Genomic DNA, 57671 nt, shown 5'->3' on the forward strand with positions numbered 1-57671 from the left:
AGAGAGTGCTTACTGGCAATGTGGTTGAAGAACTGTTGGCTGTTATACCGCTGGAATTCTCCCCCAACGGACAGAGGGGATGCATTAAGGATCGTCCCTATCTCGATGGCAGTACCCGGCGAACTCGATGGCTGGTAGGGATTTGGGCACTTCCAGAGCCAAGGCATCGCGCATGGCTTTTACACACCAACTTAAACGAAGTCTCATGGCTTTGCGGTGTTACACCAGAACACCGAGTTCGGTCTGCGCAGAGAGAGATAATCAGGAACTCTCCACATTTAGTGTGGCAGCTGCACAGCACATTCAGAGCAAAACAAGTCGTCAATTCGTGGCTGGCTTCGACTGCGATTATGTGAGTCCAGAGTGCCGCTTGTGCACCTCCCCACATCGCCAACGCGCGAGGTCAGAGCCATTCTCAATGGGAAAGGCTGATTGCAAGCCTTGAGGGTTGGCCTGAAGTTCCAGAACGCCTTCCTGTCCGCGCGTTCCGCTCACTTGAGCGATAAGCTCGCCCTTGTGAGCCATTCCCATCGGCTGATCGCAGCCCTGCTTGATGCGCTCCTGCCTCTCACATCCCAGAAACGAAAAAGCCCGCACTAGGCGGGCTTTTTAGCGTTCGATCGACTTCGATAATCGACCCAAGGTATCTGGCGCATCCGGCGGGATTCGAACCCACGACCCCTGCCTTCGGAGGGCAGTACTCTACCCAACTGAGCTAACAAGGCGCTCAGGACGTCTGCTCGGCGTTCAGGCCTTCTAGGAAAGTGATCAATGCGACTTCTTCGGGACGCAGTCCCTTGCGTGCTCGGGCCTTTCGGACATTGGATAGGTCGCCATTCAGATAGGCATCGAGGACCGCCGGGTGGATATAGCATTTCCGGCAGACCGCTGGTGTATTTCCGAGTTGGTTGGACACTTCCTTGATGATCGCTACGACTTGCTTCTTCGCATCCGCCTCGTCTTTCCAGGGTAATTCCCGCAGGGAAGCCAGGGCCAGTGCGCTGCCCGCCCAGGTTCGATAATCCTTGGCCGTGAAGTCGCTACCCGATTGTTCTTGAAGGTAGAGGTTTACATCGGACGAATTGATGGTATGGCGAACGCCCTCGTCATCGAGATATTGAAAAAGATGCTGACCGGGCAGGTCCATGCAGCGTTTGATGATTCTGGCCAGACGGGGATGTTTCAGGCTGACATTGTGTTCGACACCACTTTTACCGCGGAAGTGAAAGCGGATGGCTTGCCCTTTGACTTCGACATGGCGATTACGCAGCGTGGTCAGCCCAAAGGACTTATTATCGCGTGCATATTGCATGTTTCCGACTCGAATCAGCGTGGAGTCGAGCAAGCTGACCACTGTGGCCATGACCTTGGCCCGCCCTAGATCGCGTTTGTTCAGATCAGCCTCGATCTTCGCGCGCAGTTTGGGCAGCGTGCGTCCGAACTCCAGCAGGCGTTCATATTTATTGGCGTCGCGAATCTCTCTCCAACGTTCATGGTACCGATATTGTTTTCGACCTTTCGCATCACGACCTGTGGCTTGTAAATGACCCTTCGGGTCATTGCATATCCAGACATCCGTATAAGCCGGAGGGATTACCAGCTTGTTTATCCGCTTTATAGTTTCTTCGTCTCGAATTCTCTGATTATGTTCGTCGAAGTACGCAAACTTGCCACGCAGTAGGCGTCGCCTTATGCCGGGTCGGCTGTCGTCTACATAAACCAAATCCGCTGGAAGAGTAGGGCAGAGCAGCGTTCCGGTATCGCTGTATTCATCCTGTGGAACAGGACGAATACCCTCGGCCAAGGGGGGAACGCTAGAAGTGGATGTGCTCATGAGTTCCTCGGCTGACAAAGGGATTGCGGATCGTGACGGAGGGACGGCGTATGGGTGTTCAAACGCCGCTATTCGCGAATGTCGCTATGGAAGTTCGACGCTGGAAATGAAGTCGCCCTGCTGAAGGGCCTACCGAAAGAAACGCAGCCTGGCTTTCTGGCCAGGGATACATGGACGAACGAATACATCGAACCGCCAGTGGCGTGCGTTGGGTGACTTGCATGACATGACTCCGAGGGCGACAAAAAATAGACACCGGATGGCTCGGAGAAATTCTGATGAAGCTGCGTCGGGTGGCGAACGAAGGACGGCCTGGAAGGCCGTCCTTCAGCGGATTCAGTCAGGCATGCTCCACGGCGCGAGCATGTAGCCTTTGTTGCAGAGCTCTTCGCGGGACTGTTCGAGGATAGTCGCCAGTTTTTGCGGATCGCAATAAGTGCTGCTCGGGATCTTCGAATGGCCCAGCAGGCGAGTACTGGTTTTGTCCAATACGCTGATGTCCAGTTCGCCGCTTCCGTCTTGCGGAGCCCAGGCTATGCATTGGAAAGGTTGGAAAGCTCGGCCGGTGATAAGCAACGCTTCATTGAAGCGGAGTGGGGCGTTCATTGAATGTCTCCAGGGTTGCCCGTGAGTAGTAGCTCGTCGAGAGCGCTTGCCGACACCTATCGCTGCCCTCCTAGCGTTGATGACATTTATAGACTCGTAAGTCACATAGTGTCGCTAAAGTGATCCTCTATGTCGTTTTACCGATGTGGTAAGCCGATGTGGGCACTCCGACCGGTGTCTCGCTGACTCATAGACCTCGGACTAATAAAAGTTCGCTGCCGTTCGTCTGAATATTCCCGGCTTTTTTCGTGAGCGCGAAAATTTACTTCAATGAAGGCGCGGACTTAGTCGCCTTGTAAGGAAGCGGCGGCAAAATAGCGCGGGGAAGAACACCGGAAAAGCTGGTTTTCCTCGGTAGGAGCGCTACTTTCAGATAGCTGAAAGGCCGCTGTGAAAGTCCCTGAGTGTGACGGAGGCGCCATGACCCATTTCTCGTTTCCCAGGGCTTGCGAACTGATGCGTAGCTATTTCAAGCCGCTGGATTTCACCGCCACACTGGATTCGCCACGCAGCTTGCGCGCGCAGGTAATGGACCCCGCCTCCGGTGACGTCCTGCTCACGGTGACCGGCATAGCCTGCTCCACACAGCTGTCGCTGGGCGATATAGAACGTATCGTCAGCACCGTACGTTCCGATCTGCAGGCTCTTGCCTTGCAGCGGATCTTGCCCCAGGCCAGTTGAGGCGATAGCCAGACAGCACGTTTTGCGCTGCCGGCATCCGGTAGACGCGCTCCTGTTCATGCGTTCGTCGATCTCGCCAGAAACGCTTATCCGATCACTTCGCCACGCCGCTCCTTCCTGCCTGCAAAGTGCCGCCTATGGCCTTGAGCCGGTTCTCCCCCACGGTGCTTGGCGATCGAGAATTCTCCCGAATACTCCCTCGTTTGATGGGTTTCCCATAGAACGCAAATTGCGTTTTCAACTAATGGCGTGGTTTGACTGGCCATCGTGGAACGATTCCTGACTTTTCTCGGTCTTTTCACTTTTCTTCAACACTAGGCTTGGTAGCATGCCGCGCGGCGCAAGCCAGTCTGGATGTTTGTATTGTGTGTCAGCGGAGCCAGCCTTTATGGCACGAGGGCTCCAGCCGTTCCCATACGTAGGGTCAAGAGGTGTCGATGGATTTTTGGGTTGCGGCTCAAGCACTGATTTTAGGTATCGTCGAAGGCCTTACGGAATTCCTGCCGATTTCCAGCACCGGACATCAGATCATCGCCGCAGACCTGCTAGGGTTCGGTGGCGAGCGTGCGATGGCCTTCAATATCATCATCCAGTTGGGCGCGATCCTGGCGGTCGTCTGGGAATTTCGCCGCAAGATAGGCGCTGTCGTGCTCGGCCTGCCCCATGAGCCTCGGGATCGGCGTTTCGCGTGCAACCTGTTGATCGCCTTCCTGCCAGCCGTCTTCCTGGGCGTGCTCTGCTCGGATGCGATCCACCGCTACCTGTTCAACCCGCTCACAGTGGCGGCCGCTTTGGTAATAGGGGGGGGGGTCATGCTCTGGGCCGAGCGCCGGCAGCATGCCGTGCGGGTCGAGACCCTGGAGCAGATGCGCTGGAGCGATGCGCTGAAGATCGGCATGGCACAGTGCTTGGCGATGATCCCGGGCACCTCGCGTTCCGGCGCGACCATCATCGGTGGCCTGCTGTTCGGGCTGTCGCGGCAGACGGCGACCGAGTTTTCCTTCTTCCTGGCAATGCCGACCATGGTGGGTGCGGCGGTCTATTCCGGCTACAAGTATCGCGATCTGTTCCTGCCCGGCGATCTGCCGGTGTTCGCGATCGGGTTCGTGACGGCATTCCTCTTCGCGATGATCGCCGTGCGGGGTCTGTTGAAGTTCATCGCCCACCATAGTTATGCGGCCTTCGCCTGGTACCGGATCGTATTCGGCCTATTGATCCTCGCCACCTGGCAGTTCGGCCTGATCGATTGGAGCAGCGCCCAAGGTTGATCGTCTTCCCGGTATTCAGAGGGTCGATGGAGGCGACGCCTGAGGCTGGTTTTTGGCAGAGTGAGGGATTCGGCGACCCGCCCCGGGTCCCTATCGATGAAGCGGAGCCTCCATGGATGCGGTCGAACATCGCCTGCTGGACGTCAAGGGTAGCCACCTCAGCCTCTACATCAGCGGCCCCGCCGAGGGTCGCCCGGTGTGGCTGCTGCATGGTTTTCCCGAATGCTGGTATGCCTGGCGGCATCAGATCGCCGCGCTGGCCGCCGAGGGCTATCGGGTATGCGTGCCCGAGATGCGCGGTTATGGCCAGAGCAGCGCACCGAGCGCCCCCGAGGCCTATGACCTGCAGAGCCTGTGCGGAGACATCCGCCTGGCGATGGATGCGCTCGGCCAGGACCGGATCGCGGTGGTGGGTCACGACTGGGGGGCTCCCGTCGCCTGGCATCTGGCCTTGCTGGAACCGCAACGTATCGCTGCGGTAGCAGGCCTGTCGGTGCCTTACGGCGGGCATGCGAAACGCTCGCCTCTGGAGTCGATGCGAAGCGCCTTCGCCGGACGCTTTCTCTACATCCTGTATTTCCAGGAGCCCGGCGTCGCCGAGGCCGAACTGGATGCCGATCCCGCGCGCACCTTGCGGATGATGATGCACGGCTGCTCCGCGGCGGTTCCCAAGGACCTGTTCCTGCGGGAAAAACCCGCGGATGCGCGTCTGCTTGACGGCATGCCGGATCCGGGCGTGCCCCCGGCGTGGTGTGGCGAGACCGCATTTCAGCACTATCTGGATAGCTTCGCCGGGCGAGGCTTTCGAGGCGCGTTGAACTGGTATCGCAATTTCGAACGCAATTGGCGCTTTGGCGAGACCCTGTCCGACGCGCGGATCGAGCAGCCGGCGTTGTACCTGCTCGGCGACAAGGACCCGGTCGGCACGCTGGAAGCCCAGGCCCTGAAGCGTATGCCCGAGTGCGTGCCGCGATTGGAACAGCACCTGTTGGAGGCATGCGGCCACTGGATGCAAGGCGAACGCCCTGCCGAGGTGAATGCCTATCTGGTGAACTTCCTCGGCCGGCACTATCCGGCCCATGGCGGCTGACTGCCTTCCGCCGGCGAATGCGCGGTAGTGACGGCAACCCAAGAAAAAGGCCGCTCAAAGCGGCCTTTTTTCCTTCAGGGCAGCGTCAGTCTTCCATGGCGCCCATGGCGGTGGTGTTGAAACCGCCGTCCACGTAGAGGATTTCGCCGCTGATCCCCGAAGCCAGGTCGGAGCAGAGGAAGGCTCCGGCATTACCCACTTCGTCGATGGTCACGTTGCGGCGTAGCGGAGTCTGCTTCTCGTTGGCGGCGAGCATCTTGCGGAAGCTCTTGATACCGGAGGCGGCGAGGGTACGGATGGGGCCGGCGGAGATGGCGTTGACGCGGGTACCTTCCGGGCCGAGGCTGCCGGCCAGGTAGCGCACGCCGGCTTCCAGGCTGGCCTTGGCCATGCCCATCACGTTGTAGTTCGGCATGGTTCGCTCGGCGCCCAGGTACGACAGGGTCAGCAGGCTGCCGTTGCGGCCCTTCATCAGCTCGCGGCCGGCCTTGGCCAAGGCGACGAAGCTGTAGGCGCTGATGTCGTGGGCGATGTGGAAGCCCTCACGGGTGGTGACCGCGGTGAAGTCGCCGTCGAGCTGGTCGCCCGGGGCGAAGCCGACCGAGTGGACGATGATGTCCAGGCCGTCCCATTTCTTGCCGAGGGCCTCGAACACCGCGGCGATGTCGTCGTCGTTGGCCACGTCGCAGGGGAAGCACAGCTCCGGGTTGGAGCCCCAGCCCGCGGCGAACTCTTCGACGCGACCCTTGAGTTTTTCGTTCTGGTAGGTGAAGGCCAGCTCCGCGCCTTCCCGGTGCATGGCGGCGGCAATGCCCGAAGCGATCGACAGTTTGCTGGCGACACCGACGATCAATACCCGCTTACCGGTGAGAAATCCCATTGTTCCGTTCCTCTTCCTGCTATCTGGATGAATCGGCGGTTGCCGGCACCACGAAGGCTGCCTCCAGCAACTGCCGCGTATAAGGGTGGCGGGGCGCCGCGAAGATGGCGTCGGCCGGCCCCTGTTCCACCACCTGTCCCTGCTTCATCACCATCAACTGGTGGCTCAGCGCCCTGACCACCGCCAGGTCGTGGCTGATGAACAGGTAGGTCAGGTCGTGCTTGCTCTGCAGCGCGCGCAGCAGTTCCACGACTTGGCGCTGTACCGTGCGATCGAGCGCCGAAGTGGGCTCGTCGAGCAGAATCAGCGCCGGCTTCAACACCAGCGCGCGGGCGATGGCGATACGTTGCCGCTGCCCGCCGGAAAACTCGTGGGGGTAGCGATGCCGGGTGTCCGGGTCCAACCCCACTTCCACGAGCGCTTCGACGATCGCCCGTTCCTGTTCGGCCGCGTTGCCGATCCGGTGGATCGCCAGGCCTTCGCCGACGATCTGGCCCACCGACATGCGCGGGCTGAGGCTGCCGTAAGGGTCCTGGAAGACCGCCTGCATCTGCCTCCGCAACGGCCGCACGTCCTTTTGCGACAAGCCTTGCAGCGATTGCCCCTGGAAACGGATCGCGCCCTGGCTGCCGAGCAGCCGCAGGATCGCCAGGCCCAGGGTGGACTTGCCCGAACCGCTCTCGCCGACGATGCCGAGGGTCTGCCCCCTGGGCAGGCTGAAATCGACGCCATCGACGGCCTTCACGTGATCGGCCGTTCGCCGCAACAGCCCCTTGCGGATCGGAAACCACACCCGCACGTCCTCGACTTCCAGCAACGGCGGGCCGGCTTCCACCGGAACCGGCTCGCCGCTGGGTTCGGCGGCGAGCAGCTCGCGGGTGTAGGCATGCTGCGGCGCGCGGAACAGCTCGTCACACGATGCCTGTTCGACGACACGTCCGCGCTGCATGACACATACGCGTTGCGCGATCCGTCTGACCAGGTTGAGATCGTGGCTGATCAGCAGCAGCGACATGCCCAGGCGCGCCTGCAATTCCTTGAGCAACAGCAGGATCTTCAACTGCACGGTGACGTCCAGCGCAGTGGTCGGTTCGTCGGCGATCAGCAGTTCCGGCTCGTTGGCCAGGGCCATGGCGATCATCACGCGCTGGCGCTGGCCGCCGGACAGTTCGTGGGGATAGGCATTCAGGCGCTTGTGCGGTTCGGGCAGGCCGACCAGTTCGAGCAGCTCCAGGGTGCGTCGTCGCGCGGCCGCGCCGGTCAGGCCCTTGTGCAGGGCGAGGATCTCGCCGATCTGCTTCTGGATGCTGTGCAGGGGGTTGAGGGAGGTCATGGGTTCCTGGAACACCATGGCGATGCGGTTGCCGCGAATGCCGCGCAGCCGTGATTCGCTCAGGGTGAGCAGGTCTTCGCCGGCATACCGGATGCTGCCGCTGGGATGGTGGGCCATGGGGTAGGGCAGCAGGCGCAGGATCGAGTGGGCGGTCACCGATTTGCCGGAACCGCTCTCGCCCACCAACGCCAGGGTCTCGCCCTTGCGGATGTCGAAGCTCACCGCGTCGACCACGCGGGTGGCGTTGGCACCGGTGCCGAAGGCTACGGCCAGGTCGCGGATTTCGATCAGATTCTCGGACATGGCCTATTTCCTCGGGTCGAAGGCGTCGCGGACGGCTTCGCCGATGAACACCAGCAGCGACAGCATCAGCGCCAGGACGATGAACGCGCTGATGCCCAGCCAGGGCGCCTGCAAGTTGGATTTGCCCTGGGCGACCAGGTCGCCCAGGGACGGCGAGCCCGCTGGCAGGCCGAAGCCGAGGAAGTCCAGGGTGGTCAGGCTGCCGATGGCGGTGGTGAGGATGAACGGCATGAAGGTCAGGGTGGAAATCATCGCGTTGGGCAGGATATGGCGGTACATGATGGCGGTGTCGCCCATCCCCAGGGCACGGGCCGCGCGGACGTACTCCAGGTTGCGCCCGCGGAGGAATTCCGCGCGGACCACGTCCACCAGGCTCATCCAGGAAAACAGCAGGAGAATGCCCAGCAGCCACCAGAAGTTGGGCTGGACGAAACTGGAAAGGATGATCAGCAGGAACAGCACCGGCAGGCCCGACCAGATTTCCAGGAAACGCTGGCCGAGCAAGTCGACCCAGCCGCCGTAGTAACCCTGCAGGGCCCCGACGACCACCCCGATCAACGAACTGAACAGCGCCAGGGCCAGGGCGAACAGCACCGAGATGCGGAACCCGTAGATCACCCTCGCCATCACGTCGCGGCCCTGGTCGTCGGTGCCCAGCCAGTTCTGTGCCGAAGGCGGTGCCGGCGCCGGTACTTTGAGGTCGTAGTTGATGCTGTCGTAGCTGAAGCGGATCGGCGGCCAGTACATCTCGCCGTTCTTGGCCTCGATCAGCTCGCGGATGTAGGCGCTCTTGTAATTGGCTTCCAGGGGAAATTCGCCGCCGAAGGCGGTTTCCGGGTATCGCTTGAACACCGGGACATACCATTCGCCGTCGTAGCGCAGCGCCAGCGGCTTGTCGTTGGCGATCAGTTCCGCACCCAGGCTCAGGCCGAACAGGGTCAGGAAGATCCACAGCGACCACCAGCCGCGCTTGTGGGCCTTGAAGCGGTGCAGGCGACGCTGGTTGAAAGGCGAGAGGGCCATGTCAATGCCTCCGGCTTTCGAAATCGATGCGCGGATCGATCAGGGTGTAGGAAAGGTCGCTGACCAACTTGGTCAGCAGGCCGAGCAGGGAAAAGATGAACAGGGTGCCGAATACCACCGGATAGTCGCGATTGACGATGGATTCGAAGCCCAGCAGGCCGAGCCCGTCGAGGGAGAAGATCACTTCGATCAGCATCGCGCCGGAGAAGAAGATGCCCAGAAAGGCCGCGGGGAAGCCGGCGATCACCAGCAGCATGGCGTTGCGGAACACGTGGCGGTAGAGCACCTGGCGCTCGGTCAGGCCCTTGGCGCGGGCGGTGACCACGTATTGCTTGTTGATCTCGTCGAGGAAGCTGTTCTTGGTCAGCAGGGTGAGGGTGGCGAAGTTGCCGATCACCAGGGCGGTGACCGGCAGCGCCAGGTGCCAGAAGTAATCGAGGATCTTGCCGCCCAGGGACAGTTCGGCGAAATCGTTGGAGGTCAGGCCGCGCAGCGGGAACCAGTCCCAGTAGCTGCCCCCGGCGAACAGCACGATGAGCAGGATGGCGAAGAGGAACGAGGGGATCGCATAACCGACCACCACCGCCGCGCTGGTCCAGACGTCGAAGGCGGTGCCGTGGCGGATCGCCTTGGCGATACCCAGGGGAATCGAGACCAGGTAGGTGATCAGGGTGCTCCACAGGCCGAGGGAAATCGATACCGGCATTTTCTCGGCGATCAGGTCGGTGACCTTAGCGTCGCGGAAGAAACTCTGGCCGAAATCCAGGCGCAGGTAATTGCGCAGCATCAGCCAGAAGCGCTCGGGGGCCGGCTTGTCGAAGCCGTACATCTTCTCGATTTCCGCCACCAGCTCGGGGTCCAGGCCCTGGGCGCCGCGATAGGTGGAGCTGCCGCTGGCGACCTCGGAACCGCCGCCGGAGATCCGCCCGGTGGCGCCCCCGGCGGCGGCATCGAAGCCTTCGAGCTTGGCGATCATCTGTTCCACCGGGCCGCCGGGGGCGGCCTGGATGATGATGAAGTTGATCAGCAGGATGCCGAACAGGGTCGGCACGATCAGCAGCAGGCGGCGCAGGATATAGGCGAGCATTCAGGGTGCTTCCTGTGCGTACGGCGGCTCGGCCGGAGTGGGCTCGGCGACGGGAGGCGCGGCGTCTTTCTTTTGCCACCAGGTCATCAGGCCGAAGTCATAGAGCGGTACGACCGGCGGGCGCTCGAAGCGATCCCAGTAGGCGACCCGCCAACTGTCGAGGTAGTAGTTGGGCACCACGTAGTGGCCCCACAGCAGCACCCGGTCGAGGGCGCGGGCATGGACGATCAGGCTCTTGCGCGAATCGGCGCGGATCAGGCCTTCCACCAGGGTATCGATGGCCGGGTCGCGCAGCCCGATGAAGTTGCGGCTGCCGGCGCTGTCGGCGCTGCGGGAATGCCAGAACTCCATCTGCTCGTTGCCCGGCGAGTTGGACTGCGGCCAGATGCTCGAGGTCATGTCGAAGTCCCGCGAGCGCAGGCGGTTGATGTACTGGGACACGTCCACCTTGCGAATCTGCAGGTCGATGCCGAGCTCGGCGAGGTTACGCTTGAACGGCAGGATCACCCGCTCCAGATTGGCCTGGGTGATGAGGAACTCGAAGCTCAGCGGCTTGCCGGCCGCATCGACCATCTTGTCGTTTTCGATGTGATAGCCGGCCTCCAGCAGGAGCTTGTAGGCGTGGCGCTGCTGTTCGCGGATGATGCCGCTGGCGTCGCTCACCGGGGGCGCGAAGGCCTGGGTGAAGACCTCCTCGGGAATCTTTCCGCGTAACGGTTCCAGCAACTTGAGTTCTTCGGCGTCGGGCAGGCCGCTGGCGACCATTTCCGAGTTCTCGAAGAAGCTGCGGGTGCGCTTGTAGGAGCCGAAGAACAGCTGTTTGTTGGTCCATTCGAAGTCGAACAGGCTGGCGATCGCCTCGCGCACGCGCCGGTCCTGGAACAGCGGGCGGCGGATGTTGAAGGTGAAGCCCTGCATCCCCACCGGATTGTGGTTGGGAATGCTGACCTGGCGGAAACGACCGGCGCGCAGGGCCGGGCTGTCGTAGCCGGTGGCCCAGTCCTTGGCCGAGTATTCCTGATTGACGTCGAACTGATCGGCCTTGAAGGCCTCCAGGGCCACCGACATGTCGCGGTAGTAGTCGATGGCGATCACGTCGAAGTTGTAATAGCCGCGGCTCACCGGCAGATCCTTGGCCCACCAGTCCTTGACCCGCTCGTAGCGGATCGAACGGCCCGGTTCGAACTTGGCGATGCGGTAGGGGCCGCTGCCCAGCGGTGGCTCCAGGCTGGTCTTGGCGAAGTCGCGGGTGGCCCACCAGTGCTTGGGCAGTACCTGGATCTGGCCGAGGATCAAGGGCAGCTCGCGGTTGCCCGGCGCCTTGAAGTCGAAACGCACGCGCCGCGCGTCCTCGGCTTCCACCTTGGCGACATCGGCGTAGTAGTGGCGATACATGGGGTCGCCGTGCTGGGTCAGCATCTCGAAGGTGAACACCACGTCTTCGGCGGTCACCGGCGTGCCGTCGTTGAAGCGCGCCTTGGGGTTCAGGTAGAAGCGCACCGAACTGTCGTCCGCGGCCTTCTCGATCCGTTCGGCCAGCAAGCCGTATTCGGTGAAAGGCTCGTCCTGGGAATGGAAGGTCAGGGAGTCGTACAGCAGCGGCAACTGATCCGCCGGGGTGCCCTTGGGGATGAAGGGGTTGAAGCTGTCGTAGCCGTTGAGGCCGGACAGGCGGAGGGTCCCGCCCTTGGGCGCGTCGGGGTTCACGTAATCGAAATGCCGGAAGTTCGCCGGGTATTTCGGCGCTTCGTCGTAGAGCGTCAGCGCGTGCCGTGGTTCGGCGCTGGCCAGGCCGGCGAGGGCCAGCAGCAACGCGGCGCAGCCTCGCCGGGCGCAACCTCGCCGGTAGAAAGTCCCTAATACGCTATTCATCGGGCGGTCTCCGTGGGCTTCAGCCACCAGGCGCGCAGGCCCAGGGTATAGGGCGGCGTGGTGACGAAGGCGAACCGGTTGCGGTACGCCAGGCGGTGTTGATTGATGTACCAGTTGGGAATGCTGTAGTGCTGCCAGAGCAATATCCGGTCCAGGGCGCGGGTGGCGGCCACCTGTTCGTCGCGGGTGGTGGCGGCAAGCAGGGCGTCGATCATCGCGTCCGCCATGGGGTCGGCCACCCCGGCGTAGTTCTTGCCGCCGGTGACGTTGACCTGGCTGGAGTGGAAGTACAGCGACTGCTCCAGGCCGGGGCTGAGGGTTTGCGGCAAGGTCATCAACACCATGTCGTAATCGTAGCGATCGAGGCGTTGCTTGTACTGGGCGCGATCCACCGTGCGGATGTTGGCTTCGATGCCGATACTGGCGAGGTTGTCGCGATAAGGCTGCATGACGCGCTCCAGGCTGGGATTGACCAGCAGGATCTCGAAACGCAACGGCTCGCCTCGCGCGTTCACCAGGCGCTGGCCGGACAGGGTCCAGCCCTCGGCCGCCAACAGCTTCAGCGCCCGGCGCAGGCTGTCACGCGGGATGCCGCGTCCTTCGGTGCGCGGGGTATGGAAGGGCCGCTCGAACAGGCGTGCCGGCAGGCGCTGGCGATAGGGCGATAGCAGCAGCCATTCGCGGCCTTCCGGCTTGCCGGTGGCGGCGAACTCGCTGTTCGGGTAATAGCTCTCGGCGCGCAGGTAGGCGCCGTTGAACAACGCGCGATTGGTCCACTCGAAGTCGAACATCAGCCCCAGGGCTTCGCGAACCCGGCGAGTGGCGAACAGGCTGCGGCGGCTGTTCATGAACAGGGCCTGGGTCTGGGTGGGAATCCGATGGGGGATTTCCGCCTGGATCACCTCGCCCCGCGCCACGGCGGGGAAGCGATAGCCGTTGGCCCAGTTCTTCGCCTGATGCTCGATGTAGAGGTCGAATTCGCCGGCTTTGAACGCCTCGAAGGCCACGTCGCTGTCGCGGTAGAACTCCACTTCGACCCGATCGAAATTGTACTTGCCGCGGTTGACCGGCAGTTTCTCGCCCCACCAGTCCTTGATCCGCTCGAACACCAGGCGCCGACCCGGCACCACCTGCACGATCCGATAGGGCCCGCTGCCCAGCGGTGGCTCATAGGTGGTGGCCTGGAAATCGCGATGCTTCCAGTACTGCCGGGACATCACCGGCATTTCCCCCAGGCGCAGGATCAGCAGGGGATTGCCGGCGCGCTTGAAGACGAAGCGGATGCGGTGGGGCCCGAGGACATCGACGCGCTGCACTTCCTGCAGGCTGGTACGGTAGGCCGGGTGGCCCTGCTCGAGCAGGCGGCGGTAGGAAAACGCCACGTCGCGGGCGGTGACCGGCGTGTCATCGTGGAAGCGCGCTTCCTTACGCAGATCGAACACCACCCAACTGCGGTCGTCGCTGTATTCCACCTTCTCGGCGATCAACCCGTAGTTGGATGCCGGCTCGTCGCCCGAGGGGTCGTAGAGCCCGGTTCCCACCATCAGGGTTTCGTTGAGTTCGCTGACCCCGTACTGGGCGAAGTTAGCCGTGGCGATCGGGCTGGTGCCCTTGATGGTGTAGGGATTGAGGGTGTCGAAGGTGCCGAAGGCCATCAACCGCAACGTGCCGCCCTTGGGGGCGTCGGGGTTGACCCAGTCGAAATGGTCGAAACTGGCGGGATACTTGAGTAGGCCGAACTGGGCGTAGCCATGGCTCACGCTGATAGCGGCGCTGGCCGGCGCGCTGGTGGCCAGGCCGAGCAGTAAGGACAGGAGGGGACGCATCAAGTGCGCGGGTCGATCCGGGAAGGTACCAGCAGGGGGGGGCGGTTGGACGAGCGAAACAGGTTCCCGTCGAGGGAGAGCGCCCCATGGCGCACTACTGGCATGACCAAATCCGTTCTCCTCAAGCCCGGTCGGTGGGCCGGGTGCATCGTCGTTGTCCGCCGGGCTGCACGCGACGCGGCCCGGAGCCTTTTGGCGGTACAGTAACAGCTTGTATCCCCTCGAAAAAGACGGAGCGACCGATAGCCGGTGCCATCACTTTGGCTACACTGCCCGAAAGCATCCGAGGGAATCATCGTGGACACCCGTAGCCATGGTTTGCAGTCATGGGTCGATCGTTTCAATCAGGCCGAATTACCCGCCCTGGCGTCCGTGGTGCAGGATTTGCAGCAGCTGGCCACCGAGCAGCACGTATCGGTGCGGCAACTGGCGGAGGTCCTGCTGCGGGACGCGGCGCTCACCTCCAAGGTGTTGCGCATCGCCAACAGCGTCTACTACAACCCGGTGCGGGAACCCATTCGCACGCTGTCCCGGGCCATCGTGCTGATGGGCTTCGAAACCGTCCGGCTGATCGGCCTGTCGGTCAGCCTGATCGACGGTTTGCTCGGCCGCGTGCCGCGCGAACAGGTGCAGAACCTGCTCGCGCGGTCCTTCCACGGTGCAGTGCAGGCGCGCAACATCGCCGGCTATATGTTGGCCCGGCAACAGGAAGAGGTGTTCATCGGCGCGCTGTTGCAGGACCTCGGCGAACTGGCGTTCTGGGGGTGCGCCGGCGCCCAGGCCGACGAGCTCGCCGAGGCCCTGGCGCAACCGGGCGCCGACTCGGCCAGCGCGGTGCGCGAGGTGACGGGCACCAGCTTCCGCCAGTTGACCCTGGGCTTGGCGAAGAACTGGGGCCTGGGCGAAACCGTCGGGCTTTCGCAACTGGGCGGCCCGGCGGCGGACGTGGTGAACCTCGGCACGCGCATCGCCCAGGCGGCGCTGGACGGCTGGGACACGGCGGAGATGAGGGTGCTGGTCGAACGCCTGGCCCGCTTCATCGGCGTTTCTCCGGAAGACGCGCTGCGCCAGGTCCTGGCCAGCGCCGACGAAGCGGTGAAGGTGGCGGCGACCTTCGGCATCGGCACGCTTTCGCGGCTCATCCCGACGCGGGATTTCCCCGTGGGCGAGTCCCCCGCACGGCCGGCGATCCGTCCGCCGGACGCCGATCCGTTGCTGCTGGCGCGGGTGCTACAGGCGCTCGGCGCCACCTCGGCCAGCCGTGCGGAGGCAGCGTCGTTGCTCGATCTGCTGCTCGATGGCTTGCAGCGGGGCGTCGGCCTGGAGCGCGTGATGATCGCGGTGCTGGCCGACGGGCAGCGGCGCTTCCGAGCCAAGCGCGCGACTGGCGAGCAGGCCGCGGCATGGCTGGAGGGCTTCGACCTGCCGGCGCAGACCCTGGAGTCGCCGCACCTGTTCGACTACGTCCTGCGCAGCCGCGAGCCGCTATGGATGGGTATCCCCGCCACGTCCAATCTGAACGACCTGGTCACCCGACCGATGCGCGGTTGGTTCGGCCGCGGCATGTTCTTCATCGCGCCATTGATGGCCGGACACAAGAGCGTGGGTGTGCTGTATGCCGACTGTCGCCCGTCGGGGAGGGTGTTGCGCACCGAGGAGTTCGTCGCCTTTCAGCGGCTCGCCAGGGCCGCCGGCCATGGGCTGGACGCCCTGTCCAAGCGTTAGCGGCTGCCCAGGCGCAGGGTCAGGGTCTGGCCCGGCTTGAGCGCATGGCCGCTGCGTGGATTCCAGTTGCGCAGGTGCTGCATTTCCACGTTGAAACGCTTGGCGATCAGGTACATCGAATCGCCTTCCTGCACCTTGTAGTAAGTCACGTCCTGGCGCTCCGCGCGGCTGGCATCGCGCTTCGCCGTCACCGGGGCCAGCGGGGCGCGGGCGGGCGAGGCGCTGGCCACCGCGATGGGCTTGCTCGCCGCACCTTGCAGTTGCAGCACCTGGCCGACCTTGAGTTCATGGCCGGACAGCTTGTTCCAGCGCTGGATGTCCTGCACGTCGACCCGGTTCATCTTGGCGATCTGCCAGAGGTTGTCGCCGCTGCGCACTTGGTAGGCGCGGGCGGTGGCCTTGGGCGCGGTGGCGACGGCGAAACCCTGCGGCAGGGGCTCGCGCGTCTTCACGCCCGGTTGCCGCGGAATGTTCAGTTGCTGGCCGACTCGCAGACGGTTGCCGGAGATGCTGTTGAGGTCCTTGAGGGTGTCGGCGGCGACCTGATAGCGGTTGGCGATGCTTTTCAGGCTGTCGCCCTTGCGTACCCGGTATTGCTGCCAGCCCACCAGGTCCTGGGGCTTCATGTGCGACAGGTTGGCCGCCAGCAGGCCGGCCTTCTGGGTCGGCACCAGCAGGTGCTGCGGGCCGTCCAGGGTGATGCGCTTCTTGTAGGCCGGGTTGAGCTGGTACAGCTCGTCTTCCTCGATGTTGGCCAGCGCCGCGACCCGGGAAAGGTCCAACTGCTGCTTGAACTCCACCACTTCGAAGTAGGGTTGGTTGGCGATCGGGTTCAGGTTGATGCCATAGGCCACCGGCGAGAGCACCAGCTGCGAGAGCGCCAGCAGCTTGGGCACGTAGTCGCGGGTCTCCTGGGGCAGCGGCAGGTTCCAGTAATCGGTCGGCAGGCCGAGTTTCTGGTTGCGCTCCATGGCTCGGCTTACGGTGCCTTCGCCGGCGTTGTAGGCGGCCAGGGCGAGCAGCCAGTCGCCGTTGAACATGTCGTGCAGGCGCGACAGGTAGTTCAGCGCGGCGGTGGTGGAGGCGGTGATGTCGCGACGGCCGTCGTACCAGTTGGTCTGGCGCAGGTTGTAGTGGCGGCCGGTGGACGGGATGAATTGCCACAGCCCCACAGCATCGCTGCGGGAATAGGCGAAGGGGTTGTAGGCACTCTCGATCACCGGCAGCAGCGCCAGTTCCAGCGGCATGTCGCGTTCTTCGAGACGTTCCACCACGTAGTGGATGTACAGGCTGCCGCGGTTGCTGGCGTTCTCGATGAACGACGGGTTGCCGACGAACCACAGGCGTTGCTGTTCGATGCGCGGATTGACGCCGATCTCGCCTTGCAGCTTGAACCCCAGGCGCATGCGTTCCCAGATGTCCTGGGGCGGCTGCGGCGTCGGGGTTTCTGCCAGCCAGACCGGCGGATTGCGCTGCAGGGTGGCCCGCAGGTCGGGCGCCGGCGCGGTGGGCTCCACCGTTCCACCGTTGCTCTGGCAGCCGCCGAGGACGGCGGCGAGGGCTATGACGAGCGCCGGAGAGGCGCGTCCCAATGCGTCTAAATCAGGGGTTTTAGGCGACGATGGCGGCATTGGTCGGGGGCGCTTGCTCGGCGAAAAGGTCGGGCGATTCTAGGAACCGACCCGCGGAGGGTCAAGTTTCGCCGGGTTTTCCGCGTGGCCGCCGCCCGTTCAGAAGCGATCCTTCCAGCCGCGCAACGCCCTGAAGACCTCAACGGCGGTACGTTCAGCGACGCCTTCCCGTTCGTCGATTTTCCTGCGTACCGCGTCCTCCTCGACCCGTAGGAACGGGTTGGTGGCCTTTTCTTCGGCCAGTCGCGACGGCACGCTCATCGCTCCGCGTTCGCGTAAGGCCGAGACGTCGGCGAAACGCTCGGCCACGGCCGGGTTTCCCGGTTCCACCGCCTGGGCGAAGCGCAGGTTGCTCAGGGTGTATTCGTGGGCGCAGTAGACCGCCGTCGTCTCGGGCAGCGCCGCCAGGCGGCCGAGGGAGTGGTGCATCTGTTCGGCGGTGCCTTCGAACAGCCGGCCGCAACCGGCGGCGAACAGGGTATCGCCGCAGAACAGCAGCGGATTCAGCGGGTCCTCATGGTAATAAGCCACATGCCCGAGGGTATGCCCCGGCACGGCCATGACCTGGAAGGTCAAACCGAGCGCCTCGACGCGCTCGCCATCGCGCACCGCGCGGTCGCAGCCGGGGATGCTTTCGTCGGCGGGTCCGTAGACCTTGGCGCCGGTGCTCGCCTTGAGCCGTTCGACCCCGCCGACGTGGTCCTGGTGATGGTGGGTGATCAGGATATCGCTCAGGCGCCAGTCCGGATGGGCGTCCAGCCAGTCCAGGACCGGCGCGGCGTCGCCGGGGTCGACGACCACGCAGCGGCGTTGGGTCGCATCTTGTAACAGCCAGATGTAGTTATCGGAAAAGGCGGGGAGGGCGTCGATCTGTATCATGGGGCGGCTCATCCATCGGTTATCGAACGTCGCGTCTTCGCGCGACCTGTCTAGTGGGCGACTCCCACCAAGGCGCGTGGGTTCCCGCGGCATCGCCAATCGCGTGCGCCGGGCGCATGCTGGGACGGCGCGCGACGCGCGTTCGATCGAACCGACATCCCGGGGCTCGCGCACCGGATTATGCCCAGGGCGGCGCCATGCCGCAGCAGGAGATCAGCCATGACCGAGAATCCGTTCGCCGACGCCGAGGCCGCGTGGTTGAAGATGACCGGGCAAGCACGCGACTGGTTCGCCGGTCCGCTCGGGGCGCTGCTGCGCGCCGAAGAGCAGCGTTTGCTGGAGGACGAGCTGGCCCGCTACTTCGGCGGATACCTGGTGCACTATGGGCCGCCCGCCGAACGCCCGGCCGGTGCGCGGCAGATCCAGCGCAGCGTCCACCTGGGCGCGCCGCTGCCGGGGGTGGAGATCGCCTGCGACGAACATGCCTGGCCGCTGGGCGAGCATGCCGCCGACGTGGTGGTGTTGCAGCACGGCCTGGATTTCTGCCTGTCGCCCCACAGCCTGCTGCGCGAAGCCGCCCGCAGCGTGCGCCCCGGCGGTCATTTGCTGATTCTTGGGATCAACCCCTGGAGCACCTGGGGCATGCGCCATTTATTCGCCCGCGACGTGTTCCGCCAGGCCCGCTGCATCGCCCCGAACCGGGTCAGCGACTGGTTGCACCTGCTCGGCTTCGCGCTGGAGAAACGCCGCTTCGGGTGCTATCGTCCGCCGCTCGCGTCGCCCGCCTGGCAATCCCGTCTGGCGCGGCTGGAGACGTGGGGCGGGGCCGTACAGGCGCCCGGCGCCGGCTTCTATCTGCTGGTGGCGCGCAAACTGGTGGTCGGCCTGCGTCCGCTCCGCCAGTCGCGTCGCGAGCCGATGGGCAAGCTGTTGCCGATGCCGGTGGCCAAGGTGTCCCGCCGCGATTCGAAGCACGAGGCATAAGTGAGCGAGAAGGTCGAGGTCTATACCGACGGCGCCTGCAAGGGCAATCCCGGCCGCGGCGGCTGGGGCGCGGTGCTGGTCTATAAAGGCGCCGAGCGCGAACTCTGGGGAGGCGAGCGGCAGACCACCAACAACCGCATGGAGTTGATGGCCGCCATCCAGGCCCTGGCGGCGCTCAAGCGCTCCTGCGAGGTCAAGCTGGTCACCGATTCCGAATACGTCATGCGCGGTATCCAGGAATGGATGCCGAACTGGAAGAAGCGCGGCTGGAAGACCGCCGCCAAGCAGCCGGTGAAGAATGCCGATCTCTGGCAGTTGCTCGACGAGCAAGTGAACCGCCACCAGGTCGAGTGGCAGTGGGTGCGCGGGCACAACGGCCACCCCGGCAACGAGCGCGCCGACATGCTGGCCAATCGCGGCGTCAGCGAACTGGTCTAGCCGTAGGAACAAGTCCCCTGGCGGCCCTGGCGCCGCCGCGCAACGAAGGTCTTCACCATGCGTTATGTCGTACTGGATACCGAAACCACCGGCATGCCGGTCACCGATGGCCACCGGATCATCGAGATCGGCTGCGTCGAACTGGTCGGCCGGCGCCTGACCGGCCGGCACTTCCACGTCTACCTGCAGCCCGATCGCGAAGTCGACGAAGGCGCCATCGCGGTGCACGGGATCACCAATGACTTCCTGGTCGGCAAGCCGCGCTTCAAGGACGTCGCCGACGAGTTCTTCGAATTCATCAAGGGCGCCGAGCTGATCATCCACAACGCGGCGTTCGACATCGGCTTCATCAACAACGAATTCGGCCTGATCGGGCACACCGAGCGCAGCGAAATCACCGAGCACTGCACGGTGCTGGATACGCTGCTGATGGCCCGCGAACGCCACCCGGGCCAGCGCAACAACCTCGATGCCCTGTGCAAGCGCTACGGGGTCGACAACTCCGGCCGCGACCTGCACGGCGCCTTGCTCGATGCCGAGATCCTGGCCGACGTCTTCCTCGCCATGACCGGCGGGCAGACCCACCTGTCGCTGGCGGGCGAGGGCAGCGACAACGACGGCAGCGGGCGCCAGCAGGCGACCCCGATCCGTCGCCTGGCGGCGGATCGCCCGCGCTTGCGGGTCATCCGCGCCAGCGAGGACGAACTCGCCGCCCACGTCGCGCGGCTGGCGATCATCGAGAAGGCGGCCGGCGCCCCGCCGGTATGGGCGCAGCTCGAGGTCGGCGCCGAGTGACAGCCGGCGGCGTCGCGGATGCGACCTTTTCTTACAGGCTGATGCCCGGGGGGTTCCGCCTGTAGGAGCGAGTCTCTACCCTGGCGGCACGAGCGGGCCGGTGCCCGCCGCCTTCAGGACGCCACAATGTATAAAGACCTAAAATTCCCCGTCCTCATCGTTCACCGCGACATCAAGGCCGACACCGTCGCCGGTGAGCGGGTCCGCGGCATCGCGCGCGAACTCGAGCAGGATGGCTTCAGCATTCTCTCCACCTCCAGTTCCGCCGAGGGGCGCATCGTCGCTTCCACCCATCATGGCCTGGCCTGCATCCTGCTGGCCGCCGAAGGCGCGGGCGAGAACCAGCGCCTGCTGCACGACGTCGTGGAGCTGATCCGAGTCGCCCGGGTGCGCGCGCCGCAGTTGCCGATCTTCGCCCTGGGCGAACAGGTGACCATCGAGAACGCGCCGGCCGAAGCCATGGCCGATCTCAACCACCTGCGTGGCTTGCTCTATCTGTTCGAGGACACCGTGCCCTTCCTCGCGCGGCAGGTGGCCCGGGCGGCGCGCAATTACCTCGACGGCCTATTACCGCCGTTCTTCAAGGCACTGGTGCAGCACACGGCGCAGTCGAACTATTCCTGGCACACGCCCGGCCATGGCGGTGGCGTGGCCTATCGCAAGAGCCCGGTGGGCCAGGCATTCCACCAGTTCTTCGGGGAAAACACCCTGCGTTCCGACCTCTCCGTGTCGGTGCCGGAGCTGGGCTCGCTGCTGGACCATACGGGTCCATTGGCGGAGGCCGAGGCCCGTGCGGCACGTAATTTCGGCGCCGATCACACCTTCTTCGTGATCAACGGCACCTCGACCGCGAACAAGATTGTCTGGCATTCGATGGTGGCGCGCGACGACCTGGTGCTGGTGGACCGCAACTGCCACAAGTCGATCCTCCACGCGATCATCATGACCGGCGCGATCCCGTTGTACCTGAGCCCCGAGCGCAACGAGCTGGGCATCATCGGGCCGATTCCGCTGAGCGAGTTCACCCGCGAGTCGATCCAGGCGAAGATCGATGCGAGCCCGCTGGCCCGTGGTCGCGAGCCGAAGGTGAAGCTGGCGGTGGTGACCAACTCCACCTACGACGGCCTGTGCTACAACGCCGAAATGGTCAAGTGCACCCTGGGCGATTCCGCCGAGGTGCTGCATTTCGACGAGGCCTGGTATGCCTACGCGGCCTTCCACGAGTTCTATCAGGGGCGCTATGGCATGGGCACCGTGCGCCACGAGCACACCCCGCTGGTGTTCACCACCCACTCGACGCACAAGCTGCTGGCGGCGTTCAGCCAGGCGTCGATGATCCACGTGCAGGACGGCGGCGCGCGCCAGCTCGACCGCGAGCGTTTCAACGAAGCCTTCATGATGCACATCTCCACCTCGCCCCAGTACGGCATCATCGCCTCCCTGGACGTGGCCTCGGCGATGATGGAAGGTCCGGCCGGGCGTTCGTTGATCCAGGAAACCTTCGATGAGGCGCTGAGCTTCCGCCGGGCCCTGGCCGCCCTGGGCCGCAACCTGCAGCCGGAGGACTGGTGGTTCACCATCTGGCAGCCGCCGATGGCGGAAGGCGTGGACAGCGTCACCACTTCCGACTGGCTGTTGCAGCCGGACGCGGAGTGGCACGGATTCGGCGACGTGGCGGAAAACTACGTGCTGCTTGATCCGATCAAGGTCACCCTGACCATGCCCGGGCTCACCGCCGGCGGGCGCCTGGACGAACGCGGGATTCCCGCGGCGGTGGTCAGCAAGTTCCTCTGGGAGCGCGGTCTGGTGGTGGAGAAGACCGGCCTCTACTCGTTCCTGGTGTTGTTCTCCATGGGCATCACCAAGGGCAAGTGGAGCACGCTGCTCACCGAGCTGCTGGAATTCAAGCGCCACTACGACGCCAACGTGCCGCTGATCCAGGCGCTGCCGTCGGCCGCCCAGGCGGGCGGCACGCGCTACCAGGGCATGGGCTTGCGCGACCTGTGCGACGAACTGCACAACTGCTACCGGGACAACGCCACCGCCAAGGCGCTGAAGCGGATGTACACGGTGTTGCCGGAGCTGGCCATCAAGCCCGCCGACGCCTACGACAAGCTGGTGCGCGGCGAGGTGGAGGCGGTGCCCATCGAGGCGCTGGAGGGCCGCATCGCCGCGGTGATGCTGGTGCCCTATCCGCCGGGCATCCCGCTGATCATGCCCGGCGAGCGCTTCACCGAGGCGACCCGTTCGATCATCGACTACCTGGAGTTCGCCCGTACCTTCGATCGCAGCTTCCCAGGCTTCGATTCCGACGTGCATGGCTTGCAACACCAGGAAGGGCCCAACGGACGCCTGTACACGGTGGAGTGCCTCAAGCACTGAGCCCGTCGCGGACGGCGCCGGCCGTCCGCGCTCGTCCCCGGCGCGGCGCCGGGTCAAATGTGCGCCAAGCCGCGCTTCTCGGGGCCAGCATCGAACATTCAGGCCACGCTTGTTATAGTTGCGCGATTCCGTTCAACGAATCCCGGCGCCGCGCTTCGTGCCGTGCCGCGCCGCCCGAGGTGACCAGCGTGCCCGAATATCAAGCCTTCCGCGTCGAAGTGGCGGACAAGATCGCCCATGTGGTGATCGACCGTCCGGAAAAGATCAATGCGATGAACGCAGACTTCTGGACGGAAATCATCGAGGTATTCCGCTGGGTCGACGACACCGATGAGGTCCGGGTCGTGGTGCTCTCGGGGGCCGGCAAGCATTTTTCCTCGGGCATCGACCTGATGCTGCTGGCCGAGGTCGGCAATTCCCTGGGCAAGGATGTCGGGCGCAACGCCGAAACCCTGCGACGCAAGATTCTCCAGTTGCAGGCCTCCTTCAATGCGGTCGACCTGTGCCGCAAGCCGGTACTCGCCGCCATCCATGGCTATTGCCTGGGCGGGGCGATCGACCTGATCTCGGCGTGCGACATGCGCTACGCCACCCGCGACGCCCAATTCTCCATCAAGGAAATCGACATCGGCATGGCCGCCGACGTCGGCACCCTGCAGCGCCTTCCCAGGCTCATCGGCGACGGCATGATGCGTGAGCTGGCCTACACCGGCCGGACCTTCGACGGCGAAGAGGCGCGTGAGCTGGGGCTGGTCAACCGGACCTACGCGGATGCCCCTGCGTTGATCGAGGGCGTCTTCGCCATCGCCCGCGACATCGCCGCGAAATCGCCCCTGGCGGTGCGCGGCACCAAGGAAATGATCCGCTACATGCGCGACCACCGCGTCGACGACGGCCTGGAGTACATCGCCACCTGGAACGCGGCGATGCTGCAGTCCGCCGACCTGCGGGTGGCCATGGCGGCCCACATGGGCAAGCAGAAACCGGAATTCGCCGACTGATGCAGTACGAGAACGTTGCGCGGGAGGCGCGTTAAACCATGGTGACTGGAGCCACGTCCCTCAGCCTGGTACGCGACGAATTGTTCGCGACCATGGAACAGGCCGAACAGAGCCTGGAACATTTCATCGTCGAGCGACAGAACGGCAGCCTGCTGCAGCAGGCGGTCGAGAGCCTGCACCAGGTGCGCGGCACGCTGAACCTGATCGAGTTGGCCGGCGCGGAGCTGCTGGCCCAGGAGGTCTTGCAGCAGGCCATGGACATCCCGGTGAGCGCCGGCGAGGAGCGCGACAACCAGCTCGCCGCGCTGAGCAATGCGCTCTACGTGCTGCGCCGCTACCTGGAAGGGGTCGACGCCCACCGCCGGGAAATGCCCGAGCTGCTGCTGCCGGCGATCAACGATCTGCGCCAGGCCGGCGCCCAACCGGCGCTCCCGGAAAGCTTTTTCTTCAGCGCCCGCCTGGATCAGCAACGGCCGGTCGTCGCGGCCGTCGAGCCCTCGGCGAAACGCGATGACGAGGCCCGACGCCTTCGCCACATGTATCAGGTCGGCCTGCTCGGGTTCATCCGCGAGCAGAACCAGCAAGCCAGCATGAAGCTCATGGGCCGCGCCCTGGCACGGCTGGACAGCCTCTACGCGGGAGAGCCGCGGGCGCGCCTGTGCTGGATCGGCGCGGCGGCCATCGAGGCCCAGGTGGATGGGCAACTGCTGCCGCGCAAGGCGCGCAAGCAGCTGTTCTCGCGGCTCGACCGGGAGTTGAAGGCTTTGCTCGGCGCGCCGGCTTACGAAGCGCCCCGAGGCCTGATGAAGGAGCTGCTGTACCTGGTGGCACTGGCCGACAGCCATGGGCCACGAGCCAGCGAAGTGCGCGAGTTGTTCGGCTTGGCGCCATTGCCGTTCACCGATCACTTGCTCGAAGAGGAATACCAGCGCCTGGCCGGTCCCGGCCAAGCGGTGATGCGTTCGCTGTCCTCGGCGATCCGCGAGGAGCTCGCCAGCGTCAAGGACACGCTCGACCTGATCGAGCGCGGCACCGCCCAGCGCGAGAGCTTCGGCACCCTGCATGCGTTGCTCGGCAAGCTGGCCAAGACCCTCGGCATGGTCGGCCTGACGTCGGCGGGCAACGCGTTGCACGCGCAACTGCCGGTGGTGGCCGGCTGGAGCCAGGATGATGCCGCCGCACCGGAAACCCCGGCGCTGCACAAGCTGGCGGATGCCGTGCTCTACGTGGAGAGCATGGTCGCCAGCCTGGAGCGTGGCCAGCCGCCCGAGCAGCGGCCGCAAGCGGCGGCGGCCGGCCAGGAGGCCGAGTCCTTCGCCGACCACCAGTTGTTCGAGGCGCGCATCGTAGTGGTGGATGAGGCGCGTGCCGGAATCGGCATGGCCAAGCGCGCCATCACCGCCTACCTGGAATCCAACGGCGACAAGCTGCATCTGGCCAACGTGCCCTTCAGCCTGCACACCGTCCGCGGCGGGCTCTGGTTCCTCAACCAGGAGCGTGCCGCCCATTTGGTGGGGGCCTGCGCGGAATACATCCAGAAGCAGATGCTGGAAAGCCCGCAGATGCCTTCCGAGCAGATGCTGGAGACCCTCGCCGACGCCCTCACCAGCCTGGAGTATTACCTTGAGGCGGGTGCCGTGCTGCGTCCGGAAACCCAGCCCAGCGTGCTCGACCTGGCCGCCGAAAGCGTGCGGGCGTTGGGCCTGCCGGTGGCGGCATGACGGCCCCGGTGCGCTGGCAGCCGGCGTTGCTCGATAGCGCGAAGGATGGAGGCTGGGCATTGGTGCACAGCCAACTGCGCTTTCTCGCCGACGGCAATGGCGTGTTGTTCCCCCGGGAATGGCTCAAGCGCCAGGAGCTGCCCTGGATCGCCGAGCACGGCATCGGTCATTTCGAGGGCGAGCCGGTGTTCCTGCTGGAAGCGGAGGCGGGTGCCGAGCTGCCGGGTTGTGCCTGGCAAGGCCTGCGCCAGTTGATGATGCAGAGCGATGCGGAGACCTTCCGTATGCTCGGCTATGCCAGCCAGATCGGCACCTGGGCCCAGCAGAACCGCTTTTGCGGGAGCTGCGGCGCGCCTATGAAGCGCCTGCCCCACGAACGCGCGATGCACTGCGAGGCCTGTGGCCTGCACATCTACCCACGCCTGGCGCCCAGCATGATCGTGCTGGTGACACGCGGCGACGAATTGTTGCTGGCGCGCTCGCCGCGTTTCGCCAGCGGCGTGTACAGCACCCTGGCCGGCTTCGTCGAGCCGGGCGAGTCGGTGGAGGCATGCGTGCGCCGCGAGGTGCGCGAGGAAGTCGCGGTGGAAATCCACGCGCCGCGTTACATCGCCAGCCAGAGCTGGCCCTTTCCCCATTCGCTGATGCTCGGCTTCCACGCCGAGTACGCTTCCGGCGAAATCGTGCCGCAGCCCGGCGAAATCGAGGATGCGCGCTGGTTCCACCCGGACCGCCTGCCACCCTTGCCGGCGCCGCATTCCATCGCGCGTTATCTGATCGACCTGTACCTGGCCCGCCGCTCAGGCGACGCCGAACCAGTGCTGCCAGGCTAGCCGCGCGGTCAACGCCAGGACCACCAGGATGAATACCGGGCGGATGAACTTGGCGCCGCCACGGATGGCTGTGCGGGCGCCGAGGAAGGCGCCCGCCATCAGTGCCACGCCCATGGCGATTCCCAGGGCCCAGGCCACCTGTCCGCCGGCGATGAACACGCCCAACGCCACCGCGTTGCTGACGAAGTTCATGCTGCGCGCCACGCCGCTGGCGCGCACCAGATCGAGCGGATACAGGAGCAGACTGCTGACGGTCCAGAACGCGCCGGTTCCCGGACCGGCGACCCCGTCGTAGAAGCCCAGTCCCAGCCCCTGGGGCCATTGACGGCCACGCGGGATGGGCGCGTCCGATGCATGGACGACGTCCGGCGTGCCGCCGAACAGAAGGTAAAGGCCACAGCCGAACACTACCACCGGCAGCATCTGGTTCAGCCAGGCCGCCGGCAGCCAATGGGCGAGCACGGCGCCCAGTGCCGCGCCGATGGCGGTGGCCAGAAGCGCATTGCGCCATTGGCGCGGGTCGAACAGCCGGCGCCGGTAGAAGGTGAAACTGGCGATGCCCGAGCCGAAGGTGGCGCACAGTTTATTGGTGCCCAGCACCAGATGTGGCGGCAGACCCGCGGTGAGCAACGCAGGGATGGTCAGCAGGCCACCGCCGCCGGCGATGGCGTCGATGAAGCCGGCGAGGAAGGCGACGGCGGCGAGTACGACCAGGGTGACCGGGTCGACCGCCAGCTCAAACGGAAAAGGCATAAAAAACTCGATCTGTGTCTGATTGCGCGGCATTGCGTCTGGCCGCGGCAAAACCGGCTGCGCATAATGCCGGCAATTTCAAATGGAAGGGAAGTCTTCATGCAGTACGTGGGCCTGGCCTTGGGCGTCGCACTGGTGGCGCTGCTGGCATTGCTGGTGGCGCTGCGGATCCTGTCGAACGGCCGCTGGCTGCTGGGCTGGCTGCGCGGCACCTGCGGGATGCTGTTCATCGGCCTGGCGTTGCTGATCGGGATGGTCGCCAAGGACCTGTCCAGCTACGCGCCGCTTCCGGAGGACAAGCCCCTGGTGACCCTGAGTTTCCAGGCCGACGGGGCGCAGCGCTACCGGGTCAACCTGCTGGAGGGGGGCGAGGAACACCAAGTCACTCTCGATGGCGATCTCTGGCAACTGGACGTGCGCCTGTTCAAATGGCGCGGCCTGGCCGAACTGATCGGCTTGCAACCGGGGTATCGCCTGGAGCGCCTGTCCGGGCGCTTCCTCGCCATCGAACAGCAACAGATGGCCCAGCATACCCAGGTGCAACTTGCGCAGAGCGCCTATGGCATCGACCTGTGGCGCTGGCTGCGCCTCGGCCAGCACCATTTCTTCCTCTTCGATCCCCAGGCCCAACGGGTGACCTATCTGCCGGTGGCGGATGGCGCGGTCTACGCGGTGAACCTGACGCCCACCGGATTGCTCGCGCAGCCGATGAACCAGGTGGCGACCCAGGCCCTGAAAGACTGGCGCTAGTCGCCGCGGAAAAAACGAAGGGGAGCGCAGGCTCCCCTTTTTCGTGCCCGCTCGCGGGATCAGGACAAGAAGCCGCCGTCGACATTCAACGCCACACCGGTGGTGTAGCTGGAGGCATCGCTGGCCAGATAGAGCACCGCGCCGGCCATCTCCTCCGGATCGGCTACGCGCTTGAGCGGGATACGTTGCAGAGCCATCTTGAGAATACTGTCGTTCTGGGTCAGCGCAGAGGCGAACTTGGTGTCGGTGAGGCCCGGCAGCAGGGCGTTGCAACGGATGCCGAAGGCCGCGCACTCCTTGGCGAAGACCTTGGTCATGCTGATCACGGCGGCCTTGGTGACCGAATAGATGCCCTGGAACTCCCCCGGCGAAACACCGTTGATGGAAGCGACGTTGACGATGCTGCCGCCGCCGTTCTCGCGCATCAACTTGCCGCCCTCGATGGACATGAAGTAGTAGCCGCGAATGTTCACGTCCACGGTTTTCTGGAAGGCGCCGAGGTCGGTATCCAGCACGTTGCAGAACTGCGGGTTGGTGGCGGCGTTGTTGACCAGGATGTCCAGGCGCCCGAACCGTTCGCGGATTTGCGCGAAAGCGTTCTGGATCTGCTCCATCTCGCCGATGTGGCAGGCGATGGCGGTGGCCTTGCCGCCGTCCTGGACGATGGCCTCGGCGACCGCCTGGCAGCCCTCGAGCTTGCGGCTGGAGACGATCACATGGGCGCCTTGCTGGGCGAGCAGGCGGGCGATGGCCTCGCCGATACCGCGGCTGGCGCCGGAGACGAAGGCGATCTTGCCGTCGAGATCGAATAGCTGGGTCTTGGACATGGGGTTCCCCTGGTGATGGCGTTACAGCCGGGATTGATCGATGACCTTCAGGCTCATGTGTTCGAGCAGCTTGTTCATCTGGATGAACTGCGCGAAGCGTTTGTCCTGGGTCTGGCCGTGGAAATAGCGGTAGTAGATCTGCTGGACGATACCGGCCAGGCGGAACAGGCCGTAGGTGTAATAGAAGTCGATGCTGGGGATCTCGATGCCGGAGCGTTCGGCGTAGTAGTCGGCGAACGCCTGGCGCCCGAGCATCCCCGGCAGGTGGCTCGGCTGGCGGCGCATCAGTTGCACCGGAGCCGGATCGTCGGCCTGGATCCAGTAGGCGAGGGTGTTGCCCAAGTCCATCAGGGGATCGCCCAAGGTGGTCAGCTCCCAGTCGAGCACGCCGATGATCTTCAGCGGGTCCCGGGGGTCGAGGATCACGTTATCGAAGCGGTAATCGTTGTGCACGATGGCGTGGGTGGGGTGATCGGCGGGCATCTTCTCGCGCAACCAGGCTTTCACCGCCTCCCAGGCCGGGGCATCGGGTGTCCGGGCCTTTTCGTAGCGATCGCTCCAACCGGCGATTTGCCGCTGTACGTAGCCCTCGGGTTTGCCCAGGTCGCCGAGGCCGCAGGCCTGGTAGTCGACGTTGTGCAGTTCAACCAGCTTGTCGATGAAGTTGTGGCACAGCGCGCGGGCCTGCCCCTCGTCCAGGCTCAGCCCCTCGGGCAGGTCGGCCCGCAGGATGATGCCCTCGACCCTTTCCATCACGTAGAACTCGGTACCGATCAGCGTCTCGTCCGTGCAGTGGACGTACGCCTTCGGGCAGTAGGGGAAGCCGGCGTTGAGCTGGTTGAGGATACGGTACTCGCGGCCCATGTCGTGGGCCGACTTGGCCTTGTGGCCGAAGGGCGGGCGTCGCAGGACGAATTCCCGCTGCGGGTATTCGATCAGGTAGGTCAGGTTCGAGGCGCCGCCCGGGAACTGGCTGATGCGCGGCGTGCCTTCGAGTCCGGGGATGTGCGCCTTGAGGTAGGGGTCGATGAGCGCCGCGTCGAGCTCTTCGCCTTGGCGGATACCGGTGGACTGGTCAGTAAGCGTCATGCGTATCCCTTCTACTTATAATGAGTGCCCGCGACTATTGGCTAATCTAATTCGCCAGGGGACCGCTCACAAGCGACCAAGCCCCTTATAGACCTGGGTGTTGCCCCGCGATCAAAGGGCTTGATTCATTGTCGCGGGACGAAAAAAAACCGGAGCCCGAGGGCTCCGGTTCCCTTTCGATCGGCGGGCGCCGGATCAGACCGGGAACAGCTCGCTCAGCTTCATCGCCAGCATCATGTCGCCTTCTGCGCGCAGTTTGCCGGCCATGAACGCCTGCATGCCGTCGGTCTCGCCGCTGGTGATGCCCTTCAGGGTGTCGCTGTCCATGATCAGGGTGACGTTCGGGTTGGGAGCGTCGCCTTGTTGCACGTCACAGGTACCGTCCTTCACGACCAGGTAATGGTTCTCGCCATCCTCGATGTTGAACTGGAAGACCAGGTCCAGGCCAGCAGCCGCGCTGGCGTTGAATTTGGACTGCATGCTTTTGATGATGTCGGCGGTGCTCATGGATTCTATCCTTCGTTCAGGGTTTTTCTGGCGACCGTTCCAGTCGCGATGGGCCGTGGCTCAGCGATAAGTGATGAGCTCGGGCGTCTTCAACAGTTCCAAATGCACATGACTGTTGAAGGAAGCCAGGGATACCTCGCCCTTGCGGAATTTCAGCAGGTTGAGCGAGGTATTGACGATTTGCCAGTTCAGTTCGAATGCCTTGATGGCCGGCATGCCGACGATGGACTGCAGGGCGGCGGTGATGGTGCCGCCGGAGGTGAAGACGGCGATGCGTTGGCGGTCGTCCGCCTGGTCGAGAATCCGCTTGAGGCCGCTTTCCACGCGTTCGCGAAACGCCTGCCAACTGGTGAGTCCATCCTTTTCGTGCTCGCCGGAGACCCAGCGTCCGATGACCGTGGCGAACAGGCGCTGGAACTCGGCGCGGTGTTCGGCGGCATTGCGCAGGATGTGCAGGGCTTCCGGCTGGGTTTCGAGCAGGTCCGGCAGGTGCGCGCGGATCACCTCGTCGGCCTGGAACTCGTCGAAGGCCGCGTCGATTTCCAGCGGAGGGGTGACGACGCCGGCGGCGCTCAGGCGGTCGAGGACAGCGCGCCCGGTGTCCTGCTGGCGGCGCAGGTCGCCGGCGATGCACCGGTCGAAGCGGATATCCAGGCGGCCAAGGTGGTCGCCCAGGATTTCCGCCTGGCGGATTCCGGTGGGCGACAGCACGTCGTAGTCGTCGGCACCGAAGGAGGCCTGGCCATGTCGAATCAGGTAGATGCTGCCCACGTCCGCTTGCGATCCGGTACGTTGAAGTCTGGCGAGGGTAGGGGCAGAGCGGTTCCACTGTCAACGGAAAAACATACGCTTGTTTGAATGCCCGGCCGCCGCCCGGTAACTGGCCGCCGAACCGGGACGCCGGTATGCTGGACGAAGAACGCCGGCGGTGATCGCACGCGCTGGACGAACGAGGAGATGTGCGTGGAGTTTCTTGTCGATTACGCGGCTTTTCTGGCCAAGACCCTGACCCTGGTCTTGGCGATCCTGGCGATACTGCTGACCCTCGCAGCCATTCGCAGCAAGGGACGGCAGACGGGCGGCCAACTGCACGTCAACAAGCTGAACGACTTCTACAAGGCGCTGCGCGAGCGTCTCGAGCATTCGTTGCTGGACAAGGAACGCCTGAAAGGGCTGCGCAAGGCGGAGGCGAAGGCGGCCAAGCAGGCCAGGAAGGCGGGTGAGCGCAAGCCGCGGGTCTTCGTGCTGGACTTCGATGGCGACATCAGGGCCTCGGCGACCGACAACCTCCGGCACGAGGTCACCGCGCTGCTGACCATGGCGACTCCCGAGGATGAAGTGGTGTTGCGCCTGGAAAGCGGCGGTGGGATGGTCCATGGTTATGGTCTGGCCGCTTCCCAACTGGTGCGCATCCGTCAGGCCGGGGTGCCCTTGACCGTCTGCGTCGACAAGGTCGCGGCCAGCGGCGGCTACATGATGGCCTGCATCGGCGAGAAGATTCTCTCCGCCCCCTTCGCCATCCTGGGTTCAATCGGTGTGGTGGCGCAGTTGCCCAACCTGCACCGGCTGTTGAAAAAACACGACATCGATTTCGAGGTGCTCACCGCCGGCGAGTACAAGCGCACATTGACGGTCTTCGGCGAAAACACCGAGAAAGGCCGGGAAAAATTCCAGGAGGATCTGGAAACCACCCATGAATTGTTCAAGAACTTCGTCGCCCGTTACCGGCCGCAATTGGCCATCGACGAGATCGCCACGGGCGAAATCTGGCTCGGCCTCACGGCCCTGGGCAAAGGCCTGGTGGACGAGTTGAAGACCAGCGACGAATACCTCGCCGAGCGGGCGCGGGATGCTGAACTGTTCCAATTGCACTATGTCGAGAAGAAAAGCCTGCAGGAACGCGTCGGGTTGGCTGCCAGTGTGGCGCTGGATCGCCTGCTCCTGAACGGCCTGAGCCGTCTCAACCAACAGCGTTTCTGGCAGTAAAGGAGAATGAGATGAGCAGATTCAAGGCGCTTCGGGTCACCGAAAGCCCCCATGGCGTATTCCAGCAACAGGTGGTCGAGCGCGATATCGACGAGCTACCGGCGGGCGATGTCCTGATCCGGGTGCGTTATTCCTCGCTGAACTACAAGGACGCGCTGTCCGCCAACGGCAATCGCGGCGTGACCCGCAGCTACCCGCATACGCCGGGCATAGACGCCGCGGGTGTGGTGGAGGCCACCAGCGGAGGCGAGTTCGCGGCGGGCGACGAGGTGATCGTCACCGGCTATGACCTGGGCATGAACACCTCGGGCGGCTTCGGCCAGTACATCCGTGTGCCCGCGGCCTGGGTGATCAAGCGTCCCAAGGGGCTCAGCCTGCGTGAGTCCATGTTGCTGGGCACCGCCGGCCTCACCGCCGCGCTGTGCGTGGACAAGCTGGAACAGGCCGGTATCGATGCGTCTTCCGGACCGGTGCTGGTGACCGGCGCCAGTGGTGGAGTGGGCAGCATCGCCGTGGCCTTGCTGGCGCGCCTGGGCTACACGGTGGCCGCGGCGACCGGCAAGCTGGAGCAGGCCGAATACCTGCATCGTCTCGGTGCCAGCCAGATCCTCGACCGCGCCACTGCGGCGGACGGCGTGGACAAGCCGCTGCTCAAGGAACAATGGGCCGGTGCGGTGGATACGGTGGGTGGCGACATTCTGTTCAACGTAGTGAAGTCGTTGAAGTACGGGGCCAGCGTGGCCTGCTGCGGGCTGACCGCCGGCGCCGAGTTCAAGGCCAGCGTGCTGCCGTTCATCCTGCGCGGGGTGAACCTGCTGGGTGTCGACTCGGTGGAGCTGCCGCTGGTGGTGAAGGCCTCGATGTGGGATCGGCTATCGGTGCAATGGAAGCTGGATAATCTGGAAACCATGGCCCACGAGATCGCCCTGGATCAGGTTCCGGATGCGATCAAGCAGATTCTGGCCGGCAAGCTGGTGGGTCGGGTGCTGGTGCGTCTCGACTGACTCCCCCTGTCCTCGGGCGACCTGGCGTCGCCCGACGGCGTATCGATGTCCGCAGTCAGCAGGGTGAAGGGCACGCGTGCTTCTGCACGGGCGCCACCCGGCGGCTCTCTCGGGGACCAAGGCGGACCCTGCCGCCTGGATCCCGATAGACTTTCAGGAACACTTCTAGGGTTCTCTACCTGCTCGCCGTGTGCCTGCACGCCTACGTGCGTCCCTGGCTTGGGGCGGCGGCGAGGCGGCCGGAAAGCCGGGCCCGCCGGGAAAGCGGGCCGGAAGTCTCAGTAGACCCAGAGTTCCACGCGACGATTCTTCAGGCGGCCTTCCTCGCTGTCGTTGCCGGCGACCGGCAGGGCGTCGCCCAGGGCGAGGATGTCACGCACGATCACGCCGTTCTTGCCGAGCTGCCGACTCACTTCCATGGCGCGCAGCTTGGAGAGCAACGCCGTGCGCGCCGGATCCGCCTTGGCGTCGCCGAAACCGACGAGGACGACTTTGCGTTGCAGCTTGTCTTGCTGCTTCAGGTAGTCCAGCAGGCGTGGCAGGTCCTGCATGGACTTGCTGTCCAGCTTGGCGCTGTCTTCCTTGAAGCGCAGATGGAGCGACAACTTGCGCGCTTCCCCGGCCAGGCTGCGGTAAGCCTCGGGCATGTCCGCCGTCGGCGCGACCGCAGACGCTTCCACGGTCTGCGCGATGAAGCCGTGCTGGGCGACGATGGCCTGGCCCTTGGGGCTCTGGGTGAATTCCAGCAGGGCCTTGGCCCAGGGATCGGCGCTATGCGGGCGGCTATAGAAATACAGGCGCCGCGACAGCGGATAGGTTTCGCTGCCGATGGCGGCGGCGCTGGGCAGACTGGCCGGAACGCCGGTTTCGGCGATGGCCAGGGTCTTCAGCTTGCCGCTGTAGGCTTGACCGACGAACCCCATGGCCTGGGGCGTCAACCCGACCGCTTCGGCCAGCTTGGCGCTGTCGGCGACCAGGATGGTGCCGGCGCTCATGCTCTTGCCCTGGGGCGCCAGCACGCTTTCGGTGAAGGTCTGGTAGCTGCCGGAGTCGGCGGGCATGGCGTACAGCATGATCGCGCCGCCCTTGCCGCCCAGCTCTTCCCAGGTCTTGATCTCGCCGGCGAAGACCGCCGCGAGTTGCTGGCGGGAGATCTGCTGCAACGGGTTGTTCGGGTGCAGGACGATGGCCAGACCGTCGAGGGCGATCACCTGTTCCGCGCCGTCGCTGTGCATGTCGCCGGCGTCCTTGAACAGGGCGGCTTCGCTGGCGCTGATGGGACGCGCGGATGCCACCAGTTGCGCGCCGTTGGCTTGCAGCGCGCCGAAGCCGCTGGACGAGCCCTTGCCGGCGATCTCGACGATCGCCACCTGGCCGTTGGCGGCTTTGCCGGTGACGCGCTGCACCAGTGGATCGGCGCTCACGTCCTGGCGGATGTCCTGGAAGTTCTCCTGCTGCATCAGCCCTTTCACGAGGGCGGGGGACAGGGCGCTGCCGATGGTGTTGGAGCCTTCGATGCGCAGGACGGGGTGGCCGTCGGCGGAACCGGTCAGGGCAGCGAAAGTGGGGAGGGGGGCGAGCATGCATAGCACAAACAAGCCGGCCGTCCGGGCGACGGTGCCGGGAAAACGCTTCATCAAAGTTATCCAGTTGAATTCGGGGCGCGAATAGTAATGGCTGAGCGGAAAAAGTCAGCCCTCGCGCCCGGAAATGTGACGAATAGCCGAAAAGAGTCCGCTTGGCGTGACCGAATTAGGATCGGGCGGTCGGCTTCGGGGCGCCTCGCGTCGTTTCGCCTGTTCGGGAGGCGAAAGCTGAGCGATCGGTCAACTCAATGGGTACTTGGCGGCGCCCTGTTTTGGAGGCGGCCGAATCGGATCCCGAGGTCCAATACGGCTACGGCGAACAGGCTCCCCAGACGGGGTGGTTTACCGATTGAAAGCGCGTTGCCAAGTGGAGAGGATCAACGGCGGTGGATCGAAGAGGCCTGCTTCCCGCCAGCGCGAATGCCCGGCGGACGAGCCGCTCGAACGCGAGGCCGCCCACTCTTTGCGCTGGTACGCGAGGGCCACGCATCGATACACCTGTCTCCCACGTCCAGTGGAAGGAGGGGCGAGCGCGGTTCGGGTCGAACCCGCACGCGCCGACCTGAAGGCGCGCCCTGATCAGCCGCGGCATTCAGTACAGCCACACTTCCACCCGCCGGTTTCGATAACGGCCGCCATCGTCGTTCGCCGCCACCGGCAGTTCGTCGCCCAGCCCCATGACTTCCCGGGGTACGACGCCGCCCCTGGCCAGCTCCCGGCGGACCGCCATGGCGCGCAGTTTCGACAGCAAGGTCGCCCGTTGCGGATCGGTCTTGGCATCGCCGAAGCCGACCAGGGCGACCCGCCCTTGCAGCTTGCCTTGGGCGCCCAGGTAGTCGACCAGTCGCTGCACATCCTGACGGGCCTTGTTGTCCAGGCTCGCGCTGCCTTCCTGGAAGCGGAAATTCACCGACAGCCGCCGGGCCTCGCCCGCCAGGCGCCGGTAGGTGGCAGGCATCCGGGGATCGGACGGGCTCTCGATGGCTTGCAGGGTCTGCGCGACGAAGCCGTTCTGGGCGACGAGGGCCTGCCCGCGCGGGCTTTGCGCGAAATTTATCAATGCCTGTGCCCAGGGGTTGGGTTCGCCCGGTTTGATATAGAAGTACAGCCGGCGCGACAGCGGATAATCCTCGGTGGCGATCAACGCCGTGGAGGGCGGCATGGCCCGCGCCGGCCCGTCCGCCAGGTCCAGTGCCCGGGCCGCGCCCACCGACGCCACGCCGACGAAGCCGATCCCCTGGGGGTCGAGGGCCACGCTGGCGGCCAGCTTGTCGCTGGATTCGTAACGCCGCGCGCTCGCCGCCAGTGCCTTGCCACGGGTGGCGAGGACCAGCTCCTTGAAGGTGTCGTAGGTCCCGGAACGCTCGTCGCGGACGTACAGGTGTATGGCGCCTCCCTGGCCGCCCAGTTCCTCCCAGGTCTTCGCTTCGCCGGCGAAGATTCTCGCCAGGCGTTCGCTGTCGAGGGAAGCCAGAGGGTTGCCGGGGTGCACGATGATCGCCAGGCCGTCGATGGCGACCACCTGTTCCGCGCGCTCCGTCCGCATGTCGCCGGCGCCGGCCAAGGCCAGCGCCTCGCTGTCCTTGATCGGCCGCGACGAGGCGGCCAGCTCCGCGCTGCCCGCCAGCAGCGCGGTGAAGCCGGTGCCCGAACCATGGGCGGCGACCTGGACCCAGGCTTCGCGGCCCTGGACGTCGCGCCCGGACACCTTCCATTCGTTTTCCGCGACTGCTTCCTCGTGCAGCGAAACCAGGCCCTGTTCCTCCAGCAAGCCCCTCACCAGGGCCGGGCCCAGCTTGGCGCCCAAGGTATTGGAACCCTGGATGCGCAGGAGCGGGCTTCCATCCGCGGGAATCGGCAGGGGCGCCGCCCGCAGGCGCGGCGACGGGAGGAAAAGCGATCCGAGAAAGAGACCCAGGGCCAACCGGCGGAGACCGGTCGGCCAGGAGAGGAGGGCGCGCGTCATACTGCTGGCACCTGGAGGGTAGGAATGCCGCGCAGATTAAGTCAGGCAGATGACGGTCTGGTGAACGCGCGTCTACCGGGTCGCCAGGGCAGACCCGGATAGGCGACGGCGCGGGAGCGCCGAGGGCCTCAGTTCAGTTGCAGCCAGATCGGCGCATGGTCGGAGGGTTTTTCCATGCCCCGCAGGTCGTAGTCGATCCCGGCGTCGCCGAAACGGTCCTGCAGGGCGCGGCTGGCGAGAATCACGTCGATGCGCAAGCCGCGCTTGGGCTCGTCCTCGAAACCGCGGCTGCGGTAGTCGAACCAGCTGAAGCGATCGGACACCTCCGGGTGCTGATGGCGGAAGCTGTCCACCAGCCCCCAATCCTTGAGCTGCTGCAACCATTCGCGCTCTTCCGGCAGGAAGCTGCACTTGCCGGTGCGCAGCCAGCGCTTGCGGCTGTCCTCGCCGATGCCGATGTCGCAGTCTTCCGGCGAGATGTTGATGTCGCCCATGACCACCAGCGGGCGATCCGCGGCGAAACGGCTTTCCAGCAGGCGTTGCAGGTCGGCATAGAAGCGTTGCTTGGCGGGAAACTTGGTGGGGTGGTCGCGGCTTTCGCCCTGGGGGAAGTAGCCGTTCATCACGGTGATCGGCTGCCCCTTGGCATCGGCATAGACCCCCCAGATGAAGCGTTTCTGGGAGTCCTCGCCATCGTCGGGAAAGCCCTTGTGCAGTTCCAGCGGCGGCAGGCGCGAGAGCAGCGCCACGCCGTAGTGGCCCTTCTGGCCGTGGTAGTGCACGTGATAGCCGTGGGCCTCGACTTCCGCCTGGGGGAACTGGTCGTCGGAGACCTTGGTTTCCTGCAGGCCGATCACGTCCGGCTGGTGCTTCTCGATGAGCGCCGCCAGTTGATGGGGGCGGGCGCGCAGGCCGTTGATATTGAAGGAAACGATCTTCATGGGAGCCGCCGCTGGGAAAAACCCCGATGCTAGCCCATCCGCCGCCTGCCTGGCGACCCTGGCGGGCCCGTGCTAACGTCCCGGAAGGCCTATAACCACACAACAAACGAGGTCAGCCCGATGCCCGATCGTCTCGCCCAGGTGCGCATGCTCGACAGCGGATACTCGCGCGAGGCACGTTCGCTGCTTTACCACGCCTACCGTCACGAACCCACCTTTGCCTACCTGTTCGAGGCCGATCGACCCGGCTACGACCAGCGGGTGCGGGCGACCGTGCGCGAGCTGGTGCACCAGCACTTCAGCGAAGACCTGCCAGGCATCGGCCTGCTGATCGACGACCGGCTGGTGGGCCTCGCCCTGATCGCGCCGCCGCAACGCCGGCTGGACATCACCGAGAGCTGGTTCTGGCGCCTGCGCATGTTGTTGAGCACCGGCTTTCGCTGCACCAAGCGCTACCTGGCCTACCACGACGCGGTACTCGCCTGCCTGCCGCCGGGGCCTTATCACATCCTGCCGTTGCTCGGCGTCCACCCGCAGTTCCAGGGACAGCGGCTGGGCGAACAGTTGCTCGAGGCACTGCATGCCTGGTGCGCCGAGGATGCGGGGTCGCAGGGGGTGGTGATCGATACCGGCAACGCGCGCTACCTGGAGTTCTACAAGCGGCAGGGCTACGAGGAGATCGGCGAAGTGGCCATCGGGCCGATCCGCGAACACGTGTTCTTTCATCCCGCCCCGCGCCCGGCGGTGCCGCCCCAGGCCTGAGTCCACGGGGTCGCGTACACGGAAGGGCGAAACGCCGTGGTAGCATCCGGCCCCATGAGTTTCTACCAAGGATTCCGCCGCCTGCTGCTGTGCGGCTCGCTGTGTGCCAGCACCTCCCTCTTCGCTCAACCGGCCCTGTTGGACGTCCGGATCGATTCGACCTTGCCGGGTTCCGCCGAAACCGATCCGCCGCGGGACGAACCGGTGGCCGGGAACCCGCTCGCGAGCGGGCCGGACGGGGCGGGATCGATCGAGGCTTCCCACGCGGACCCGAACCCGGACGAGGCCGCGGACGAAGACAGGCCTTCGGCCGAGGTGCCGGTGCCCGACGACGCGCCGGCACCGAGCGATGACTCGCGCAAGGGGCGCGCCCGCGTCGCCCAGGCCCACGCCGCGCTGAAGGCCAACATCGAGGCCTATATCGGCAGCCTCGGCGAGCGCGACGAAAACGGCCTCCAGCGCTACCGGCGCAGCGCCGAGCATCAGGCGGAGCTGGCGGCCCAGGCCCTCGGCTATTACCAGGCACGCATCAGCAGCCGAGTCGATACCGGCAAGGCGCCCACCCTGCACCTCGACGTGGTGCCAGGCGAGCCGGTGCACCTGCGCCAGGTTACGTTGCGGGTGAACGGCGAGGCGGCGGCGCTCAAAGGCTTCCAGGTCCCCGGCGGCAAGCAGTTGCAACCCGGCGCCCAGCTCGACCACGGGGCCTACGAGGGGGCGAAGAAACTCATCGAAAACCAGGCCGCGCGCTATGGCTTCTTCGCCGGGCGCTTCGTCAGCCAGCAATTGCGCATCGATCCGCGGGCGGGCGTCGCCGACATCGAGCTGATCTATGCCAGCGGGCCGCGCTACCGCTTCGGCGCGGTGACCTTCCAGGGCGAGAACCCTTTCCTGCCCAGTCTGTTGGCGCGGATGGTGCCCTTCGCCGAGGGCGCGTCCTACGACGCCGACTTGGTGGCGAAACTCAACCAGAACCTGCGCGAGAGCGGCTACTTCGACGAAGTGCGCGTGGATGCGCTGCCCGCGACGGCGGTGGCCCAGAGCATCCCGGTGCAGGTCCAGCTGAGCCTGGCGAAGCCGCGCACCATGGGCGTCGGTATCGGCTATTCCACCGACGTCGGCCCACGCGCGCGGGCCAACTGGACCCGGCACTGGTTCAACCCCCAGGGGCATAGCCTGGGCGCGGAGGCCGAGGCGTCGCTGCTCGAGCAGAGCGTCGGCACCTGGTATCAGATTCCCCTGGACCCGCCGCTCAGCGACACCCTGCGGTTCACCGCGGGCTATCAGCACCAGGAGCTGGAGGACGTGGAAAGCAGCCAGTTGAGCCTGGCCAGCCTGTGGCAATCCAAGCTGGACAATGGCTGGCAGCGGGTGCTGTCGCTGCGCTGGCAGCAGGAAGTCTATGACTATGGCGACGGCAGCCCCGACGGCACCAGCCATTTCCTCATGCCCGGGATCGGCTACAACCTGCTGCGCAGCGATTCCGGCATCGACCCGAGCCATGGCTACCGGTTGCAGGTGGACCTCAGCGGGGCGAAGAAGGAAGTGCTGTCGGATGCCGACATGCTGCGGGTCAGTGCTCTGGCCAAGGGGTTGGTGACCCTCGGCGGCAACCATCGGCTGCTGGGGCGGGTACAGGTGGGCGGCATCGCCACCGACGATTACGCCGCCATACCGCCCTCGCTGCGCTTCTTCGCCGGTGGCGACCAGAGCGTGCGTGGCTACGACTTCCAGTCCCTGTCGCCGAAGGACCGCCACGGCAACAAGGTCGGCGGTCGCTACATGGCCGCAGGCAGCGGCGAATACCAGTACCGCATCGCCGAGCGCTGGCGTCTGGCCGGTTTCATCGACCGCGGCAACGCGATGAACAGCCTGGACGAAGAACTGAAGACCGGGGTGGGTTTCGGCGTGCGCTGGATTTCCCCGGTGGGCCCGCTGCGCCTTGACCTGGCCCACGCCCTGGACGAGCCCGGCGGAGTGCGCCTGCATTTTTCCATGGGGCCCGAGCTGTGAAGCGGGTCGCCCTGTACGTCGGCCTGGGCCTGCTGGCGATCCTGGTGCTGCTCGGCGCGAGCCTGGGCGGGTTGCTCGGCACCAGCGGCGGTAGCCGTTGGCTGATACAGCGAGTGCCGGGGCTGACGATCACGGATTTCCAGGGGCGCCTGGGCGGACGCTGGAGCGCCACCCAGCTCGACTGGCGCCAGCAGGGCACCCACCTGCAGGTGCGCGAGCCGCGTTTCGCCTGGTCGCCAGGCTGCCTGCTGCGCGCGACCCTGTGCATCGACGCGTTCGACACTCCCGCGATCACCCTGGAAATACCGCCTTCCGGCGATTCGCCGGGAGAGCCGCTCGCGTTGCCGGAACTGAACCTGCCGCTGTCGCTGCGTCTGGGGCAGATCCGTATCGATCGTTTCCGGTTGGATGGCCAGGACGCTTTCAGCGACCTGCGGATGAGCGCCGCCTGGCGCGCGGACGGCTTGCAGATCGACAGCCTCAGCCTGCACCGCGATGACCTGAGCCTGGAGCTGAGCGGTCATTTGAGGCCGCAGGGCGGCTGGCCGCTGGAACTCGCCGGCGTGCTCGGGCTGCCGGCGGTGCAGGGCAAGGCCTGGCAGGTGAACCTGCGAGCCCAGGGCGACCTGCGCGAGCGCCTTGCCCTGCAATTCGACAGCCACGGCTACCTGGATGCCCGGGGCGAAGGCAGCGTGCAGCCCCTGGCGGAGCACCTGCCGGCCGAGTTGCGGCTTCAGGCCGACGCTTTCAAGGCCCGCGAGGACCTGCCCGACACCCTGCGCCTCGAACAGCTACGGCTCAGTGCCAGCGGCGATCTGCAGCAGGGCTTTCGGGTGCTGGGCCAGGCCAGCCTGCCGGGCGAGGGCGGCCCGCTGGCGCTGGCCCTGGAGGCGCAGGCGACGACCACGGGCGCCGATATCCAGCGCCTCGCCCTGGCGGCGGACGAAAGCCATCGGCTCGAGCTCAATGGGCGCCTGGACTGGAGCGCCGGCCTGGTCGCCGATGCGCGCCTGGACTGGCAGGACTTCCCCTGGCTGCGCCTGTATCCGCTGGCCGAGGCACCGCCGGTGGCCGTGCGCCGTTTGCAGGCCAGCCTGCATTATGCGGACGACGCCTATCGCGGCCGTTTCGATGCCGACCTGCACGGCCCGGCGGGGGATTTCAGCCTGGGCAGCCCGGTGCAGGGCGACTTGCGAAAGGTCAGCCTCGATGCCTTGCGCCTGGTCGCCGGCCAGGGCAAGGCCGACGGCCGCCTGCGGATCGACTTCGCCGACGGGATCGTCTGGGACACCGCGTTGAAGCTGAGCGACCTCGACCCGGCCTATTGGCTCGCCGAGTTGCCCGGACGCCTGGCCGGCACCCTCGACAGCCAGGGTGACTACCGTGGCGGCAAACTCGCCCTGCAAGCCGCCCTCGACGTCAAGGGGCGCCTGCGCGGGCAGCCGGCCGACCTGCGGGCGAAAGCCCACGGCGCCGACGCCAATTGGAACCTGAGCGAGGTGCAGCTACGTCTGGGCGACAACCGCATCAGCGGCGCCGGGAGCCTGGACCGACGCCTCGGCGGACGCTTCGACCTGGCCTTGAACCGTCTCGGCCAACTCTGGCCGGGGCTGGATGGCCAGGCCAGCGGCCGGCTCGACCTGAGCGGCACGGCGCAGGCGCCGGAAGGGGTATTGGGCCTGACCGGCCAAGGTCTGGGTTACGCCGATAACCGGCTGCAACGCCTGGTGGTGGATGCCCGCCTGGACGCCAACCGGCGCGGCCGTGTGCAACTCGACGCCCGCAACCTGCGTGCCGGCGACACCGCCCTGGGCGACGTCAGCCTGCGCGCTCAGGGCGATCCGCTCCGGCAGGCGCTCGAGCTGCGTCTGCAAGGCCCGCTGCTGAACGTCGCCGCCAGCCTCGACGGTCGTCGCGAGGGCGGCGCCTGGCTCGGCCGCCTGGCCAGCGGCGACGTCGAAGGCGCTGGCCAGCGCTGGCGCCTAGAGCAGGCGGCGCCCCTGCGCCGTAGCGCGGAGGGTCGGATCACCTTCGGCGCCCATTGCTGGCGCAACGGCGCGGCCAGCCTGTGCGCCGGCGAGCAACGCCTGGCGCCGGAGCCGCAGCTCAGCTACCGCCTGCGGGATTTCCCGCTGGCCAGCCTCGGGCGCTGGCTGCCCGACGACTTCGCCTGGCAGGGGATGCTGGACGCCGAACTCGAAGTGGCGCTGCCGGCCGGCGGACCCCAGGGGCACGTCACCCTGGATGCGGGCAAGGGCGCCTTGCGCTTGAAAGAGCCCCAGGGCTGGGTGGACTTCTCCTACGACAGCTTGAAGCTGGACACCCGCTTGCAACCGCAGCGGGTCGACAGCCTACTCAGCCTGGACGGGCCTCGCCTGGGGCAGCTGCAGGTGGAGGCGCACCTCGACCCACGCCCGGCCAGCAAGCCGCTGAGCGGGCAGTTCCGCCTGAGCGGCCTGGACCTCGCGGTGGCGCGACCCTTCATCGCCAAGGTAGAGACCCTGGAGGGGCGGCTGGACGGCAGCGGCAGTCTCGGCGGCACCTTGCTGGCGCCGACCCTGGACGGTCGCCTGAGCCTGCACGATGGCCACGTCGCCGGCGACGAACTGCCCACGCGCCTGGAAGCGCTGACCCTGGATGCGCGCATCCTCGGCGAGAGCGCCACGCTCTCCGGCGGCTGGCGCGCGGGCGAGCGGGGCAGGGCGTCGCTGTCGGGCAACCTCGGTTGGGGCCGGGCCCTGGCGTTGGACCTGGCGATCCGCGGCGAACACCTGCCGGTGCAGGTGGAGCCCTACGCCGACCTGGACGTGGCGCCGGACCTGCGCCTGAGCCTGGCCGACGAGCGCCTGGCGGTCACCGGAACGGTCGCGGTGCCCAGCGGCAAGATTGCCATTCGCTCGCTGCCGCCCCAGGCAGTGAAGGTCTCCGGCGACGCGCAGATCGTCGGCGCGCCGCCTCGCCAGGAGGATGCGCTGCAACTGGCGATGGACGTGGCCGTGGTGGTGGGCGAGGAGCGCTTGCAGTTCAGCGGTTTCGGCCTGACCGCCGACCTCGCCGGACGTCTGCGGATCGGCGACAACCTCAGCGGTCATGGCGAGTTGAGCCTGAAGAACGGTCGCTATCGCGCCTACGGCCAGCGCCTGGAACTGAACCGGGCGCGTCTGCTATTCGCCGGTCCGCTGGACCAGCCTTACCTGGACGTCGAGGCGGTGCGCAAGATCGGCGACGTCACCGCCGGGGTGCGCCTCAACGGGCGCGCCGACGGCCCGACCACCGAGGTGTTCTCGACGCCCGCGATGAGCGAGGAACAGGCCCTGTCCTACCTGGTGCTGGGGCGCCCCACCAACAGCGGCAACGACAGCAACGCCCTGGGCCAGGCGGCTCTGGCCATGGGCCTCTCGGGCACCGCTCCGGTGACCGGAGCCCTGGCGGAACGCCTGGGGATCAAGGATTTCCAGCTGGATAACGATGGCGCCAGCGGGCAACTGTCCGACCGCCTGACCATTCGCTACGGCATCGGCGTACAGGACCCGACCAGCGTGGTGGCCTTGCGTTACGAGTTGACCAAGCGCCTCTACCTGGAAGCGGCCAGCGGCTTGGCCAGCTCGCTCGACCTGTTCTACAAACGCGACTTCTGAGGCGCGAAGCCGAGACGCGCGCGATTGCCGGCGGCGCGATGAGGCGGCACCGGCGGGGACAGGTGGGGCGGGCGATAAAGGTCTCGTCGAACCTCCCCCGTCCGGCGACGGGGGAAGTTCCACACCTCATGCCTGCACGAGCTTCAGGTAGGTGCGCCGCTCGGTGATGTCCGCCAGATAGCCCTGGTCGCGCATGTCCTGGATGAATCGGCGGGCGAGGGGCAGGCTGGCCGTCGCCAGCGAATGGTCGCCCCAGTCCACCGCGAGATGCAGGTGCAGCGGGTGCTCGCCGGATTTCGACGGGATCGGGTTGCCGGCTTCCTTGCCGCCCCCGTCGAGCGTCCCGCTTTCGGCAATCGCCTCGTGCGGGGGGGCGCCTCTCAGGCTCGCCAGACACTCGAACGAACCCAAGTGCCCGGTCGAATACCCGTCCTCCAGGTCGATCACGTTGATCAACAGCCGCTTCGGCGGACCTCCCGGAAGCGGCGGCCCGGCCCCATGCAGTTCCTCGGCGAGCCGTCCGATCAGGCCCCGGTAGTCGGCCGGCGGCAGGCTCCCTTCCACTAGGGGAGCGAGCAGCTGGGCCAGGGAGGAAGGATCGAAGCGGACGTCGCGGGCTTCCCGCTCGACATGGATGAAGCTGTTGAGGAACAACCCGGGCAGGTTGCTGAACGCTTCATGGCGCGCGTTCAGGTTGGGGTCCGGCCTGCCTTCGAGGTAGTGGTCGAGGATGCCGAGGTAGTCGCGCAATACATCCAGCATCTCGTCGGCGGCCGGGGTGACGCGGGGGGGCACCAGTTCCAGGTAGAACGAAGGCGGCACCGGCGCCGGCATTGGGTTGCTCATGGCAATCTCCTTGTCGGTGAGGGGGCCTCACTTGGGCTTCACCCGGGTGCCGAAGAAATTCGTCGCCTGTTCCACGTCGTCCATCGCGGCGCCGCCGATCGCGGCGTTCCAGGCCTTGCGCGCCGGGGCGTTGCTTTCGTGGGAGAGGCTGGCCCAGTTCAACAGCAGGCGCCCCCGCTGGTAGCTGAAGTCGAAGTCGTACATCTGCGCGGAGCTGCAACTGGTGTAAAGGGTCCGCTGCGCCTGGGTGAAGCTGAGAAAGTAATACTCGGCGATGCTCACCAGTTGCCAATTGCCCGCAGCGTCGCGGATCGGCTGGTAGCCGAAGCACAGGTGGTAGGTGTCCATTGAGGTTCTTTCGCTGGTGATGCCCGCGCGTATCTGTTCGCCCAGGGTGGCGATGAAGCTGCCGAAGGACGCCACGATGCCCACGCCGCTGGCCCAGCCGATCAGGGTGGTGAGGAAGGTGCCCGCCAGTTCCAGGCCCTTGGTGCTCTGGCGGAACTGGTACTGGGTGATGTCGGTGGGGGTGTAGAACTCCGCCGGCAGGTTGCTCAGCGGCGTCTGCCAGTTCTGCGGATTCGCCCATTGCCTGGGGTCGCGCTGGTAGCGGGCGGTCATCCAGGCGGTGACCAGGCCGAGGCCGGACTGCAGGTAGAACTGCTGGTCCTTCAGCAGGGCGGCGAAATCGGCCTTTTCCTTGTCGCTGGCGGTATCCGGCAGCGAGCCGTTGAACTGCATGACCGAGCCGTTGGTATCCGCGGTGGGCTTGAACATCTGCGGCACGTTATCCAGGCCCTGTACGTCGCGTTTGGCCACCGCAGCCATGCGGCTCTGGGGGGCGCTCGCCGGGTGTGCCTGGGGCGGTGCGACGAAGAAATGCCGCGCCTGGGTGAGTTGTTCGTCAACAGTTTTGATCATGATTTTTCCATCTCCTTGGAATGATCGATCGTCACCGCCGCATACAGCCGGCGGCTCCGATCAGCCTAGCGCTCCGAGGGGACTTCCTAGTCCCCGTCGGACGGGCGGGGGGCCGTGCTAGACAGGCCGCGCCGCCTCATCGCACGCCGCCGCCGCGGAGTCAGAGGGTGAGCATGGCCATGGACTCGGCGCCGTAGCGGTCGCCGACGGCGGCCCGGGGCGGGAAGATGGCATCCAGTTCGGCGCGTTCGGCGGCGCTGAGTTCGAGGTCCACCGCCGCGACGTTCTCTTTCAGGTAGCGGCGCCGCTTGGTGCCGGGGATCGGCAGCAGGTCTTCGCCCTGGGCGAGGACCCAGGCCAGGGCCAGTTGCGCCGGCGCGACGCCCTTGTTCTGCGCCAGTTGCTCGACCTTGTGCACCAGCTCCAGGTTGCGCGCGAAGTTCTCGCCCTGGAAACGCGGGCTGAAGCGGCGGTAGTCGTCTTCGGCGAAGTCCTCCGGGCTTTTCAGGGCGCCGGTGAGGAAACCGCGCCCCAACGGGCTGTAGGGCACGAAACCGATGCCCAGGCGCCGGCAGGTGGCGAGCACGCCGTTCTCCTCGGGGTCGCGGGTCCACAGCGAGTATTCGGTCTGGACCGCGGTGATCGGATGCACCGCATGGGCGCGTTCCAGGGTGGCGGGCGCCACCTCGCACAAGCCCAGGTGGCGTACCTTGCCCGCGCGTACCAGATCGGCCAGGGCGCCCACGGTGTCCTCGATGGGTACCTGCGGGTCGATGCGGTGCTGGTAATAGAGATCCAGGTAGTCGGTGCCGAGGCGCTTCAGGCTACCTTCGATGGCGCGTCGTATGTAGTCCGGGTGGCCGCTGACGCCGCGCAGCTGCGGGTTGGCGGAGTCGCGCAGGATGCCGAACTTGCTGGCCAGGAACACCTGCTCGCGCTTGCCCTGGATGGCTTGCCCCACCAGTTGCTCGTTGGTGTGGGGGCCGTACATGTCGGCGGTGTCGAGGAAGTTCACCCCCAGCTCCAGGGCGCGATGCACGGTGGCGATGGACTCGCGGTCATCGCGGCCGGCGACATAGAAATCGCTCATGCCCATGCAGCCGAGGCCGATGGCGGAAATCTGCGGTCCGTTGTGACCGAGGCGGCGGGTTTTCATCGGAGGCACTCCTGTGGTTGAACAAGCCGACATTGTCAATTGTTCAGGGCGGTGAGATAAACCGCGTATCGGTGTTTTCACCATTCGTGATTTCTAAACAAAAGAGGGCGCCATGGACCGCGTGCTGGCCATGCAGGTATTCACCCGTATCGTCGAGCTGGGGGCCTTCGGCAAGGCGGCCGATAGCCTGGGCCTGTCGCGGGCCTCGGTGACCACCCTGGTCAAGCAACTGGAAAGCCATCTCGGCGTGCAACTGTTGCAGCGCACCACCCGCCAGGTCAGCGCGACCCTGGACGGGCGGGCCTACTACGAGCGCTGCCTGCGCCTGCTGGCGGATATAGAGGAAGCGGAGTCGTTCTTCTCCGACACGCGCCACAATCCCCAGGGCGTGCTGCGCATCGATATGCCGGCGTCCCTCGGGCGACTAGTGGTGATCCCGGCCCTGCCGGCGTTCTGCGCCCGTTACCCGCGTATCCAACTGGAGATCGGCGCCAGCGACCGCCCGGTGGACCTGATTCGCGAGGGCGTCGACTGCGTGCTGCGTGGCGGCGACCTGCACGACCAGAGCCTGGTGGCGCGCCCGCTGTGCGGCATGCCCCAGGTGACCTGCGCCAGCCCGGAGTACCTGCGCCGCCATGGGCGGCCGAGGTGCCTGGAGGACCTCGAGGGGCACCTCGCCGTGGATTTCTTCTCCGCCCTCAGCGGTCGTCGTTTCGACCTGGACTTCACCGAGGCCGGTGCGGTTCGCACGTTGCGCCTCCCCGCCCGGGTGGCCGTGAACTCCAGCGAAGCCTACATCGCCGCCTGCGAGGCGGGGTTCGGCCTGATCCAGGCGCCGCGCTACCACATAGACCGGCAGATCGCCGCCGGCAGCTTGTGCGAGGTGCTCGCCGAGCACCGGCCGCTGCCGATGCCGCTGACCGCGCTCTATCCGCCGCATCGCCACCTGTCGCGGCGCGTGCGGGTGTTCATCGACTGGCTGGCGGAGGTGTTCGACGCCGAAGCCTGGCCGCCGCTGCCCGCGCCGGTCTGAGCCGGCACAGCTTTTTCCGGCGCGGCGTGCTTAAATCGGGATTTATCCGATGACCCAAGGGGACAACCATGACTCAAGTGACGCTCAAAGGTAATCCGATCCAGGTTGAAGGAAGCCTGCCCCAGCCCGGCCAGCAGGCCCCCGCGTTCACCCTGGTGGGGGGCGATCTGTCCGACGTGAGCCTGGCCAAGTTCGCCGGCAAGCGCAAGGTGCTGAACATCTTCCCCAGCGTCGATACGCCCACTTGCGCCACCTCCGTGCGGACCTTCAACGCCGAGACCAGCAAACTGGAAAACACCGTGGTGCTGTGCATCTCCGCCGACCTGCCGTTCGCCCAGGCGCGCTTCTGCGGGGCCGAAGGCCTGCAGAACGTGGTCAACCTGTCGACCATGCGCGGCCGCGAGTTCCTCGAAGCCTACGGCGTGGCCATCGCCAGCGGACCCTTGGCGGGCGTCGCCGCCCGGGCGGTGGTGGTGCTGGACGAGCAGGACAGGGTGCTGCACAGCGAACTGGTCGGCGAAATCGCCGAGGAACCCGACTACGCGGCGGCCACCGCGGCCTTGAAATAACGGTCTTCCGCGTCCGACGGCCCGCTCCGGCGGGCCCGTTTCATCCTCGCCGCGCCGTCCCGGGCGCATGCGCGCCGCACATGCCCGGCAACGATTTTCGACGATGAATCGCCTGCCCCTGGCTTTTTCTTTTCCCGTCATACAGTTAGATCGGTAAATGGAAGGTAAAGCCGGGCCGCGAGGCTTTGCTTGGCGCGCGAGAATCCTTATCGTTCACGCTCCCCCAGAAGTGATGTCCCCTCCATGTCCGATTCGAGTCCCCGTCCTGCCTCCCGCTTTCCACGGCGTGGGTTGTTGATCCTGATCGTGCTGCTCCTCGCGGTGGCCTTGGCATGGTGGTTCTGGCCGCACAAGGCGAAGCCGGAAGGCCCGGCCGGCCGGGCTGGATTCGGCGCCTTCGGCGGGGTGGTGCCGGTGCGTGTCGCGGCGGCGGATCGCAGCGATTTCCCGGTTTACCACAAGGCGTTGGGCACGGTGACCGCGCTGAACACCGTGAACATCCGCAGCCGGGTGGCCGGCGAACTGGTCAAGGTGCAGTTCGAGGAAGGCCAGAAGGTCAAGGCCGGCGACCTGCTGGCGGTGATCGACCCGCGCCCCTACGAAGTGGCCTTGCAGCAGGCCGAGGGCACCCTGGCGCAGAACCAGGCGCAATTGAAGAACGCCGAGATCGACCTGGCGCGCTACAAGGGCCTGTATGCCGAGGACAGCATCGCCAAGCAGACCCTGGATACCCAGCAGGCGCTGCTGTATCAGTACCAGGGCACCCTCAAGGCCAACCAGGCGGCCGTGGCCGAGGCCCGGTTGAACCTGCAGTACACCCAGATCCGCGCGCCCATCGCCGGCCGCCTCGGCCTGCGCCAGCTCGACCAGGGCAACCTGGTCGCCGCCAACGACAGTACCGCGCTGGTGGTGATCACCCAGACCCAGCCGATCTCCGTCAGCTTCACCCTGCCCGAAGGCGACCTGCCGGACGTGCTGGAGCGGGTGCGCAGCGGCGACAGCCTGAGCGTCGAGGCCTGGGACCGCGGCGACCGCAAGCAACTCGCCAGCGGCGTATTGCACAGCCTGGACAACCAGATCGACACCACCACCGGCACCCTGAAGTTCAAGGCGCGTTTCGAGAATGCCGACGAGACGCTGTTCCCCAACCAGTTCGTCAATGTCCGCCTGCGCGCCAACGTGCTCGCACGGGCGCTCCGCATTCCCTCGGCGGCGGTGCAGGTGGGCGCCCGCGGCACTTTCGTCTATGTGGTCGGCGCCGACAACAAGGTCCAGCTGCGGACCCTGGAGACGGGTCCCAGCGACGGCGAGTACACCGTGGTCACCAAAGGGGTGGAAGAGGGCGAGCGGGTCGTTCTGGAAGGCACCGACCGCCTGCGCGAGGGCGCCGAGGTGGAGGTGGTGGAAGGGTTGTCCGCGCCGGCCCGCCAGGAACCGGTCGACGATTCGCAGCAACGGGTACCGCGCAGACGCTCCGGGCTCAACGGCTGATGGATATTTCCCGCGTCTTCATCCTGCGGCCGGTGGCCACCACCCTGACCATGGTGGCCATCCTGCTGGCGGGCCTGATCGCCTACCGGATGCTGCCGGTGGCGGCGTTGCCGCAGGTGGACTACCCGACCATCCGTATCCTCACGCTCTACCCCGGCGCCAGCCCCGAGGTGATGACCAGCGCGGTGACCGCGCCGCTGGAACGCCAGTTCGGGCAGATGCCCGGCCTGCAACAGATGGCATCCACCAGCTCCGGCGGGGCTTCGGTGATCACCTTGCGCTTCAGCCTGGAGATCAAGCTGGACGTGGCCGAGCAGGAGGTGCAGGCGGCGATCAACGCGGCGACCAACCTGTTGCCGAACGACCTGCCGGCGCCGCCGGTGTACAACAAGGTCAACCCGGCCGACACCCCGGTGCTGACCCTGGCGGTGACCTCCAAGACCCTGCCGTTGCCCAAGCTTCACGATCTGGTCGACACCCGCATGGCACAGAAACTCGCGCAGATCGGCGGCGTGGGGATGGTCAGCATCGCCGGCGGCCAGCGCCCGGCGGTGCGCATCCAGGCCGATCCCGAGGCCCTGGCCGCCTATGGCCTGGCCCTGGCCGACGTGCGCAGCCTGATCGGCGCGGCCAACGTCAACCAGCCGAAAGGCAACTTCGACGGGCCGACCCGGGTGGCGATGCTCGATGCCAACGATCAACTGAAGACCCCGGCGGAATACGCCGAGCTGATCCTCACCTACCAGAACGGCTCGGCGCTGCGGCTCAAGGATGTCGCCACCATCGTCGACGGGGCCGAGAACGAGCGCCTGGCGGCCTGGGCCAATCAGAATGAGGCGGTGCTGCTCAATGTGCAGCGCCAGCCGGGGGCCAACGTCATCGAAGTGGTGAGGCGGGTGCAGGAACTGCTGCCGCAACTGCGCGCCAGCCTGCCGGCGGGCCTGGAGGTGACGGTGCTCACCGACCGCACCCAGACCATCCGCGCGGCGGTCAACGACGTGCAGCACGAACTGCTGCTGGCCATCGCCCTGGTGGTGATGGTGACCTTCATCTTCCTGCGCAAGCTTTCCGCCACCCTGATCCCCTCGATCGCCGTGCCGCTGTCCCTGGTGGGCACCTTCGGCGTGATGTACCTGGCCGGTTTCTCCCTGAACAACCTGACCCTGATGGCGCTGACCGTCGCCACCGGCTTCGTCGTCGATGACGCCATCGTCATGCTGGAGAACATCGCCCGCCACCTGGAGGAGGGCGACACGCCATTGCAGGCGGCGCTCAAGGGCGCGCGGCAGATCGGCTTCACCCTGATTTCCCTGACCTTCTCGCTGATCGCCGTGCTCATTCCCCTGCTGTTCATGCAGGACGTGGTCGGCCGGCTGTTCCGCGAGTTCGCCATCACCCTGGCGGTGGCGATCCTGATCTCCCTGGTGGTCTCGCTGACCCTGACGCCGATGATGTGCGCGCGCCTGCTGCGCCGCGAGGAAGCCAGGGAGCAGAACCCCGCCTGGCTGGAGCGGCTGATCGGCGGCTACGGTCGCTGGCTGACCTGGGTGCTGGCCCATCAGCCGCTCACCCTGCTGGTGGCCATCGCCACCCTGGGCCTCACCGTGGTGCTCTACCTAGCGGTGCCCAAGGGGTTCTTCCCGGTCCAGGACACCGGCGTCATCCAGGGCATTTCCGAGGCGCCGCAGTCGGTGTCCTTCCATGCCATGAGCGAGCGCCAGCAAAGCCTTTCAGAGGTGATACTGGCCGATCCGGCGGTGGCCAGCCTGACCTCCTACATCGGTATCGACGGCGACAACGTGACCCTCAACAGCGGGCGCCTGCTGATCAACCTCAAGCCCCACGGCGATCGCGACGTCACCGCTGCCGAGGTGATCGAGCGCCTGCGCCCGCAACTGGCGCGCCTGCCGGGCATCCAGCTGTACCTGCAACCGGTGCAGGACCTGACCATCGAGGATAGCATCAGCCGTACCCAGTTCCAGTTCAGCATGGAGTCGCCGGACGCCGACTTGCTGGATACCTGGACGCCGCGCCTGGTGGAAGCGTTGCGTGAGCACGCCGAGCTCACCGACGTCACCAGCGACCTGCAGAGCCAGGGCCTGCAAATCTATCTGGATATCGACCGCGACGCCGCCTCGCGACTCGGCGTGGGCGTCTCGACCATCACCGACGCGCTCTACGACGCCTTCGGCCAACGGCAGATCTCGACCATCTTCACCCAGGCCAGCCAGTACCGGGTGGTGCTGGAGGCGCAGGCCGGCAGCCGGCTCGGGCCGCAGGCGCTGGAGCAGGTGCACGTGCGCACCGCGGACGGCAAGCCGGTGCCGCTGTCCAGCCTGGCCAAGATGGAAGAGCGGCCGGCCCGCCTGTTGATCAACCACGTCGGCCAGTTCCCGGCCGTGACCCTGTCGTTCAACCTCGCCAGCGGCGTTTCCCTGGGCGAAGCGGTGGGCATCATCGAGCAGGCGCAGCGCGACATCGGCATGCCCGAGGGCGTGCAGACGCATTTCCAGGGGGCCGCGGAAGCCTTCCGTGCCTCGCTGTCGAGCACCCTGCTGCTGATCCTGGCGGCGGTGGTGACCATGTACATCGTGCTCGGCGTGCTCTACGAGAGCTACATCCACCCGATCACCATCCTCTCCACCTTGCCCTCGGCCGCGGTGGGCGCCTTGCTCGCGCTGCTGCTGTCCGGCAACGACCTGGGGTTGATCGCGATCATCGGCATCATCCTGCTGATCGGCATCGTCAAGAAGAACGCGATCATGATGATCGACTTCGCCCTGGAGGCCGAGCGCCACCAGGGCATGACGCCGCGGGATGCGATCTATCGCGCCGCCTTGCTGCGCTTCCGGCCGATCCTGATGACCACCCTGGCGGCGCTGTTCGGCGCGGTGCCGCTGATGCTCGCCAGCGGCTCCGGCGCCGAGCTGCGCCAGCCCCTTGGCCTGGTGATGGTCGGCGGGCTGCTGGTCAGCCAGTTGCTGACGCTGTTCACCACGCCGGTGATCTACCTGGCCTTCGACCGCCTGGCCCGACGCTGGGGCCGCCGCGAACCACGGGGCGCCGGGCGGGATCTGGACGTGCCGGTATGACGGCGCGGACCCGTCGCGGGGGAGGGTGCCGATGAACCTTTCCGCCCCCTTCATCGCCCGTCCGGTGGCGACCATGCTGATGAGCCTGGCGATCCTCCTGCTGGGCGGCATGAGTTTCGGCCTGATGCCGGTGGCGCCGCTGCCGGAGATGGACTTTCCCACCATCACTGTGCAGGCCAGCCTCGCCGGCGCCAGCCCGGAGATCATGGCCGCCACCGTGGCTACCCCGCTGGAGCGCGCCCTCGGCAGCATCGCCGGGATCAGCCAGATGAGCAGCCGCACCAGCCAGGGCTCGACGCGGGTCATCGTGCAGTTCGATCTGGACCGCGACATCAACGGCGCCGCGCGGGACGTCCAGGCGGCGATCAACGCCTCGCGCAACCTGCTGCCCAGCGGCATGCGCAGCATGCCCACCTACCGCAAGGTCAATCCGTCCCAGGCGCCGATCATGGTGCTGTCGCTGACCTCGTCGGTGCTCGACAAGAGCCAGCTCTACGACCTGGCCTCGACCATCGTGGCGCAGAAGCTGTCGCAGGTGACCGGAGTCGGCGAGGTGCAGATCGGCGGCAGTTCGTTGCCGGCGGTACGCGTCGAGTTGCAGCCGCAACAGCTCGAGCAGTACGGCATCGCCCTCGACGAGGTGCGCGACACCATCGCCAAGGCCAACCAGCGCCGGCCCAAGGGTTTCGTCGAGGACGACCAGCGGCAATGGCAGGTGCAGGCCAACGATCAGTTGCGCAAGGCGGCCGACTACGAACCCCTGATCATCCGCTACCAGAACGGCGCGACCGTGCGCCTGAGCGATGTGGCCAAGGTCCGCGACGGCGTCGAGGACCGCTACAACAGCGGTTTCTTCAACGACGACGCGGCGGTGCTGCTGGTGGTCAACCGCCAGGCGGGCGCCAACATCATCGAGACCACCCAGGGCATCCGCGACCAACTGCCGACCCTGCGCGCGGTGCTGCCCGGCACCGCGCAGCTGGAGGTGGCGATGGACCGATCGCCGGTGATCCGCGCCACCCTGCACGAGGCCGAGCGCACGCTGCTGATCGCCGTGGGGCTGGTGATCCTGCTGGTGTTTCTGTTCCTCGGCAGCCTGCGCAGCGCGATGATCCCGGCGCTGGCGGTACCGGTCTCGCTGGTGGGCAGCTTCGCCGTCATGTATCTCTCGGGTTTCACCCTCAACGTGTTGTCGCTGATGGCGCTGATCCTCGCCGCCGGGCTGGTGGTGGACGATGCCATCGTGGTGCTGGAGAACATCGCCCGGCACATCGACAACGGCGAGACGCCGCTGCGCGCCGCTTACCTGGGTACCCGCGAGGTGGGCTTCACCCTGTTGTCGATGAACCTGTCGCTGGTGGTGGTATTCGTCTCGATCCTGTTCATGGGCGGTATCGTCAGCCAGCTGTTCCGCGAGTTCGCCATCACCCTGGCGGCGGCGATCCTGGTGTCCCTGGTGATTTCCCTGACCCTCACGCCGATGCTCTGCGCGCGCTGGCTGAAGCCCCACGGCGAGGAGGAGACCCGCCTGCAGCGCACGAGCCATCGGCTGCACCGGCGGTTGGTGGGGGCCTACGACCGCACCCTGGGCTGGGCCCTGCGGCATCCGCGGATCACCCTGTGCAGCCTGTTGGCGACCATCGCGCTGAACATCGCGTTGTACATCCTGGTGCCGAAGACCTTCCTGCCGTCCCAGGACACCGGTCAATTGATCGGCTTCATCCGCGGCGACGACGGCCTGTCGTTCCAGGTGATGCAACCGAAGATGGAAATCTATCGCCGGGCGGTGCTCGCCGATCCCGCGGTGACCAGCGTGGCGGGCTTCATCGGCGGCGGCAGTGGCATCAACAACGCCATGATGATCGTGCGCCTGAAAAGCGTCGCCGAACGCAAGGCGTCGGCACAGCAGGTGCTCGAACGCATCCGCGCCAACCTGCCCCAGGTCCCCGGCGGGCAATTGTTCCTGATGGCCGACCAGGACCTGATGTTCGGCGGTCGCGAGCAGCGCAGTTCGCAATACGAATACAGCCTGCTGGCCGGCGACCTGGCCGACTTGCGCACCTGGCTGCCGAAACTGACCCAGGCGCTGAAGAGCCTGCCGGAGCTGACCGCCATCGATGCCAACGAGGGCAAGGGCGCGCAGCAGGTCAGCCTGAAGATCGACCGCGACGCGGCGCGGCGCCTGGGCGTGGAGATGAACACGGTCACCACGTTGTTGAACAACGCGTTCAGCCAGCGGCAGATTTCCACCATCTACGAAAGCCTCAACCAGTACCAGGTGGTGATGGAAGTGGACCCGGCGTTTGCCCAGCACCCGGAAGTGCTGGAGCAGGTGCAGGTGGTCACCGGCGACGGCAAGCGCGTGCCCTTGTCGGCGTTCTCCCATTACGAGCGCAGCCTGGAAGAGGATCGCGTCAGCCACGAGGGGCAATTCGCCGCGGAAAGCATTTCCTTCGACCTGGCGCCCGGCGTCAGCCTGGACCAGGCGGCCAAGGCCATCGACCGGGCGGTGGCGGCGATCGGCATGCCGACCGAGGTGCAGGGGCGCATGGGGGGCAGCGCCGACATGTTCCAGACCGCGCAGAAAAGCCAGCCGTGGATGATCCTGGCCGCCTTGCTGATGGTGTACATCGTGCTCGGCATCCTCTACGAGAGCTACATCCATCCCCTGACCATCCTCTCCACGCTGCCGTCCGCCGGGGTTGGCGCCCTGCTGGCGATCCTCCTCACCGGCCAGGAATTCAGCCTGATTTCCCTGCTCGGCCTGTTCCTGCTGATCGGCATCGTGAAGAAGAACGCGATCCTGATGATCGACCTGGCCCTGCAACTGGAGCGTCACGACGGGCTTTCGCCGCAGGAGTCGATCCGCCAGGCCTGCCTGCTGCGTTTCCGGCCGATCCTGATGACCACCCTGGCCGCCATCCTCGGCGCCCTGCCGCTGCTCATCGGCGGTGCCGAGGGCGCGGAAATGCGCCAGCCGCTCGGCCTGACCATCGTCGGCGGACTGGTCCTCAGCCAATTGCTGACGCTCTATACCACCCCGGTGGTCTACCTGTACCTCGACCGCCTGCGCCATCGGGTCAACCGCTGGCGTGGCGTGCGCACCGATGCCGCCCTGGACACACCGCTATGAGTCGCCCCGTGAACCCTGTCGTATCTGGAGAGATCGCGTTGAAGTCCGGTCCGGAATCCGCCGTTCCCCGCAAGCCCGCCGCCGCGCCCTCGCGGGCGTCGCGCCCGCTGCACCCCCTGGCGCTCGCGCTGGCATTCGCCGCCCTCGCGGCCTGTACGGTGGGGCCCGACTACCAGCGGCCGGCGGCGGCCAACCCGGCCACGTTCAAGCAGGCCGCCGGGTGGAAGGCCGCCGACCCGGCGGACGTGCTGAGCCGCGGCGCCTGGTGGACCCTGTACGGCGACCCGACCCTGGATGGCCTGGTGGAGCGGCTCAATGCCAGCAACCAGAGCCTGGCCAGCGCCGAGGCGCAGTATCGACAGGCGCGCGCCCTGGTGCGTGGCGCCCGGGCGGCGTTCTTCCCCACCCTGGGCGCCAACCTCGGCGTCACCCGCTCCGGACAGAACGGCAGCGGCGGCGGGGGCACCCTCGATGGCGTCGAATACAGCAGCGGTTCCTCGCGCGTCTCGAAGAGCTACGACGCCAGCCTGTCGGTCAGTTGGGAACTGGACCTCTGGGGCAAGCTGCGCCGCCAGTTGGAGGCCGACGACGCGAGCATGCAGGCCAGCGCCGCCGACCTCGCGGCGACCCACCTCAGCCTGCAATCCGAACTGGTGCAGGACTACTTGCAATTGCGCGTGCTGGACGAACAGAAGCGCCTGCTGGAATCCACCGTGGAGGCCTATCGGCGTGCGCTGAAATTGACCGAGAACCAGTATCGCGCGGGTATCGTGCCGAAGTCCGACGTGGCCCAGGCGCGTACCCAGCTGAAGAGCACCGAGGCGCAATCCGTCGACCTGGAATACCAGCGCGCGCAACTGGAGCACGCCATCGCCGTGCTGGTGGGCGTCGCCCCGTCGGAGTTCGAGCTGGCGATGGTGGATGCGGTGCCGACCCTGCCGGCGGTGCCGGTGGGCGTGCCTTCGACCCTACTCGAACGGCGACCGGACATCGCCGCGGCGGAACGGCGGATGCTCAGTGCGAACGCCGCCATCGGCGTCGCCACGGCCGCCTATTACCCCGACCTGACCCTGTCCGCCAGCGGCGGCTACCGCAGTGGCGGCCTGGACGACTGGATCAGCGCGCCGAACCGCTTTTGGTCGATCGGCCCGGCGTTCGCCATGACCCTGTTCGACGGTGGGCTGATCCGTTCGCGGGTGGAACAAGCCGAGGCCGGCTACGACAAGACCGTCGCCGATTACCGGCAGACCGTGTTGAACGGCTTTCGCGAGGTGGAGGACTACCTGGTACAGCTGTCGGTATTCGAGCGCGAGCGGGTGATCCAGCAGGAGGCCCTCGACGCCGCCCGCGAATCCCTGCACCTGATCGAGAACCAGTACAAGGCCGGCACCGTGGACTACAACAGCGTGGTCACCC

Annotated in this window: 44 protein-coding genes (1 of these 44 running past the window's edge); 23 read left to right on the forward strand and 21 right to left on the reverse strand. The window is 66.0% G+C overall.

Annotated features, from left to right (window positions below; genetic code table 11):
* Positions 1-727: 727 nt before the first annotated feature.
* Together OGL92_RS16865 and OGL92_RS16870 are read right to left on the reverse strand one after the other, a co-directional pair.
* The gene (locus OGL92_RS16865) at positions 728-1834 is read right to left on the reverse strand and encodes a DNA topoisomerase IB (protein ID WP_263145675.1); all 1107 of its coding nucleotides are present in this window, start codon (positions 1832-1834) and stop codon (positions 728-730) included.
* Positions 1835-2170: 336 nt separating this feature from the next.
* Positions 2171-2440, reverse strand: coding sequence for a hypothetical protein (locus OGL92_RS16870; RefSeq protein WP_263145676.1), 270 nt, complete (start codon positions 2438-2440; stop codon positions 2171-2173).
* A 420-nt stretch (positions 2441-2860) separates the two neighbouring features.
* Here OGL92_RS16870 and OGL92_RS16875 point away from each other — a divergent pair, with 420 nt between their 5' ends.
* The 3 genes from OGL92_RS16875 (at position 2861) to OGL92_RS16885 (ending at position 5479) form a co-directional block, all read left to right on the forward strand.
* Positions 2861-3121 carry a DUF1652 domain-containing protein gene (locus OGL92_RS16875; protein WP_263145679.1) on the forward strand — a complete coding sequence of 87 codons (261 nt, stop codon included), beginning with the start codon at positions 2861-2863 and terminating at the stop codon, positions 3119-3121.
* 437 nt (positions 3122-3558) lie between these two features.
* A complete protein-coding gene (locus OGL92_RS16880; RefSeq protein WP_263145681.1) occupies positions 3559-4389 on the forward strand; it encodes an undecaprenyl-diphosphate phosphatase in 831 nt (276 codons plus the stop codon).
* Between the two features lie 112 nt (positions 4390-4501).
* On the forward strand, positions 4502-5479 hold the full coding sequence (locus tag OGL92_RS16885; protein ID WP_263145684.1) for an alpha/beta hydrolase: 978 nt from the start codon (positions 4502-4504) through the stop codon (positions 5477-5479).
* A gap of 85 nt (positions 5480-5564) precedes the next feature.
* On the opposite strand, the gene fabI is transcribed toward OGL92_RS16885, so the two are convergent.
* Genes fabI through OGL92_RS16915 form a run of 6 tightly spaced genes read right to left on the reverse strand, consistent with a single transcriptional unit; the run spans position 5565 to position 13803 of the window.
* Positions 5565-6359 (reverse strand): enoyl-ACP reductase FabI, encoded by a 795-nt coding sequence (fabI, locus tag OGL92_RS16890; protein WP_263145687.1) that lies wholly within the window; start codon positions 6357-6359, stop codon positions 5565-5567.
* Between the two features lie 19 nt (positions 6360-6378).
* Complete coding sequence (locus tag OGL92_RS16895; protein WP_263145691.1) at positions 6379-7995, reverse strand: ABC transporter ATP-binding protein; 1617 nt, start codon at positions 7993-7995, stop codon at positions 6379-6381.
* A 3-nt stretch (positions 7996-7998) separates the two neighbouring features.
* Positions 7999-9018, reverse strand: a complete 1020-nt coding sequence (locus tag OGL92_RS16900) for an ABC transporter permease (protein WP_263145694.1) — start codon at positions 9016-9018, stop codon at positions 7999-8001.
* Between the two features lies 1 nt (position 9019).
* Entirely contained in the window at positions 9020-10105 is a 1086-nt protein-coding gene (locus OGL92_RS16905) for a microcin C ABC transporter permease YejB (protein ID WP_263145696.1), read from the reverse strand.
* Positions 10106-11977: an extracellular solute-binding protein gene (locus OGL92_RS16910; RefSeq protein ID WP_263145699.1), complete on the reverse strand. Its 1872-nt coding sequence runs from the start codon at positions 11975-11977 to the stop codon at positions 10106-10108.
* Positions 11974-13803 carry an extracellular solute-binding protein gene (locus OGL92_RS16915; protein WP_263145822.1) on the reverse strand — a complete coding sequence of 610 codons (1830 nt, stop codon included), beginning with the start codon at positions 13801-13803 and terminating at the stop codon, positions 11974-11976. Before OGL92_RS16915 ends, OGL92_RS16910 begins: the two co-directional genes overlap by 4 nt.
* 297 nt (positions 13804-14100) lie before the next feature.
* Here OGL92_RS16915 and OGL92_RS16920 point away from each other — a divergent pair, with 297 nt between their 5' ends.
* The gene (locus OGL92_RS16920) at positions 14101-15528 is read left to right on the forward strand and encodes an HDOD domain-containing protein (RefSeq protein ID WP_263145702.1); all 1428 of its coding nucleotides are present in this window, start codon (positions 14101-14103) and stop codon (positions 15526-15528) included.
* Here OGL92_RS16920 and OGL92_RS16925 read toward each other — a convergent pair.
* Together OGL92_RS16925 and gloB are read right to left on the reverse strand one after the other, a co-directional pair.
* Positions 15525-17159, reverse strand: coding sequence for a lytic transglycosylase domain-containing protein (locus OGL92_RS16925; protein WP_263145705.1), 1635 nt, complete (start codon positions 17157-17159; stop codon positions 15525-15527). The two genes, OGL92_RS16920 and OGL92_RS16925, sit on opposite strands and share 4 nt — an antisense overlap.
* A 99-nt stretch (positions 17160-17258) precedes the next feature.
* A complete protein-coding gene (gene gloB, locus OGL92_RS16930; protein WP_263145707.1) occupies positions 17259-18038 on the reverse strand; it encodes a hydroxyacylglutathione hydrolase in 780 nt (259 codons plus the stop codon).
* A gap of 219 nt (positions 18039-18257) precedes the next feature.
* Here gloB and OGL92_RS16935 point away from each other — a divergent pair, with 219 nt between their 5' ends.
* The 7 genes from OGL92_RS16935 to nudC all read left to right on the forward strand — a co-directional run bounded on the left by OGL92_RS16935 (position 18258) and on the right by nudC (position 26192).
* On the forward strand, positions 18258-19022 hold the full coding sequence (locus OGL92_RS16935; RefSeq protein ID WP_263145709.1) for a class I SAM-dependent methyltransferase: 765 nt from the start codon (positions 18258-18260) through the stop codon (positions 19020-19022).
* Positions 19023-19460: a ribonuclease HI gene (gene rnhA / locus OGL92_RS16940; protein ID WP_263145711.1), complete on the forward strand. Its 438-nt coding sequence runs from the start codon at positions 19023-19025 to the stop codon at positions 19458-19460.
* Positions 19461-19517: 57 nt separating this feature from the next.
* On the forward strand, positions 19518-20255 hold the full coding sequence (gene dnaQ / locus OGL92_RS16945) for a DNA polymerase III subunit epsilon (RefSeq protein WP_263145712.1): 738 nt from the start codon (positions 19518-19520) through the stop codon (positions 20253-20255).
* Positions 20256-20381: 126 nt separating this feature from the next.
* A complete protein-coding gene (locus OGL92_RS16950) occupies positions 20382-22637 on the forward strand; it encodes an arginine/lysine/ornithine decarboxylase (RefSeq protein WP_263145714.1) in 2256 nt (751 codons plus the stop codon).
* Between the two features lie 188 nt (positions 22638-22825).
* Entirely contained in the window at positions 22826-23638 is an 813-nt protein-coding gene (locus tag OGL92_RS16955) for a crotonase/enoyl-CoA hydratase family protein (protein ID WP_263145716.1), read from the forward strand.
* A gap of 38 nt (positions 23639-23676) precedes the next feature.
* Entirely contained in the window at positions 23677-25359 is a 1683-nt protein-coding gene (locus OGL92_RS16960) for a ferrous iron transporter B (protein ID WP_263145720.1), read from the forward strand.
* Entirely contained in the window at positions 25356-26192 is an 837-nt protein-coding gene (gene nudC, locus OGL92_RS16965; protein WP_263145722.1) for an NAD(+) diphosphatase, read from the forward strand. Before OGL92_RS16960 ends, nudC begins: the two co-directional genes overlap by 4 nt.
* Here nudC and OGL92_RS16970 read toward each other — a convergent pair.
* Entirely contained in the window at positions 26160-26945 is a 786-nt protein-coding gene (locus tag OGL92_RS16970) for a TSUP family transporter (RefSeq protein ID WP_263145724.1), read from the reverse strand. The genes nudC and OGL92_RS16970 overlap by 33 nt on opposite strands.
* Before the next feature lie 99 nt (positions 26946-27044).
* Here OGL92_RS16970 and OGL92_RS16975 point away from each other — a divergent pair, with 99 nt between their 5' ends.
* Positions 27045-27695, forward strand: a complete 651-nt coding sequence (locus OGL92_RS16975) for a hypothetical protein (RefSeq protein WP_263145729.1) — start codon at positions 27045-27047, stop codon at positions 27693-27695.
* 59 nt (positions 27696-27754) lie between these two features.
* Here OGL92_RS16975 and OGL92_RS16980 read toward each other — a convergent pair whose 3' ends face one another.
* From OGL92_RS16980 to OGL92_RS16995, 4 genes are all read right to left on the reverse strand, one after another.
* Positions 27755-28522 (reverse strand): SDR family oxidoreductase, encoded by a 768-nt coding sequence (locus tag OGL92_RS16980; protein WP_263145732.1) that lies wholly within the window; start codon positions 28520-28522, stop codon positions 27755-27757.
* A gap of 21 nt (positions 28523-28543) precedes the next feature.
* A complete protein-coding gene (locus tag OGL92_RS16985) occupies positions 28544-29611 on the reverse strand; it encodes a phosphotransferase family protein (protein ID WP_263145735.1) in 1068 nt (355 codons plus the stop codon).
* 195 nt (positions 29612-29806) lie between these two features.
* Complete coding sequence (locus tag OGL92_RS16990) at positions 29807-30118, reverse strand: SCP2 sterol-binding domain-containing protein (protein WP_263145737.1); 312 nt, start codon at positions 30116-30118, stop codon at positions 29807-29809.
* A 60-nt stretch (positions 30119-30178) separates the two neighbouring features.
* Positions 30179-30889, reverse strand: a complete 711-nt coding sequence (locus OGL92_RS16995; protein ID WP_263145740.1) for a histidine phosphatase family protein — start codon at positions 30887-30889, stop codon at positions 30179-30181.
* A gap of 192 nt (positions 30890-31081) precedes the next feature.
* Here OGL92_RS16995 and sohB point away from each other — a divergent pair, with 192 nt between their 5' ends.
* Together sohB and OGL92_RS17005 are read left to right on the forward strand one after the other, a co-directional pair.
* Complete coding sequence (gene sohB, locus OGL92_RS17000) at positions 31082-32104, forward strand: protease SohB (RefSeq protein ID WP_263145742.1); 1023 nt, start codon at positions 31082-31084, stop codon at positions 32102-32104.
* Positions 32105-32115: 11 nt separating this feature from the next.
* Positions 32116-33108 (forward strand): YhdH/YhfP family quinone oxidoreductase, encoded by a 993-nt coding sequence (locus OGL92_RS17005; protein ID WP_263145745.1) that lies wholly within the window; start codon positions 32116-32118, stop codon positions 33106-33108.
* A gap of 278 nt (positions 33109-33386) precedes the next feature.
* Here the strand turns inward: OGL92_RS17005 and OGL92_RS17010 are convergent, their stop codons facing one another.
* The 3 genes from OGL92_RS17010 to xthA form a co-directional block, all read right to left on the reverse strand.
* The gene (locus tag OGL92_RS17010) at positions 33387-34691 is read right to left on the reverse strand and encodes a phosphate ABC transporter substrate-binding/OmpA family protein (protein ID WP_263145746.1); all 1305 of its coding nucleotides are present in this window, start codon (positions 34689-34691) and stop codon (positions 33387-33389) included.
* Positions 34692-35286: 595 nt separating this feature from the next.
* The gene (locus OGL92_RS17015; protein ID WP_263145748.1) at positions 35287-36660 is read right to left on the reverse strand and encodes a phosphate ABC transporter substrate-binding/OmpA family protein; all 1374 of its coding nucleotides are present in this window, start codon (positions 36658-36660) and stop codon (positions 35287-35289) included.
* 128 nt (positions 36661-36788) lie between these two features.
* Positions 36789-37601 (reverse strand): exodeoxyribonuclease III, encoded by an 813-nt coding sequence (gene xthA / locus OGL92_RS17020; RefSeq protein ID WP_263145749.1) that lies wholly within the window; start codon positions 37599-37601, stop codon positions 36789-36791.
* Between the two features lie 120 nt (positions 37602-37721).
* Between xthA and OGL92_RS17025 the strand changes: the two genes are divergently transcribed.
* The 3 genes from OGL92_RS17025 to OGL92_RS17035 are packed head-to-tail and all read left to right on the forward strand — an operon-like array spanning position 37722 to position 44014.
* The gene (locus OGL92_RS17025; protein WP_263145751.1) at positions 37722-38363 is read left to right on the forward strand and encodes a GNAT family N-acetyltransferase; all 642 of its coding nucleotides are present in this window, start codon (positions 37722-37724) and stop codon (positions 38361-38363) included.
* A 54-nt stretch (positions 38364-38417) separates the two neighbouring features.
* On the forward strand, positions 38418-40376 hold the full coding sequence (locus OGL92_RS17030) for an autotransporter assembly complex family protein (protein ID WP_263145753.1): 1959 nt from the start codon (positions 38418-38420) through the stop codon (positions 40374-40376).
* Positions 40373-44014 (forward strand): translocation/assembly module TamB domain-containing protein, encoded by a 3642-nt coding sequence (locus OGL92_RS17035; protein ID WP_263145754.1) that lies wholly within the window; start codon positions 40373-40375, stop codon positions 44012-44014. Before OGL92_RS17030 ends, OGL92_RS17035 begins: the two co-directional genes overlap by 4 nt.
* Before the next feature lie 126 nt (positions 44015-44140).
* On the opposite strand, the gene OGL92_RS17040 is transcribed toward OGL92_RS17035, so the two are convergent.
* From OGL92_RS17040 to OGL92_RS17050, 3 genes are all read right to left on the reverse strand, one after another.
* Positions 44141-44860, reverse strand: coding sequence for a hypothetical protein (locus tag OGL92_RS17040; RefSeq protein ID WP_263145756.1), 720 nt, complete (start codon positions 44858-44860; stop codon positions 44141-44143).
* A gap of 27 nt (positions 44861-44887) precedes the next feature.
* The gene (locus tag OGL92_RS17045) at positions 44888-45781 is read right to left on the reverse strand and encodes a hypothetical protein (RefSeq protein ID WP_263145759.1); all 894 of its coding nucleotides are present in this window, start codon (positions 45779-45781) and stop codon (positions 44888-44890) included.
* A gap of 160 nt (positions 45782-45941) precedes the next feature.
* Complete coding sequence (locus tag OGL92_RS17050) at positions 45942-46937, reverse strand: aldo/keto reductase (RefSeq protein ID WP_263145761.1); 996 nt, start codon at positions 46935-46937, stop codon at positions 45942-45944.
* A 112-nt stretch (positions 46938-47049) separates the two neighbouring features.
* On the opposite strand from OGL92_RS17050, the gene OGL92_RS17055 reads away from it, so the two are divergent.
* The 6 genes from OGL92_RS17055 to OGL92_RS17080 form a co-directional block, all read left to right on the forward strand.
* Entirely contained in the window at positions 47050-47970 is a 921-nt protein-coding gene (locus OGL92_RS17055; RefSeq protein WP_263145764.1) for a LysR family transcriptional regulator, read from the forward strand.
* Between the two features lie 68 nt (positions 47971-48038).
* Positions 48039-48539 carry a thiol peroxidase gene (gene tpx, locus OGL92_RS17060; protein ID WP_263145767.1) on the forward strand — a complete coding sequence of 167 codons (501 nt, stop codon included), beginning with the start codon at positions 48039-48041 and terminating at the stop codon, positions 48537-48539.
* A 243-nt stretch (positions 48540-48782) separates the two neighbouring features.
* Positions 48783-50030 carry an MdtA/MuxA family multidrug efflux RND transporter periplasmic adaptor subunit gene (locus OGL92_RS17065; RefSeq protein WP_263145769.1) on the forward strand — a complete coding sequence of 416 codons (1248 nt, stop codon included), beginning with the start codon at positions 48783-48785 and terminating at the stop codon, positions 50028-50030.
* Positions 50030-53122 (forward strand): MdtB/MuxB family multidrug efflux RND transporter permease subunit, encoded by a 3093-nt coding sequence (locus OGL92_RS17070; RefSeq protein WP_263145772.1) that lies wholly within the window; start codon positions 50030-50032, stop codon positions 53120-53122. Before OGL92_RS17065 ends, OGL92_RS17070 begins: the two co-directional genes overlap by 1 nt.
* Before the next feature lie 31 nt (positions 53123-53153).
* A complete protein-coding gene (locus OGL92_RS17075) occupies positions 53154-56255 on the forward strand; it encodes an efflux RND transporter permease subunit (RefSeq protein WP_263145775.1) in 3102 nt (1033 codons plus the stop codon).
* A 107-nt stretch (positions 56256-56362) separates the two neighbouring features.
* Positions 56363-57671: the 5' portion of an efflux transporter outer membrane subunit gene (locus OGL92_RS17080; protein WP_263145824.1), read on the forward strand. It continues 158 nt past the right edge of the window; only the first 1309 of its 1467 coding nucleotides appear in the window; its start codon is at positions 56363-56365; the stop codon falls past the right edge of the window.

The sequence above is a fragment of the Pseudomonas sp. RIT-PI-AD genome (assembly GCF_025642785.1).
Taxonomy (GTDB): domain Bacteria; phylum Pseudomonadota; class Gammaproteobacteria; order Pseudomonadales; family Pseudomonadaceae; genus Pseudomonas_T.

Coding starts and splice junctions, on each gene's coding strand:
- OGL92_RS16865 (WP_263145675.1), bottom strand. CDS start 1,834: ATGAGCACATCCACTTCTAGCGTTCCCCCCTTGGCCGAGGGTATTCGT.
- OGL92_RS16870 (WP_263145676.1), bottom strand. CDS start 2,440: ATGAACGCCCCACTCCGCTTCAATGAAGCGTTGCTTATCACCGGCCGA.
- OGL92_RS16875 (WP_263145679.1), top strand. CDS start 2,861: ATGACCCATTTCTCGTTTCCCAGGGCTTGCGAACTGATGCGTAGCTAT.
- OGL92_RS16880 (WP_263145681.1), top strand. CDS start 3,559: ATGGATTTTTGGGTTGCGGCTCAAGCACTGATTTTAGGTATCGTCGAA.
- OGL92_RS16885 (WP_263145684.1), top strand. CDS start 4,502: ATGGATGCGGTCGAACATCGCCTGCTGGACGTCAAGGGTAGCCACCTC.
- fabI (WP_263145687.1), bottom strand. CDS start 6,359: ATGGGATTTCTCACCGGTAAGCGGGTATTGATCGTCGGTGTCGCCAGC.
- OGL92_RS16895 (WP_263145691.1), bottom strand. CDS start 7,995: ATGTCCGAGAATCTGATCGAAATCCGCGACCTGGCCGTAGCCTTCGGC.
- OGL92_RS16900 (WP_263145694.1), bottom strand. CDS start 9,018: ATGGCCCTCTCGCCTTTCAACCAGCGTCGCCTGCACCGCTTCAAGGCC.
- OGL92_RS16905 (WP_263145696.1), bottom strand. CDS start 10,105: ATGCTCGCCTATATCCTGCGCCGCCTGCTGCTGATCGTGCCGACCCTG.
- OGL92_RS16910 (WP_263145699.1), bottom strand. CDS start 11,977: ATGAATAGCGTATTAGGGACTTTCTACCGGCGAGGTTGCGCCCGGCGA.
- OGL92_RS16915 (WP_263145822.1), bottom strand. CDS start 13,803: ATGCGTCCCCTCCTGTCCTTACTGCTCGGCCTGGCCACCAGCGCGCCG.
- OGL92_RS16925 (WP_263145705.1), bottom strand. CDS start 17,159: ATGCCGCCATCGTCGCCTAAAACCCCTGATTTAGACGCATTGGGACGC.
- gloB (WP_263145707.1), bottom strand. CDS start 18,038: ATGATACAGATCGACGCCCTCCCCGCCTTTTCCGATAACTACATCTGG.
- OGL92_RS16935 (WP_263145709.1), top strand. CDS start 18,258: ATGACCGAGAATCCGTTCGCCGACGCCGAGGCCGCGTGGTTGAAGATG.
- dnaQ (WP_263145712.1), top strand. CDS start 19,518: ATGCGTTATGTCGTACTGGATACCGAAACCACCGGCATGCCGGTCACC.
- OGL92_RS16950 (WP_263145714.1), top strand. CDS start 20,382: ATGTATAAAGACCTAAAATTCCCCGTCCTCATCGTTCACCGCGACATC.
- OGL92_RS16960 (WP_263145720.1), top strand. CDS start 23,677: ATGGTGACTGGAGCCACGTCCCTCAGCCTGGTACGCGACGAATTGTTC.
- nudC (WP_263145722.1), top strand. CDS start 25,356: ATGACGGCCCCGGTGCGCTGGCAGCCGGCGTTGCTCGATAGCGCGAAG.
- OGL92_RS16970 (WP_263145724.1), bottom strand. CDS start 26,945: ATGCCTTTTCCGTTTGAGCTGGCGGTCGACCCGGTCACCCTGGTCGTA.
- OGL92_RS16975 (WP_263145729.1), top strand. CDS start 27,045: ATGCAGTACGTGGGCCTGGCCTTGGGCGTCGCACTGGTGGCGCTGCTG.
- OGL92_RS16980 (WP_263145732.1), bottom strand. CDS start 28,522: ATGTCCAAGACCCAGCTATTCGATCTCGACGGCAAGATCGCCTTCGTC.
- OGL92_RS16985 (WP_263145735.1), bottom strand. CDS start 29,611: ATGACGCTTACTGACCAGTCCACCGGTATCCGCCAAGGCGAAGAGCTC.
- OGL92_RS16990 (WP_263145737.1), bottom strand. CDS start 30,118: ATGAGCACCGCCGACATCATCAAAAGCATGCAGTCCAAATTCAACGCC.
- OGL92_RS17005 (WP_263145745.1), top strand. CDS start 32,116: ATGAGCAGATTCAAGGCGCTTCGGGTCACCGAAAGCCCCCATGGCGTA.
- OGL92_RS17010 (WP_263145746.1), bottom strand. CDS start 34,691: ATGCTCGCCCCCCTCCCCACTTTCGCTGCCCTGACCGGTTCCGCCGAC.
- OGL92_RS17015 (WP_263145748.1), bottom strand. CDS start 36,660: ATGACGCGCGCCCTCCTCTCCTGGCCGACCGGTCTCCGCCGGTTGGCC.
- xthA (WP_263145749.1), bottom strand. CDS start 37,601: ATGAAGATCGTTTCCTTCAATATCAACGGCCTGCGCGCCCGCCCCCAT.
- OGL92_RS17025 (WP_263145751.1), top strand. CDS start 37,722: ATGCCCGATCGTCTCGCCCAGGTGCGCATGCTCGACAGCGGATACTCG.
- OGL92_RS17030 (WP_263145753.1), top strand. CDS start 38,418: ATGAGTTTCTACCAAGGATTCCGCCGCCTGCTGCTGTGCGGCTCGCTG.
- OGL92_RS17040 (WP_263145756.1), bottom strand. CDS start 44,860: ATGAGCAACCCAATGCCGGCGCCGGTGCCGCCTTCGTTCTACCTGGAA.
- OGL92_RS17045 (WP_263145759.1), bottom strand. CDS start 45,781: ATGATCAAAACTGTTGACGAACAACTCACCCAGGCGCGGCATTTCTTC.
- OGL92_RS17050 (WP_263145761.1), bottom strand. CDS start 46,937: ATGAAAACCCGCCGCCTCGGTCACAACGGACCGCAGATTTCCGCCATC.
- OGL92_RS17055 (WP_263145764.1), top strand. CDS start 47,050: ATGGACCGCGTGCTGGCCATGCAGGTATTCACCCGTATCGTCGAGCTG.
- tpx (WP_263145767.1), top strand. CDS start 48,039: ATGACTCAAGTGACGCTCAAAGGTAATCCGATCCAGGTTGAAGGAAGC.
- OGL92_RS17065 (WP_263145769.1), top strand. CDS start 48,783: ATGTCCGATTCGAGTCCCCGTCCTGCCTCCCGCTTTCCACGGCGTGGG.
- OGL92_RS17070 (WP_263145772.1), top strand. CDS start 50,030: ATGGATATTTCCCGCGTCTTCATCCTGCGGCCGGTGGCCACCACCCTG.
- OGL92_RS17075 (WP_263145775.1), top strand. CDS start 53,154: ATGAACCTTTCCGCCCCCTTCATCGCCCGTCCGGTGGCGACCATGCTG.